This is a genomic window from Bacillus spongiae (genome assembly GCF_037120725.1).
Taxonomy (GTDB): domain Bacteria; phylum Bacillota; class Bacilli; order Bacillales; family Bacillaceae_K; genus Bacillus_CI; species Bacillus_CI spongiae.
Genome location: NZ_JBBAXC010000002.1, coordinates 288,357 through 345,020 on the forward strand (window position 1 = coordinate 288,357; position 56,664 = coordinate 345,020).

64 protein-coding genes and 1 pseudogene (1 of these 65 cut by a window edge) are annotated in these 56,664 nt (G+C 36.6%); 63 read left to right on the plus strand and 2 right to left on the minus strand.

Going from position 1 to position 56,664, the window contains the following annotated elements:
• The 63 genes and pseudogenes from rpsP to WAK64_RS03865 all read left to right on the plus strand — a co-directional run.
• Nucleotides 1-139, plus strand: partial view of a 30S ribosomal protein S16 gene (gene rpsP / locus WAK64_RS03555; protein ID WP_336585566.1) — the 3' portion only. It extends 134 nt beyond the left edge of the window; 139 of the gene's 273 nt are visible here — the last part of the coding sequence; its start codon lies off the left edge, out of view; the stop codon is at nt 137-139.
• 9 nt (nt 140-148) lie between these two features.
• Nucleotides 149-382 carry a KH domain-containing protein gene (locus WAK64_RS03560; protein ID WP_336585567.1) on the plus strand — a complete coding sequence of 78 codons (234 nt, stop codon included), beginning with the start codon at nt 149-151 and terminating at the stop codon, nt 380-382.
• Between the two features lie 156 nt (nt 383-538).
• Nucleotides 539-931, plus strand: a complete 393-nt coding sequence (locus WAK64_RS03565; protein ID WP_336585568.1) for a YlqD family protein — start codon at nt 539-541, stop codon at nt 929-931.
• Nucleotides 932-936: 5 nt separating this feature from the next.
• Nucleotides 937-1,443 (plus strand): ribosome maturation factor RimM, encoded by a 507-nt coding sequence (rimM, locus tag WAK64_RS03570; protein WP_336585569.1) that lies wholly within the window; start codon nt 937-939, stop codon nt 1,441-1,443.
• Nucleotides 1,443-2,180 carry a tRNA (guanosine(37)-N1)-methyltransferase TrmD gene (gene trmD / locus WAK64_RS03575; protein WP_336585570.1) on the plus strand — a complete coding sequence of 246 codons (738 nt, stop codon included), beginning with the start codon at nt 1,443-1,445 and terminating at the stop codon, nt 2,178-2,180. The genes rimM and trmD overlap by 1 nt, the downstream gene beginning before the upstream one ends.
• Before the next feature lie 136 nt (nt 2,181-2,316).
• Nucleotides 2,317-2,661: a 50S ribosomal protein L19 gene (gene rplS, locus WAK64_RS03580; protein WP_336585571.1), complete on the plus strand. Its 345-nt coding sequence runs from the start codon at nt 2,317-2,319 to the stop codon at nt 2,659-2,661.
• Nucleotides 2,662-2,852: 191 nt separating this feature from the next.
• Nucleotides 2,853-3,404, plus strand: a complete 552-nt coding sequence (gene lepB / locus WAK64_RS03585) for a signal peptidase I (protein ID WP_419465884.1) — start codon at nt 2,853-2,855, stop codon at nt 3,402-3,404.
• A gap of 17 nt (nt 3,405-3,421) precedes the next feature.
• A complete protein-coding gene (gene ylqF, locus WAK64_RS03590) occupies nt 3,422-4,288 on the plus strand; it encodes a ribosome biogenesis GTPase YlqF (protein ID WP_336585573.1) in 867 nt (288 codons plus the stop codon).
• A 51-nt stretch (nt 4,289-4,339) separates the two neighbouring features.
• Nucleotides 4,340-5,104: a ribonuclease HII gene (locus WAK64_RS03595; protein WP_336585574.1), complete on the plus strand. Its 765-nt coding sequence runs from the start codon at nt 4,340-4,342 to the stop codon at nt 5,102-5,104.
• A gap of 271 nt (nt 5,105-5,375) precedes the next feature.
• Nucleotides 5,376-5,781 (plus strand): annotated as a pseudogene (locus WAK64_RS03600) (IS1595 family transposase); the annotation flags it as partial.
• Between the two features lie 17 nt (nt 5,782-5,798).
• The gene (locus WAK64_RS03605) at nt 5,799-6,419 is read left to right on the plus strand and encodes a hypothetical protein (RefSeq protein WP_336585575.1); all 621 of its coding nucleotides are present in this window, start codon (nt 5,799-5,801) and stop codon (nt 6,417-6,419) included.
• Nucleotides 6,420-7,354: 935 nt separating this feature from the next.
• Nucleotides 7,355-8,515 (plus strand): ADP-forming succinate--CoA ligase subunit beta, encoded by a 1,161-nt coding sequence (gene sucC, locus WAK64_RS03610; RefSeq protein ID WP_336585576.1) that lies wholly within the window; start codon nt 7,355-7,357, stop codon nt 8,513-8,515.
• Nucleotides 8,516-8,533: 18 nt separating this feature from the next.
• On the plus strand, nt 8,534-9,436 hold the full coding sequence (gene sucD / locus WAK64_RS03615) for a succinate--CoA ligase subunit alpha (RefSeq protein WP_336585577.1): 903 nt from the start codon (nt 8,534-8,536) through the stop codon (nt 9,434-9,436).
• A gap of 61 nt (nt 9,437-9,497) precedes the next feature.
• Nucleotides 9,498-10,370, plus strand: a complete 873-nt coding sequence (gene dprA, locus WAK64_RS03620) for a DNA-processing protein DprA (protein WP_336585578.1) — start codon at nt 9,498-9,500, stop codon at nt 10,368-10,370.
• A 241-nt stretch (nt 10,371-10,611) separates the two neighbouring features.
• A complete protein-coding gene (topA, locus tag WAK64_RS03625) occupies nt 10,612-12,684 on the plus strand; it encodes a type I DNA topoisomerase (protein WP_336585579.1) in 2,073 nt (690 codons plus the stop codon).
• 181 nt (nt 12,685-12,865) lie between these two features.
• A complete protein-coding gene (trmFO, locus tag WAK64_RS03630) occupies nt 12,866-14,170 on the plus strand; it encodes an FADH(2)-oxidizing methylenetetrahydrofolate--tRNA-(uracil(54)-C(5))-methyltransferase TrmFO (RefSeq protein WP_336585580.1) in 1,305 nt (434 codons plus the stop codon).
• Nucleotides 14,171-14,232: 62 nt separating this feature from the next.
• The gene (gene xerC / locus WAK64_RS03635) at nt 14,233-15,132 is read left to right on the plus strand and encodes a tyrosine recombinase XerC (protein ID WP_336585581.1); all 900 of its coding nucleotides are present in this window, start codon (nt 14,233-14,235) and stop codon (nt 15,130-15,132) included.
• A 21-nt stretch (nt 15,133-15,153) separates the two neighbouring features.
• Nucleotides 15,154-15,696, plus strand: a complete 543-nt coding sequence (gene hslV, locus WAK64_RS03640) for an ATP-dependent protease subunit HslV (RefSeq protein WP_336585582.1) — start codon at nt 15,154-15,156, stop codon at nt 15,694-15,696.
• A gap of 14 nt (nt 15,697-15,710) precedes the next feature.
• Complete coding sequence (hslU, locus tag WAK64_RS03645; RefSeq protein ID WP_336585583.1) at nt 15,711-17,117, plus strand: HslU--HslV peptidase ATPase subunit; 1,407 nt, start codon at nt 15,711-15,713, stop codon at nt 17,115-17,117.
• 37 nt (nt 17,118-17,154) lie between these two features.
• Nucleotides 17,155-17,934, plus strand: coding sequence for a GTP-sensing pleiotropic transcriptional regulator CodY (gene codY / locus WAK64_RS03650; protein WP_336585584.1), 780 nt, complete (start codon nt 17,155-17,157; stop codon nt 17,932-17,934).
• Between the two features lie 931 nt (nt 17,935-18,865).
• Nucleotides 18,866-19,270, plus strand: a complete 405-nt coding sequence (flgB, locus tag WAK64_RS03655) for a flagellar basal body rod protein FlgB (protein ID WP_336585585.1) — start codon at nt 18,866-18,868, stop codon at nt 19,268-19,270.
• A gap of 2 nt (nt 19,271-19,272) precedes the next feature.
• Entirely contained in the window at nt 19,273-19,725 is a 453-nt protein-coding gene (gene flgC / locus WAK64_RS03660; RefSeq protein WP_336585586.1) for a flagellar basal body rod protein FlgC, read from the plus strand.
• A gap of 12 nt (nt 19,726-19,737) precedes the next feature.
• Nucleotides 19,738-20,046, plus strand: a complete 309-nt coding sequence (fliE, locus tag WAK64_RS03665) for a flagellar hook-basal body complex protein FliE (RefSeq protein WP_336585587.1) — start codon at nt 19,738-19,740, stop codon at nt 20,044-20,046.
• 49 nt (nt 20,047-20,095) lie between these two features.
• On the plus strand, nt 20,096-21,688 hold the full coding sequence (gene fliF, locus WAK64_RS03670; protein ID WP_336585588.1) for a flagellar basal-body MS-ring/collar protein FliF: 1,593 nt from the start codon (nt 20,096-20,098) through the stop codon (nt 21,686-21,688).
• 12 nt (nt 21,689-21,700) lie between these two features.
• Nucleotides 21,701-22,711: a flagellar motor switch protein FliG gene (gene fliG, locus WAK64_RS03675; protein WP_336585589.1), complete on the plus strand. Its 1,011-nt coding sequence runs from the start codon at nt 21,701-21,703 to the stop codon at nt 22,709-22,711.
• A complete protein-coding gene (fliH, locus tag WAK64_RS03680) occupies nt 22,704-23,459 on the plus strand; it encodes a flagellar assembly protein FliH (RefSeq protein WP_336585590.1) in 756 nt (251 codons plus the stop codon). The genes fliG and fliH overlap by 8 nt, the downstream gene beginning before the upstream one ends.
• Nucleotides 23,459-24,790, plus strand: coding sequence for a flagellar protein export ATPase FliI (gene fliI, locus WAK64_RS03685; RefSeq protein ID WP_336585591.1), 1,332 nt, complete (start codon nt 23,459-23,461; stop codon nt 24,788-24,790). The genes fliH and fliI overlap by 1 nt, the downstream gene beginning before the upstream one ends.
• Complete coding sequence (fliJ, locus tag WAK64_RS03690; protein ID WP_336585592.1) at nt 24,787-25,236, plus strand: flagellar export protein FliJ; 450 nt, start codon at nt 24,787-24,789, stop codon at nt 25,234-25,236. Before fliI ends, fliJ begins: the two co-directional genes overlap by 4 nt.
• A 4-nt stretch (nt 25,237-25,240) precedes the next feature.
• Nucleotides 25,241-25,828 (plus strand): MotE family protein, encoded by a 588-nt coding sequence (locus WAK64_RS03695; protein WP_336585593.1) that lies wholly within the window; start codon nt 25,241-25,243, stop codon nt 25,826-25,828.
• Between the two features lie 29 nt (nt 25,829-25,857).
• The gene (locus tag WAK64_RS03700) at nt 25,858-27,063 is read left to right on the plus strand and encodes a flagellar hook-length control protein FliK (RefSeq protein WP_336585594.1); all 1,206 of its coding nucleotides are present in this window, start codon (nt 25,858-25,860) and stop codon (nt 27,061-27,063) included.
• Between the two features lie 9 nt (nt 27,064-27,072).
• Entirely contained in the window at nt 27,073-27,690 is a 618-nt protein-coding gene (flgD, locus tag WAK64_RS03705; protein WP_336585595.1) for a flagellar hook assembly protein FlgD, read from the plus strand.
• 12 nt (nt 27,691-27,702) lie between these two features.
• The gene (locus tag WAK64_RS03710; protein ID WP_336585596.1) at nt 27,703-28,095 is read left to right on the plus strand and encodes a TIGR02530 family flagellar biosynthesis protein; all 393 of its coding nucleotides are present in this window, start codon (nt 27,703-27,705) and stop codon (nt 28,093-28,095) included.
• Between the two features lie 71 nt (nt 28,096-28,166).
• A complete protein-coding gene (locus tag WAK64_RS03715; RefSeq protein ID WP_336585597.1) occupies nt 28,167-29,378 on the plus strand; it encodes a flagellar hook protein FlgE in 1,212 nt (403 codons plus the stop codon).
• 33 nt (nt 29,379-29,411) lie between these two features.
• Entirely contained in the window at nt 29,412-29,633 is a 222-nt protein-coding gene (locus WAK64_RS03720) for a flagellar FlbD family protein (RefSeq protein WP_336585598.1), read from the plus strand.
• Nucleotides 29,620-30,051, plus strand: coding sequence for a flagellar basal body-associated protein FliL (gene fliL / locus WAK64_RS03725; RefSeq protein WP_336585599.1), 432 nt, complete (start codon nt 29,620-29,622; stop codon nt 30,049-30,051). The genes WAK64_RS03720 and fliL overlap by 14 nt, the downstream gene beginning before the upstream one ends.
• Before the next feature lie 37 nt (nt 30,052-30,088).
• Complete coding sequence (gene fliM / locus WAK64_RS03730) at nt 30,089-31,084, plus strand: flagellar motor switch protein FliM (protein ID WP_336585600.1); 996 nt, start codon at nt 30,089-30,091, stop codon at nt 31,082-31,084.
• Nucleotides 31,074-32,252, plus strand: coding sequence for a flagellar motor switch phosphatase FliY (fliY, locus tag WAK64_RS03735; RefSeq protein WP_336585601.1), 1,179 nt, complete (start codon nt 31,074-31,076; stop codon nt 32,250-32,252). Before fliM ends, fliY begins: the two co-directional genes overlap by 11 nt.
• A 21-nt stretch (nt 32,253-32,273) precedes the next feature.
• Nucleotides 32,274-32,636, plus strand: coding sequence for a response regulator (locus tag WAK64_RS03740; protein WP_336585602.1), 363 nt, complete (start codon nt 32,274-32,276; stop codon nt 32,634-32,636).
• A gap of 26 nt (nt 32,637-32,662) precedes the next feature.
• Complete coding sequence (locus WAK64_RS03745) at nt 32,663-33,322, plus strand: flagellar biosynthetic protein FliO (RefSeq protein WP_336585603.1); 660 nt, start codon at nt 32,663-32,665, stop codon at nt 33,320-33,322.
• Complete coding sequence (gene fliP, locus WAK64_RS03750; RefSeq protein WP_336585604.1) at nt 33,315-33,980, plus strand: flagellar type III secretion system pore protein FliP; 666 nt, start codon at nt 33,315-33,317, stop codon at nt 33,978-33,980. The genes WAK64_RS03745 and fliP overlap by 8 nt, the downstream gene beginning before the upstream one ends.
• Before the next feature lie 14 nt (nt 33,981-33,994).
• On the plus strand, nt 33,995-34,264 hold the full coding sequence (gene fliQ / locus WAK64_RS03755) for a flagellar biosynthesis protein FliQ (protein WP_336585605.1): 270 nt from the start codon (nt 33,995-33,997) through the stop codon (nt 34,262-34,264).
• 4 nt (nt 34,265-34,268) lie between these two features.
• Nucleotides 34,269-35,042 (plus strand): flagellar biosynthetic protein FliR, encoded by a 774-nt coding sequence (gene fliR / locus WAK64_RS03760; RefSeq protein WP_336585606.1) that lies wholly within the window; start codon nt 34,269-34,271, stop codon nt 35,040-35,042.
• Between the two features lie 5 nt (nt 35,043-35,047).
• Nucleotides 35,048-36,130: a flagellar biosynthesis protein FlhB gene (gene flhB / locus WAK64_RS03765; protein WP_336585607.1), complete on the plus strand. Its 1,083-nt coding sequence runs from the start codon at nt 35,048-35,050 to the stop codon at nt 36,128-36,130.
• A 32-nt stretch (nt 36,131-36,162) separates the two neighbouring features.
• A complete protein-coding gene (gene flhA / locus WAK64_RS03770) occupies nt 36,163-38,202 on the plus strand; it encodes a flagellar biosynthesis protein FlhA (protein ID WP_336585608.1) in 2,040 nt (679 codons plus the stop codon).
• The gene (gene flhF / locus WAK64_RS03775; protein ID WP_336585609.1) at nt 38,199-39,329 is read left to right on the plus strand and encodes a flagellar biosynthesis GTPase FlhF; all 1,131 of its coding nucleotides are present in this window, start codon (nt 38,199-38,201) and stop codon (nt 39,327-39,329) included. The genes flhA and flhF overlap by 4 nt, the downstream gene beginning before the upstream one ends.
• Nucleotides 39,329-40,201: a MinD/ParA family protein gene (locus WAK64_RS03780; protein WP_336585610.1), complete on the plus strand. Its 873-nt coding sequence runs from the start codon at nt 39,329-39,331 to the stop codon at nt 40,199-40,201. The genes flhF and WAK64_RS03780 overlap by 1 nt, the downstream gene beginning before the upstream one ends.
• Nucleotides 40,198-41,292 carry a protein-glutamate methylesterase/protein-glutamine glutaminase gene (locus WAK64_RS03785; RefSeq protein WP_336585611.1) on the plus strand — a complete coding sequence of 365 codons (1,095 nt, stop codon included), beginning with the start codon at nt 40,198-40,200 and terminating at the stop codon, nt 41,290-41,292. The genes WAK64_RS03780 and WAK64_RS03785 overlap by 4 nt, the downstream gene beginning before the upstream one ends.
• A 13-nt stretch (nt 41,293-41,305) precedes the next feature.
• Nucleotides 41,306-43,345, plus strand: a complete 2,040-nt coding sequence (locus WAK64_RS03790; RefSeq protein ID WP_336585612.1) for a chemotaxis protein CheA — start codon at nt 41,306-41,308, stop codon at nt 43,343-43,345.
• Between the two features lie 21 nt (nt 43,346-43,366).
• Nucleotides 43,367-43,813: a chemotaxis protein CheW gene (locus WAK64_RS03795; RefSeq protein ID WP_336585613.1), complete on the plus strand. Its 447-nt coding sequence runs from the start codon at nt 43,367-43,369 to the stop codon at nt 43,811-43,813.
• Nucleotides 43,814-43,824: 11 nt separating this feature from the next.
• Nucleotides 43,825-44,457, plus strand: coding sequence for a chemotaxis protein CheC (locus WAK64_RS03800; RefSeq protein WP_336585614.1), 633 nt, complete (start codon nt 43,825-43,827; stop codon nt 44,455-44,457).
• A 3-nt stretch (nt 44,458-44,460) separates the two neighbouring features.
• On the plus strand, nt 44,461-44,946 hold the full coding sequence (locus WAK64_RS03805; protein WP_336585615.1) for a chemotaxis protein CheD: 486 nt from the start codon (nt 44,461-44,463) through the stop codon (nt 44,944-44,946).
• A 315-nt stretch (nt 44,947-45,261) separates the two neighbouring features.
• Entirely contained in the window at nt 45,262-45,987 is a 726-nt protein-coding gene (locus WAK64_RS03810) for a FliA/WhiG family RNA polymerase sigma factor (protein ID WP_336585616.1), read from the plus strand.
• 15 nt (nt 45,988-46,002) lie between these two features.
• The gene (locus tag WAK64_RS03815) at nt 46,003-46,296 is read left to right on the plus strand and encodes a hypothetical protein (protein WP_336585617.1); all 294 of its coding nucleotides are present in this window, start codon (nt 46,003-46,005) and stop codon (nt 46,294-46,296) included.
• Between the two features lie 8 nt (nt 46,297-46,304).
• The gene (locus WAK64_RS03820) at nt 46,305-46,847 is read left to right on the plus strand and encodes a DUF6115 domain-containing protein (RefSeq protein WP_336585618.1); all 543 of its coding nucleotides are present in this window, start codon (nt 46,305-46,307) and stop codon (nt 46,845-46,847) included.
• A gap of 150 nt (nt 46,848-46,997) precedes the next feature.
• Nucleotides 46,998-47,705 (plus strand): 30S ribosomal protein S2, encoded by a 708-nt coding sequence (rpsB, locus tag WAK64_RS03825; protein ID WP_336585619.1) that lies wholly within the window; start codon nt 46,998-47,000, stop codon nt 47,703-47,705.
• A gap of 132 nt (nt 47,706-47,837) precedes the next feature.
• A complete protein-coding gene (gene tsf / locus WAK64_RS03830; RefSeq protein ID WP_336585620.1) occupies nt 47,838-48,719 on the plus strand; it encodes a translation elongation factor Ts in 882 nt (293 codons plus the stop codon).
• A 91-nt stretch (nt 48,720-48,810) separates the two neighbouring features.
• Nucleotides 48,811-49,536: a UMP kinase gene (gene pyrH / locus WAK64_RS03835; protein ID WP_336585621.1), complete on the plus strand. Its 726-nt coding sequence runs from the start codon at nt 48,811-48,813 to the stop codon at nt 49,534-49,536.
• A complete protein-coding gene (frr, locus tag WAK64_RS03840) occupies nt 49,536-50,093 on the plus strand; it encodes a ribosome recycling factor (RefSeq protein WP_336585622.1) in 558 nt (185 codons plus the stop codon). Before pyrH ends, frr begins: the two co-directional genes overlap by 1 nt.
• Before the next feature lie 336 nt (nt 50,094-50,429).
• The gene (locus WAK64_RS03845; RefSeq protein WP_336585623.1) at nt 50,430-51,221 is read left to right on the plus strand and encodes an isoprenyl transferase; all 792 of its coding nucleotides are present in this window, start codon (nt 50,430-50,432) and stop codon (nt 51,219-51,221) included.
• The gene (locus WAK64_RS03850) at nt 51,222-52,022 is read left to right on the plus strand and encodes a phosphatidate cytidylyltransferase (RefSeq protein WP_336585624.1); all 801 of its coding nucleotides are present in this window, start codon (nt 51,222-51,224) and stop codon (nt 52,020-52,022) included.
• 18 nt (nt 52,023-52,040) lie between these two features.
• Nucleotides 52,041-53,186, plus strand: coding sequence for a 1-deoxy-D-xylulose-5-phosphate reductoisomerase (dxr, locus tag WAK64_RS03855; protein ID WP_336585625.1), 1,146 nt, complete (start codon nt 52,041-52,043; stop codon nt 53,184-53,186).
• Between the two features lie 17 nt (nt 53,187-53,203).
• Nucleotides 53,204-54,463 carry an RIP metalloprotease RseP gene (gene rseP / locus WAK64_RS03860; protein ID WP_336585626.1) on the plus strand — a complete coding sequence of 420 codons (1,260 nt, stop codon included), beginning with the start codon at nt 53,204-53,206 and terminating at the stop codon, nt 54,461-54,463.
• Between the two features lie 27 nt (nt 54,464-54,490).
• On the plus strand, nt 54,491-56,185 hold the full coding sequence (locus tag WAK64_RS03865; protein WP_336585627.1) for a proline--tRNA ligase: 1,695 nt from the start codon (nt 54,491-54,493) through the stop codon (nt 56,183-56,185).
• Between the two features lie 172 nt (nt 56,186-56,357).
• Here WAK64_RS03865 and WAK64_RS03870 read toward each other — a convergent pair whose 3' ends face one another.
• Together WAK64_RS03870 and WAK64_RS03875 are read right to left on the minus strand one after the other, a co-directional pair.
• On the minus strand, nt 56,358-56,483 hold the full coding sequence (locus WAK64_RS03870) for a hypothetical protein (RefSeq protein ID WP_336585628.1): 126 nt from the start codon (nt 56,481-56,483) through the stop codon (nt 56,358-56,360).
• Nucleotides 56,468-56,605: a hypothetical protein gene (locus WAK64_RS03875; protein WP_336585629.1), complete on the minus strand. Its 138-nt coding sequence runs from the start codon at nt 56,603-56,605 to the stop codon at nt 56,468-56,470. The genes WAK64_RS03870 and WAK64_RS03875 overlap by 16 nt, the downstream gene beginning before the upstream one ends.
• Nucleotides 56,606-56,664: the final 59 nt, after the last annotated feature.

The following is a 56,664-nucleotide window of genomic DNA, read 5'->3' on the forward strand; positions in this document are numbered from 1 at the left end:
GCCTGCAATCGTTGATATTAAAGAAGAGCTTGCTCTTAAATGGCTAAAAGATGGTGCTAAGCCATCTGACACAGTTCGTAACTTGTTCTCTAAGCAAGGTATTATGGAAAAATTCCACAACGAGAAAAACAGTAAGTAATCGGGATCTATGGTAGAACTGATAGAAGCAATTGTAAAGCCTATTGTCGATTATCCAGAAGAAGTATCGGTAACAGAAACAGAAGAAAATCATCGAATTTTGCTTACGTTATCTGTTCATAAAGACGATATGGGAAAGGTAATTGGAAAGCAAGGGCGAATTGCGAAGGCGATTCGAACTGTAGTATACGCTGCAGCAGGTTCTCAACAACAAAAGAAAACCGTATTAGAAATCGTTGATTGAAAGGGAGGGCTAACCTCCCTTTTTACATATATATTTAATTATTTTCCACAAAACTACAATCAAAAATATACTCTATTCCAATCCTCATTCATTATTTCCCCCTTTACTATTTTCTATGGGCTCGTACATAAAAGACTATTATAGGGAGGCATTACTGTGAAGATTCTCCAAAATGTTATTGTGAAGCAAATTTTAACAAAAGATAGTAAAGAGAAGTTGTATAAACAATATGAAGAGGGTAAAACTCAACTTCAAAAAGAGATTGACCAGTTTAAATTTGAACTAAAGAAACAAGAAAAACTAAAAAAGTTTTCTCCTAAAAGCTTAAAGGTACATTTTGAAAAAGAAATATCTGGTAGAGAAGAAAAAATAAAGCTTTTTGACTTTCAAATAAAGCAACTTGATATATTACCTATTGGAAGTGAGCTTAAAGATCAGGAACTTCAATCGATTTTAGAAGTAAAAGAAGGGGATAATTGGGAAAATGTCATTGCAGGTAAAACGATTGTTGTAAAAGATGGAATAGTATCTGAAATACGTGAGAGGTGAGCAACATGGAAAAGTGGTTTAATGTTGGGAAAGTTGTCAATACTCATGGTGTACGTGGAGAAGTTCGCGTCATTTCGAGTACTGACTTCCCGGAAGAACGATATGCAGTAGGAAGTACATTATACTTATTTCAGGGAAATGAGTCCCTTCCTTTAACAGTCCAATCATATCGACGTCATAAAAATTTTGATTTATTGCTTTTTGAAGGATATGACAATATTAATGAAGTGGAACGTTTTAAAGGGGCGACTTTAAAAGTAGCAGCAGATCAGCTTGGGGAGCTTGAAGAAGGAGCTTATTATTTTCATGAAATTATTGGCTGTACCGTTACGGCTACAACTGGTGAAGAGCTTGGAAAAGTGAAGGAAATATTAGTACCAGGAGCAAATGATGTGTGGGTTGTAAAAGGAAAGAAAGGTGAAATTTTAATTCCTTATATTGATGATATTGTTGATATGATTGATGTGAAGAATAAGCATATTATTATAAAACCGATGGAAGGGTTATTTTAATGAAGATAGACGTTTTATCATTATTCCCCTCAATGTTTGAAGGAGTTTTAAACGAATCGATCTTAAAGAAAGCAAAAGACAAAGGTGCTGCATCATACTCGGTGGTCAATTTTAGAGACTATTCTAGCAATAAGCATAAATCCGTCGACGATTATCCATATGGTGGGGGAGCAGGAATGGTCTTAACTCCACAACCTATTTTTGATGCAGTGGCAGAGCTAAACAAAAATAATCCAGAAGGAAATAAACCGAGGGTTATTTTATTGTGTCCACAAGGTGAGCGATATTCTCAAAGTAAAGCAGAAGAATTAGCAAAAGAAGATCATTTAATTTTTCTTTGTGGGCATTATGAGGGGTACGATGAAAGGGTTCGTGAGCACGTTGTCACAGATGAGATTTCAATAGGTGATTATGTTCTTACTGGTGGTGAACTAGGTGCAATGGTTGTGATTGATTCTGTTGTTCGATTACTGCCAGGTGTTTTAGGAAATGAAGACTCCCCTGTATTAGATTCATTTTCGTCAGGGCTATTAGAGCACCCTCATTATACACGTCCGGCTAACTTTAGAGGGTTAACGGTACCTGATACTCTATTGTCAGGGAATCACGCTAAAATCGAAGAATGGCGGGAACGAGAATCCCTTCGTCGTACATATGAGCGAAGACCTGATTTATTAGAAAGCTATCCACTTTCAGAAAAACAACAAAAGTGGTTGGATGAATGGAGAAATTCCTAATAACTGTTGCATAGAGAAGAAGAATGTTGTAATATATTCTTTGTGACTTGAAGTAGTTCCTACTCAGGTCTAATCAAGATGTTCCGCTGCAAACAATTGGATTTGCAAGAGCTTCTGCTGGAAGGAGTTGAAAACGATGAATCAATTAATTCAAGAAATTACTAAAGAGCAACTTCGTACTGATCTACCTTCATTCCGTCCTGGTGATACTGTACGTGTTCACGTGAACATCGTAGAGGGTAACCGTGAGCGTATCCAAGTATTTGAAGGTGTTGTGATTAAACGTCGTGGTGGTGGAATTTCTGAAACATTTACAGTACGTAAGATTTCTTACGGTGTAGGTGTTGAACGTACTTTCCCTGTACACACGCCAAAGATTGCAAAAATCGAAGTAATGCGTCGCGGTAAAGTTCGTCGTGCGAAACTTTATTACCTACGTGCTCTACGTGGTAAAGCTGCTCGTATTAAAGAAATTCGATAATAAGAAAAGTGAAAGCATCCGCTTTTGGAGATTGAATTCACTACTAGTTGAATTCTATAACTTTTATTTTCTTATATTTAGAAAAAGGAGCTTGGTTACAAGCTCCTTTTTCATTTTCTTTTCTTGGAATGATGGTATAATTTAGACAATACGGTAAAATAGGAAGGTAAGTATATTAAGGGGTGGGAAAATTGGTTAAGAAGAAAAATGAAGTATGGGAATGGACAAGGGCTTTATTAATCGCAGCTGGCATTGCGGCAATTATTCGCTTTTTCCTGTTTTCACCTATTGTTGTAGATGGTAGCTCCATGGTACCAACTTTACAAAGCGGTGAACGTATGATCATGAATAAAATTAGCTACCACTTTAAAGAACCTGATCGATTTGATATTATCGTATTTCATGCTCCAGGAAATAAGGATTACATAAAAAGGGTTATAGGCTTGCCAGGAGATGAAATAAAATATCAAAATGATGTTTTGTATATTAATGGCGAGGCCTATGAAGAACCCTATTTAGATGAATATAAAGCTATGTTTGAAGGAAACAATTATACAGAAGATTTTACACTTGAAGGTGTGATGAGTGAGAACACGGTACCGGAAGGACATGTATTTGTACTGGGTGATAATCGTCCGGTCAGCCAAGATAGCAGAACGATTGGTCCGATTAAGATGGAAGATGTGGTAGGATCAACAAATATTGTTTTCTGGCCGTTTAATGATGTCCGGTATGTTAAGTAAGACTTGGAGGTATTAGAATGACAATACAATGGTTTCCTGGCCATATGGCGAAGGCTCGAAGAGAAGTAACAGAGAAGTTAAAATTAGTCGATATTATTATCGAACTAGTTGATGCAAGACTTCCACTCTCTTCTCGAAATCCGATGATTGATGAGATTGTTCATCAAAAGCCACGGCTTGTTGTCTTAAATAAAGAAGATATGGCAGATCCTCAGCTGACAAAGAAGTGGATTACCTATTTTGAAAGTAATGGAATTAAAGCAATCTCTGTAAATGCTCAAGCAGGAAATGGCATGCAGAAAATTGTTAAAGAATCACAATCGATTTTAAAAGAAAAATGGGATCGCATGAAGTCAAGAGGCATGAAGCCTAGAGCGATTAGAGCGATGATAGTTGGAATTCCAAACGTAGGTAAATCGACTTTAATTAACCGATTAGTAAAAAAGAATATTGCTAAAACAGGGAATACGCCAGGCGTTACGAAAAGCCAGCAATGGATTAAAGTCGGAAAAGAACTAGAACTATTAGATACACCAGGAATATTATGGCCAAAATTTGAAGATGAGAAGGTAGGCTATAAGCTGGCTCTGACTGGTGCCATAAAAGATACAATACTAAATCTACAGGATATTGCGTTATATGGGCTATTGTTTTTAGAGGAGCATTACGTTTCCAAGCTAAAAGAGCGGTATGAGTTTAGTGACATACCAGATAATCCGGTCGATAAGTTTCAACATATCGGAAAGCTTAGGGGCTGCCTAATGGCAGGGGGAGAAATAGATTACGATAAAACCGCTGAATTAATTATCCGAGATGTACGGGGGATTCAATTAGGGAGAGTTACATTTGACTTTCCACCTGAAGATGATAACGAAAAAATGTAGACTCAATTGGAGTCTACATTTTTTATAAAAAAGAGAAGTGGAGAAAACAGGATGGCAACAATTAAAGAGATAAAAGAACAGCTACAGAATATTACAGAAATTAATCACCCGCAGTTAAAGATGTTTGAATTAGATAAGCGAGTAGGTGTACAAAAGCTAGTTAAACAGTGGCACCGTGAAAATGAGAAACGCCAACAACTAGTAGAGTCCTTTGAAAAAATGTCAATCTATGAAAATAAAATGAGAAAGGAAGGATTTCAGTTCATTGCGGGTGTCGATGAAGTGGGAAGAGGGCCGCTGGCTGGGCCTGTCGTAGCGAGTGCTGTTATTCTACCAGAATCATGTTATATTCCAGGTTTAAATGATTCCAAAAAATTGAGTGAGGCAAAAAGGGAAGAATTGTATGAGCAAATTCAACAACAAGCAGTTGCCGTTGGAGTAGGTATCCTGACTGCTAGTGAAATTGATCAATGGAATATTTATGAAGCTACTAAAAAAGCAATGTTGCAAGGGATTCAACAGTTAAATGTAAAACCGGATTTTTTACTTGTCGATGCAATGAAGTTAGATTTACCAATTGAGCAGCTTTCCATTATTAAAGGAGACGCAACCTCGATATCTATCGCTGCAGCCTCTATCGTAGCAAAAGTTACGAGAGATCGACTGATGAAACAATATGCCAAAAAATATCCTCAATACGGATTTCAGCGAAATATGGGGTATGGGACAAGCGAACATATTGAAGCTTTACAGGCAGAAGGTCCTTGTGAACTACATCGAAAAACGTTCGCACCTATTAAGACTTTTTTTCAATAGGGTTGGGTAAATGATGTATTAGAAAAGGGGAAAACTAATAGTCGACATTCCATTGTCTGAAGTATCATCCTTGTATAAAACTAAAAGAAGAGGAGCTAATGCCCTACTACACAAACACCTTACTCGTCAACGCTATCTGAGAGCCGTTATAGAGCCGTACAGAAGTCGTTAAAAGTTCCGTTAGGGTTAATTCACTATAAAACTAAAATGTGCTACCAAAGATGGGAAAAGAGGTATTTCTGTCCTTTAAATTGCAGTCGTGGATACATAAGACGGCACTGGTAATATGATTGCTCGTAAAGGTGGAACAGGACGAGTAGAATTTGATATTGTGGGCTATACTCACCCATCTTCATTGCTTTGTACAGATACAGCAGCTAATGATAAGAAATTCGCGAAAAATAAGCACTTGAGGCACGAAACTATATAAAAGACAAAAACAAAATATGAAAAAGGTATTTCCACATCCAACTCATTAATTACTTCCATAGCAGATAAAAGACCTGGATGAGACGCTTTCAAGGTGTGGCTACAATTATTTAGATATCTATCTCTCCTAGATCTGGTGGCTTGAAATAGACAAGACTTTAGCATTTGAAAAACAAGTTGAACAAATGCTTATTTCAGCTTTGCAAAAATCCAATTACAATACTGTAAGTGTGTTAAGAAGTTTCTAAACTGGAGTTGAAAATTAATGAATTATGATATTTACAATAACCCTGATAATTGGATTGGTGAATTTTATGAACTTTCAATTGAATATCACCCATTCGGAAATAATAAAAGGGTAAATGAAGCACTTCTTGGTTTGTGTAAAAGTGATAACTTTAATGGAGTATGGGAAGATAAAAAGGATTATCAAAAGAAATCTATCTTTCTACCAATAAACATTGAAGAAGACAGTGTTACTCAATTTTACGGTACATTATCTTTCTCGAATTCAAAGGATGGTGAACTCCCTTGTGTAATTACTATCATCAGGGTGGATGGTGAGTCTGATTGGTTAGATATTGCAATACCACAGGCTTCATATGAAGAAATATTTCCTTGCAAATATCCCCTTACAGTAGAGCTAAACCCTTGGTTAAAGGAAATTAATACCCTGTATACACAGTTGGCAGAAATCATCTATTGTAACTCCCCCTTTGATTTGGCAATGATCGGCGAAGAAGTTTCGGGTTACACAAATCAAGAAGAAATTACCCATGAGGATGTGCAAAATATAACCTGTATACTTCCAAGTTATTTACAAGACCGACTTAAACTCAAAGGAAAAGGAAAAGAGCTGTCAAACCAACTAATAATTTTTGACTAAGCTCTTCTTTTCTTTCCAAAAATTAAAAAAGAACTTACGTAAATGCACCAAATTTGTCTTCTAACGGTGAATGTAAACAAGAAGTGAAATAGACCCTTAAATCGATGCGGCTCTCGCTTCTCAAGGAGGAGCTGCAAAGATTAAAGAGTTATTCGAGTGGATTACTGCAAAATTTATGGGCAAAACCTCCTTTCTAAGGCTAAATGATTATCAGCATGGTCTTATTTTCCAATGGTCTGGAAAGGAAAATGAGGAGAATCCATTGTTGCTATAGTGTTTATTTCATTTACGTTCTTTAAAAGAAACAATTATTGATATGTAAGTCCAAATTCGTATTATTGCGTTAATAATAATGAACGAAAAATAGTGGACTCATCTCTAATAAAAATGTTAAAAAAGGTCTGACTGAAAAGGGTATACATTTTCATAGTAGATAAAGATAGAAATGAAAAAATTATATGAGCTTAATTCCTACGGCGAAGGGAATGGATTTATAGTGCCCGCAATGGCCGTTGCATTGAATTTCGATGGTCAAGTAACTAATTCATCAAAAGTAGTGGCCAAAGGGACTGGGCTCATTTCAGACAATTTTTTTAGCAAAGGCAAATGAATACCATATATCGATTCAAGCCTAGTGGAATGATTGGGGGAACTAAAATTAAATGAGAAAATTCAAGATGAAATAGAGGAAGTTGTAGCACAGGTTTTTGTATTAATCAGCTTACATACATAAACTAAAAGGGTAGGATAAATGTTTTATTACAAAAGTATTTAACGACAATTTGATCAAGTGTATTCAGTATAAATATCTCACTAAATAGATTGAATTTTTAAACTAATATAATATTTTTATTATAATGGTAGACAGATTTTCGGACATTTTATACAATGAAAGCGCAGTCTATTTTTTGAAGAGTTTGATTGGAGGATGGGAAATGAATATCCATGAATATCAAGGTAAAGAAATCCTCAGAAGTTATGGGGTAGCAGTACCTAATGGAAAAGTAGCATTCACTGTAGAAGAAGCAGTTGAAGCAGCAAAAGAACTAGGGACAGAAGTATGTGTTGTCAAGGCTCAAATCCACGCAGGAGGTCGCGGTAAAGCGGGTGGAGTTAAAGTGGCAAAGGGCTTAGACGAAGTTCGTACATATGCAAATGATATATTAGGTAAAACCCTTGTTACACACCAAACAGGCCCTGAAGGCAAAGAAGTTAAGCGCTTACTTATCGAAGAGGGCTGTGATATCAAGAAAGAGTATTATATTGGATTGGTACTTGATCGTGCAACATCACGTGTTGTGTTAATGGCTTCTGAAGAAGGCGGAACTGAAATTGAAGAAGTAGCAGAACAAACACCTGAAAAGATCTTTAAAGAATATATTGATCCAGTTGTAGGCTTAACTGGATTCCAAGCTCGTAGAATTGCCTTTAATATTAATATTCCAAAAGAACTAGTAAATAAAGCTGTTAAGTTTATGATGGGCTTATATAAGGCTTATGAAGAAAAAGATTGTTCAATTGCTGAAATAAACCCGCTTGTTGTTACAGGTGATGGGAATGTAATGGCTCTAGATGCAAAGTTAAACTTTGATTCTAATGCTCTTTATCGACAAAAGGACGTTTTAGCGTTCCGTGATTTAGAAGAAGAAGATGCAAAAGAAATTGAAGCGTCTAAATATGATTTAAGTTACATTTCATTAGATGGAAATATCGGTTGTATGGTAAACGGTGCGGGACTAGCAATGGCCACAATGGATATTATTAAACATTACGGTGGAGACCCTGCTAACTTCCTAGATGTTGGAGGCGGTGCTACAGCAGAAAAAGTAACAGAAGCTTTTAAAATCATTTTATCTGACGAAAATGTTAAAGGTATTTTTGTTAATATATTTGGTGGAATCATGAAATGTGATGTTATTGCTACTGGTGTAGTCGAAGCAGCAAAACAAATTGATTTAAATGTTCCCCTTGTAGTTCGCTTAGAAGGAACAAATGTTGAATTAGGAAAGAAAATTTTAAATGAATCTGGGTTGAACATCATTGCGGCAGAGTCAATGGCAGATGGCGCACAAAAAATAGTAGGACAAGTAGGATAAGAAAGGCAGGGGAACATAATGAGCGTATTCATTAATAAAGATACAAAAGTAATGGTACAAGGTATTACAGGTTCAACAGCCCTATTTCATACTAAGCAAATGCTAGAGTATGGGACAAAAATTGTAGCAGGTGTTACTCCTGGTAAAGGAGGAACAGAAGCAGAAGGTGTACCAGTTTTTAACACAGTAGCTGAAGCAGTACAAGAAACAGGCGCAAATGTTTCAGTCATTTATGTTCCTGCTCCATTTGCAGCAGACGCGATTATGGAGGCTGTAGATGCTGAATTAGATTTAGCGATTTGTATTACAGAACATATTCCTGTTCTAGATATGGTAAAAGTAAAACGTTATATGGAAGGTAAGAAAACACGTCTTGTAGGACCAAACTGTCCTGGTGTGATTACTCCTGAAGAATGTAAAATTGGTATTATGCCAGGTTACATTCATACAAAAGGTCATGTAGGCGTTGTTTCACGTTCTGGTACCTTAACATATGAAGCAGTACATCAGTTGTCTCAAACAGGGATTGGTCAATCAACAGCTGTTGGAATCGGTGGAGATCCAGTCAATGGAACGGATTTCATCGATGTTCTTAAAGCATTCAATGAAGATGAAGATACTTATGCTGTCATCATGATTGGTGAAATCGGAGGTACTGCTGAGGAAGAGGCTGCTCTGTGGGTAAAAGAAAATATGACTAAGCCAGTTGTAGGATTTATTGGCGGACGTACTGCACCTCCTGGAAAACGTATGGGCCATGCTGGAGCTATTATCTCTGGTGGTAAAGGAACCGCTGATGAAAAAATTAGAGTAATGAATGAATGCGGAATTGAAGTAGCCGACACGCCATCGGTTATGGGTGAAACGTTAATAAAAGTTCTTAAAGAAAAAGATCTTTTTGAAAAGTGTAAAACGCATTAAGAAAGAGCTTCGAACAGTCCTTCTAATAGAAGGGCTGTTTCTATTAAAAAGGAGGTTATTTATGATTGATAAAAAACGATTTATTCATTTATTACATTGCCAAAGCTTAAGCTGGAAAAATATTTACTTCTATTTAAGAAAAGACCCTACTCTCATAAATTTATATTCCTCTTCAAATTCTTCATTACGTCAAGCTTTTCAACTTTCAACAAGTAAATTTATCCAATTCCAAAGAGAACTAAATAGCTTTTCTCACAAAAAAACACTTCAAAGATATGAAGCAGATCGTATAAAAATAGTGACGATCTTTGATCAGGACTATCCCTTCCTTCTTAAGAACATTTTTCAACCCCCATGGGGACTTTTTTGTCAGGGAAATCTAGACCTTCTATCTAAGGGAAAGAGGTTGGCTGTTGTAGGGGCAAGAAATGCAAACGAATATGCAGAGCGTACACTAACAGAGCTACTCCCCCCATTAGTTCACCAAAATATTATCATTGTCAGTGGTCTAGCAACGGGTGTAGATACTTTTGCTCATAAGATGACAATAAAATTCAATGGCGACACAATTGCTGTATTAGGAGGAGGATTTAACCATATATATCCTAAGAAGAATGAGGTTTTGGCTAGAGAAATTGCTAATGATTACCTTCTTCTCAGTGAATATCCCCCAGATACAATGCCTAAAAAATGGCATTTCCCTGCAAGAAACCGCATTATAAGTGGATTATCAAAAGGAAGCTTAATTGTTCAAGCTGGTGCACGAAGTGGATCATTAATAACAGCTGAAATGGCGCTGAATGAAGGGAGAGATGTTTTTGCTATTCCAGGACCTATTCACCACCCCTTGTCTATTGGTACAAATAGTCTAATAAAACAAGGGGCAATACTTGTTCAAACTGCAGAGGATATTTTGCAAGAAATGTCTGTATAATGTAGTTAAAAGTAGATTTTTCCATAAATTTTTCACAAAAAGGTTGCAATTATTCATAATCTGTTATACATTTTGCAACAGAAGTTATTTGAGGTCGAAGACCAAGAATGAATGAAAAAATAGTTGTCCTAACTTGTAAACGTTGTCACTCAGAGCTCATATTATATTTGACAAAGAGATTGAAGACATTTAATATTTATTCTTGAATATTCAGTATATTTACCTCTAAGGAGGACTTTGCATGTCAGATTATTTAGTGATTGTAGAATCACCCGCAAAAGCGAAAACAATTGAGAAATATTTAGGTAAAAGATATAAAGTTCGTGCGTCTATGGGGCATGTCCGTGATTTACCAAAAAGCCAGATGGGCGTTGATACTGAGCATGGATTTGAGCCTAAGTACATTACCATCCGAGGCAAAGGACCTGTGTTAAAGGAATTAAAAACGGCAGCAAAAAAAGCGAAGAAAATTTATCTTGCAGCTGACCCTGATCGTGAAGGGGAAGCTATTGCTTGGCATTTAGCCCATAGTTTAGACATAGAGACAAGCAGTGATTGTCGCGTTGTCTTTAATGAGATTACAAAGGATGCCATTAAAGAGTCCTTTAAGCAGCCACGTGCGATTGATATGGATCTTGTTGATGCACAACAAGCACGTCGTATTTTAGACCGATTAGTAGGGTATAATATTAGCCCCTTACTATGGAAGAAAATAAAAAAAGGGTTGAGTGCAGGAAGAGTTCAATCGGTTGCACTACGCTTAATAATTGACCGTGAAAATGAAATTAGCCAATTTCAACCTGAAGAGTATTGGACGATTAATGGAGCCTTTACAAAAAATAAGGAATCATTCAACGCTACATTTTATGGATTAAATGGGAAGAAATTAGCGTTGAAGAGTGAACAAGAGGTTAAAGATGTATTAGCAAAACTAAAGCAAGATTATTTCGAAGTATCAAAGGTGACGAAAAGGGAGCGAAAGCGAAATCCTGCTCCACCTTTTACGACCTCATCCTTACAACAAGAAGCAGCAAGAAAATTAAATTTTAGAGCGAAGAAAACAATGATGTTAGCTCAACAACTTTATGAAGGAATTGATTTAGGAAAACAAGGTACGATAGGTCTTATTACTTACATGAGAACAGATTCGACAAGAACTTCTGAAACCGCTCAGAAGGAAGCCGCAGGCTATGTTGAATCAAGCTATGGAAAAGAGTACACTAAGCCATCATCAGGAGGAGGCTCCCAAGGGAAAACACAGGATGCCCATGAAGCGATTCGTCCTACAAGTGTTTTACGAGAGCCTCAATCGTTAAAGGAATTTTTATCAAGAGACCAACTACGTTTGTACAAGTTAATATGGGAACGGTTTGTGGCGAGCCAAATGACACCAGCCATAATGGATACTTTATCAGTCGACCTTATGAATGGGGATGTTCAATTTAGAGCAAACGGTTCAAAAGTGAAGTTCCCAGGATTTATGAAAGTATATGTTGAAGGAAATGATGACCAAAAAGAAGAAAAAGAAAATTGGTTGCCTAGTCTTGAAAATGGTGATAAAGTTAACACGGATGAAATAGACCCAAAACAACACTTCACCCAACCTCCACCACGGTTTACGGAGGCACGACTTGTCAAAACATTGGAAGAGCTAGGGATTGGTCGACCTTCTACGTATGCCCCAACCTTAGATACAATCCAAAAACGCGGGTACGTCTCTCTTGATAATAAGAGGTTTGTTCCTACTGAATTAGGTACGATTGTTCATGAAGTCATGGCGGAGTATTTTCCAGATGTTTTAGATGTAGAGTTTACTGCGAAAATGGAAAAATCCTTGGATGAAGTAGAAGAAGGAAAAATGCAGTGGAATTCAATTATTGATGAATTTTATCAAGACTTCTATCAACATCTTTCAAAAGCAGAGGCGGAAATGGAGAAAATTGAAATAAAACCCGAATTTGCTGGCGAAGATTGTGAACTTTGTGGAAGTCCAATGGTATATAAAATGGGAAGATACGGAAAATTTATGGCGTGTAGTAATTTTCCAGATTGTCGAAATACGAAGCCAATTATAAAGGAAATTGGTGTGAAATGTCCTGACTGTGAAGAGGGCAGTATTATTGAAAGGAAAACAAAAAAGAAAAGAATTTTTTATGGCTGTAACCAATATCCACAATGTGAGTTCCTTTCTTGGGATAAACCAATTGATCGTAAATGTCCAAAATGTGAAAGTTTATTAGTTGAGAAAAAACTAAAAAAAGGCAATCAAGTTCAATGTACCCAATGTGATTATAAGGAAGATGCACAACAATAAGTCGGTGAGGGTGAGCGTCTAGCTCACTCTTTCTGTTTGGAAACGGTAATTTTCAAATCATAACCAGAAGTTCAAACATTTGAAACTATTAAATTTCTTGTGATGAAAGGTAAAATGCTTTACGAAAAAGGCAAGACTAGAGGATAATGAACAATAGACAGTTAGATGGAGGGTTTACTACATGGCAGGTAGCGTAAATGTAATAGGAGCTGGGCTAGCGGGAAGTGAAGCAGCTTGGCAGTTAGCAAATAAAGGGATTCAAGTGAAACTATATGAAATGAGACCAATTAGGCAAACACCTGCTCACCATACGGATAAATTTGCTGAGCTTGTTTGCTCCAACTCGTTACGAGCTAACACGTTAACAAACGCTGTTGGTGTTTTAAAAGAAGAGATGAGAAAACTTAATTCGGTTATTATAGCTGCTGCAGATGATTGCGCAGTACCAGCGGGCGGAGCATTAGCAGTAGACCGTCATGAATTTGCTAAGAATGTAACTGAGAGAGTGAAGGGGCATCCTAACGTAACGGTCATTAATGAAGAGGTGAAGGAGATTCCAACCGGAACCACTATTATTGCAACAGGGCCGTTAACAAGTGAAACTTTATCAGATGATCTTCGTAAATTAACAGGAGAAGATTATTTATATTTTTATGATGCAGCTGCTCCTATTCTTGAAAAAGATAGCATAAATATGGATAAGGTTTATTTAAAATCGCGCTATGATAAAGGGGAAGCAGCGTATTTAAATTGCCCTATGACAGAAGAAGAATTTGAACGTTTTTATGAGGCTTTAATTTCAGCTGAAACCGTACCTTTAAAGGAGTTTGAGAAGGAGGTATTCTTTGAAGGATGTATGCCAATTGAAGTAATGGCTAATCGTGGGAAGAAAACGATGCTATTTGGTCCAATGAAGCCTGTGGGATTAGAAGATCCTAAAACAGGAAAACGTCCTTACGCCGTAGTTCAGCTAAGGCAAGATGATGCAGCAGGAACCCTTTATAATATTGTCGGATTTCAGACACATTTAAAATGGGGCCCACAAAAAGAGGTAATTAGACTCATTCCTGGTTTAGAAAATGCAGAAATTGTTCGTTATGGTGTGATGCATCGTAATACATTTATTAATTCACCAAAGGTTTTAAAACCTACGTACCAGTTTAATAACCGTGAGGATTTATTTTTTGCTGGTCAAATGACAGGAGTAGAGGGGTATGTAGAATCTGCAGCAAGCGGGTTGGTTGCTGGCCTCAATGCTGCTCGTTTAGCAACAGGACAACAGCCAGTAGAGTTCCCTCACGAAACAGCTATTGGAAGTATGGCGAGATACATTACGACAGCGAATGCGAAAAATTTCCAACCGATGAATGCTAATTTTGGACTTTTCCCTGCATTACCGAAAAAGATTAAGAACAAACAAGAACGAAATGAAGCACATGCTAATAGGGCGTTAGAAACAATTCAGAACTTTGTGAAAAAAGTGTGATATTCATTGCAACCTAGTATCTTGTATGATAATATTGAAAAGCCTTAGCGAGGTGATATATCGTGAAAGAAGCATATACACAACAACTATCACAATTTATTCAATATTTAAAGGTTGAGAGAAATTATTCTCACCATACAATTCACCAGTATGAAAGCGATTTAAAGGAATTTCTGCAATTTTTATTAAGAGAGAATATTCATACTATTGGGGACGTACAGTATTTTGAAGCAAGGGTCTATCTAACGGAACTGTATGAACGAAAAAGTGCTAGAAATACAGTAGCTAGAAAGATCTCTTGCTTAAGAAGTTTTTATAAATATTTTATGAGAGAAAAACAGGTAATAGAAAACCCTTTCTCCCTTGTTCATCATCCTAAGGAAGAAAAGAGGCTACCTCAATTCTTCTATGAGGAAGAAATGGAAAAACTATTTACGATTTGTCAAGGAACGGAGCCTTTACAACAACGGAATTTGGCCTTATTTGAATTACTTTATGCGACAGGTATACGGGTAAGTGAATGTGCTGGGATTCAATTGAATGATTTGGATCGTTCAAGGTCAATATTATTAGTAAGAGGAAAAGGAAATAAGGAAAGGTATGTCCCTGTCGGGAGTTTTGCTTTAGACGCAATGGAATCCTATTTAAGTCATGCACGCCCATTGCTGATGGGGGAAGAAAAACATTCCTATATGTTTGTAAATTTTCGCGGTAAGGCAATAACCACTGGGGGAATACGCCATATTCTTAATGATATTGTGACTAAGGCATCTATAAATGAAAAAATTCACCCACATATGTTGCGCCATACCTTTGCAACACATTTATTAAATAACGGCGCTGATTTAAGGTCTGTTCAAGAATTGTTAGGTCATTCACACCTTTCTTCAACGCAAATATACACTCATGTGACGAAGGAACATTTGCGAAATACGTACATGGCTTATCATCCACGAGCTTAAGATAATAGAGGAGGAGTACTGTTGGAACAATTTCACGCGACTACTATCTTTGCCATACAACATAATGGAAGAAATGCAATGTCTGGTGACGGGCAAGTTACTTTAGGGAATGCAGTGGTTATGAAGCACAAGGCAAAAAAAGTGAGGAAATTGTATAATGGCAAAGTTATAGCTGGATTTGCTGGCTCAGTAGCTGATGCTTTTACTTTGTTTGAGCTGTTTGAGGGCAAGCTAGAAGAGTATAATGGGAACATTAAACGAGCGGCTGTTGAACTGGCGAAGCAATGGCGAAGTGATAAAATGCTGCGACAGTTAGAGGCAATGTTGATTGTAATGAATCAAACAAATATCCTTCTTGTCTCTGGAACAGGTGAAGTAATTGAACCTGATGATGGCATTCTAGCCATTGGTTCTGGTGGGAATTATGCTCTTTCAGCAGGTAGAGCTTTAAAGCAGCACGCAGGTGATAATTTAACCGCAAGGGAAATCGCTGAAGCGGCCTTAAACATTGCAGCAGACATTTGTGTGTATACCAATTCTAATATTATTGTAGAAGAACTATAAAAGGAGTGAGTGGAATGGAAAATGAGAAGAACTTAACTCCCCGACAAATAGTTGATCGGTTAGATCAATATATTGTAGGTCAAGATGAGGCGAAGAAATCAGTAGCTGTAGCATTGAGAAATCGATATCGAAGAAGCTTACTAGAAGAAAAGCTTCAAGAGGAAATCCAACCTAAAAATATATTGATGATGGGACCAACAGGTGTTGGAAAAACAGAAATTGCAAGGAGAATTGCTAAACTAGTTCATGCACCATTTATTAAAGTTGAGGCGACAAAATTTACCGAGGTTGGTTATGTAGGTCGAGACGTTGAATCGATGGTCAGGGATTTAGTAGAAACTTCTGTGCGGTTAGTGAAAGAAGAGAAGATGCAAAATGTTAAAGAACGCGCTCAGGAGAATGCAAATAATCGATTGATCGAATTACTTGTTCCATCAGCAAAAAAGAATACTAATATAAAAAATCCATTCGAAATGATCTTTGGTAATAATCAAACTACAGATGAAACTATAGAAGAAGATAAAGAAGAAGCCTCTATCTTTCAAAAGCGTAAAGCAGTTGAAACGAAGCTTGCCAAAGGGGAGCTTGAAAATGAATGGATTTCGGTAGAAGTTGAGGAGCAACAGCCGTCCATGTTTGATATGCTACAAGGTTCTGGGATGGAACAAATGGGTATGAACATGCAGGATGCGCTGAGTAGCTTTATGCCGAAAAAGAAGAAGAAGAGAAAGTTAAAAGTGAAGGAAGCAAGAAAAGTTCTTACAAACGAAGAAGCTCAGAAGTTAATTGATATGGATGAAGTGACATCTGAAGGGGTTAGAAGAGCAGAACAATCAGGGATTATCTTTATTGATGAAATTGATAAAATTGCGAGCAAAAGTTCATCACAATCTTCTGCTGATGTCTCAAGAGAAGGTGTTCAACGCGATATTTTACCTGTTGTAGAAGGGTCAACAATTGTCACAAAATACGGGTCTGTTAAGACGGATCACGTTTTATTTATTGCAGCAGGAGCCTTTCATATTGCAAAACCCTCTGACTTGATTCCTGAACTACAAGGGCGTTTTCCAATTCGTGTAGAGCTTCAAAAGCTTTCTGTCGAAGACTTTGTTCGGATTTTAGTAGAACCAGACAATGCGATTGTAAAACAATATATCGCATTAATTGAAACAGAAGGTATACAAATAGAATTTTCTGACGATGCTATTCGTAGAATGGCTGAAATAGCATTTGAAGTAAACCAAAACACAGATAATATCGGTGCTAGAAGGTTACATACAATCATGGAAAAACTACTTGAGGATTTATCATTTGAAGCACCTGAAATCTCTATGGAGAAAGTTGAGATTACACCACAGTATGTTGATTCAAAGCTAGGAAAAATATCAAAGAATAAAGACTTAAGTGAATTTATTTTATAATGCATAAAGACTTACGATACGTTTAGGAGGATTTAAGATGAATTTATTAAATAAGACAAGAAAAATTAATGCAATGTTACAAAAAGCAGCGGGAAAACCAGTGAATTTCAAAGAAATGTCAGAGACATTATCTAGTGTCATTGAGGCAAATGTATTTGTTGTTAGTAGAAGAGGAAAATTACTTGGATTTGCTGTCAATCAGCAAATTGAAAATGAGCGAATGAAGCAAATGCTTGAGGATCGTCAATTTCCAGAAGAATACACAAATAATTTATTTAACATTTCAGAGACATCATCTAATTTAAATGTAGAGAGTGAATACACGGCATTTCCTGTAGAAAATAAAGAGTTTTTCAAAAATGGTTTAACTACTATTGTCCCAATTATTGGTGGGGGAGAGCGACTAGGTACATTGATCCTTGCTCGTTTAGCAGCAAGCTTTGAGGATGATGATTTAATTTTAGGTGAATATGGTGCTACAGTTGTAGGAATGGAGATATTAAGAGAAAAAGCAGAAGAAATTGAAGAGGAAGCACGAAGTAAAGCAGTTGTCCAAATGGCCATTTCTTCCCTTTCTTATAGTGAGCTAGAGGCAATTGAGCATATTTTTGAAGAATTAGATGGAAATGAAGGTTTACTAGTTGCCTCTAAAATTGCTGACCGTGTTGGAATCACACGTTCTGTTATCGTCAATGCACTTCGTAAATTAGAGAGTGCGGGCGTTATCGAGTCACGCTCACTTGGGATGAAAGGAACCTATATTAAAGTACTAAATAATAAATTTTTACTTGAATTAGATAAATTAAAAACAAACTAATAAAAAGAAGAGGCGCTATGCGCCTCTTCTATTATATTTTATAGGTAAAACGTCCTTCTTTTGAATGTACTATGACTATAAATACATAAATGAAGGAATGAAATTGAGATTATTTAAATTGTTATTACTTAATATTAGAAATAAATAAGTTATTGGAAGTATAATATTTATTACAAAAATCGACAAATATTTAGTTTTTGGGAACACTAGCTAATTTTTTAGCTGGTGTTTTTACATTAACCCATTGAAAGGAACAGGGCTTTAATGTCCTGGAGTTCTCTTCTGTTTGACGGTGGTTTATTGTTTCATTAAGAGGTTTTTACGATCTTAACTAGGTGGCATAAAAGAAGGAGTATAGAATGGTTTCAGGGTAGTTTTATCGATAAGCATGGTGAATACTATCAGTTTTTAAGGTATACATCTATATGTTCGTATGAAGAATTATTCTTCATATTGTGAGAACTTGCTTCGTCATCACTGTACTGTAAAGAAGTTTAGGAAGTAAGCGGGGGATTGATGATAGTTAGGGAGTTAAAAAGGGTGAAGTGGAATTTGATGGAGAAAGAAGAGGAAATAAGAAAGAAGCCTTTTGCTTTTTTAGAAAAGACCATTGAACTATGAGCTATGAAGATGAAATGGATGGTTAAAATAGAGGATTTTATGAGAAAAATCAGCAAATAATCTTAATAACTAGATATAGAAAAGATGGATTTTAAAGGAAGAATTGGAATACTCAGATAATAATTGAATTGTCTAACTATGTCGAATAATCGAACTATGACAAAAGTCTTACAATGTGAAAATAGGCTGATTTTCACATATAAAATAGCTCTTTTCACATAGACAGTCGATTATATTAACATTACAATAGTTAGTAAGTTTTCATTTTATTTGTCAGATTTACAATAAATTCGTCAGTTCTTGGAAAGAGGTGAAAACCTTGAAGTTATTTTCCGATACTTTTAATGTGATTGAGAGAGGGTTAGACTATTCATCCTTAAAGCAAAAAGCAATCTCACATAATATTGCTAATGTAGATACACCAAATTACAAAACAATTGATGTGAAATTTAAGGATTACCTGGAAAGTTCCATTAATCATAGTTTAATCGGTCAACGCACAGACACTCGACACTTTGAAATTAGTGGAAAGTCTATGTTCGATACTAATCTAGTTGCCAAAGACACATTCCAATATAATCATAATGGGAACGGTGTTGATATGGATAAAGAAATGGCAGACATGGCAACAAACCAGATTTATTTTCAATCACTAACGGAACAATTAAACCATCAATTCAGGAATCTTCAGACAGTGATTAAAGGAGGTAAATAAGCATGTCGATATTTAATTCAATGAATACGACCGCTTCAGCGTTAACGGCTCAACGATTGAGGATGGATGTCATTTCATCGAATATGGCCAATGTCGATACAACTAGAGGTAAACTAGTTGACGGAGAGTGGCAACCATATCAAAGAAAATCAGTCGTACTACAGCCGAAAGATACTCCGTTTTCTTCTTTTTTATCTTCAGCAATGAAAGGTAAACTAAATAACGGTGGAGTTGAAGTATCGAAAATAGTGGAAGATACCGAAACGCCAAATAAATTAGTTTATGACCCAACTCATCCTGATGCAAATCAAGAAGGGTATGTAAGTATGCCGAATGTTGATCCGTTAAGAGAGATGACAGATTTAATATCAGCAACTCGTTCATATGAAGCCAATGTGACTGTGTTTAACGCAAACAAGTCACTACTAACAAAATCATTAGAAATTGGTAGATAAGGAGTATATAAAATGGCCTTCAGTAATATTGATTCGATAAACCAGATTATTTTAAGTCCGTCGTCTGAAAAAAAAATAAAAACTACCCCAAACGAAGCTCATACGAATTTTGCTGAATTTTTAACGCAATCGTTAAATGAAGTAAATGAGTTAGAAATGAAATCTCATGAGCTAACTGAAAAGGTTGTAAAAGGTGAAGAGGTAGACTTACACCAAGTTATGATAGCGGCACAAAAGGCGAGTATTAGTTTGCAGACAACAGTAGAGATTCGAAATAAAGTTGTAGAATCCTATAAAGAAATCATGAGAATGCAAATGTAATAGTTGAGGTTATTTGCTGCCAAAACAACAGAATAACCGGGGGATTTTTATGAATGACACATTAATAAAGATTAGAGAAAAAACAACAGCCTTCTGGGCTTCGAAAACGAACAAGCAAAAATGGATGATGGGAATTATCGTAGTATTAGCTATAGTCATCATCGCAGTTGTTAGTTATTTTGCATCAAAAACAACGCTCGAACCACTATATAGTAATTTAACTCCTTCTGAAACAGGTTCGATTAAAGAGAATTTAGATGCACGAGGAATTAGTTCTCAAATTGCTGAAGGCGGATCAACGATAATGGTACCGAAAGAGATGGTGGATACGTTAAAAGTTGAGTTGGCTGCCGAAGGGATACCGAAATCGGGTAGTATTGATTATTCTTTTTTTAGCCAAAACGCTGGTTTCGGAATGACAGATAATGAATTTAATGTATTGAAATTAGATGCGCTTCAATCTGAGCTTGCGGAATTAATGAAAGGAATTGAAGGAGTACAGGATGCGAAGGTAATGGTTTCCTTACCGGAAAAAAGTGTTTTCGTAGACGACTCTAGTGAACAAGCTTCAGCTTCTATTGTTTTAAATACATTACCTGGTCAAAATTTTGAGGAAAAACAAATCTCTGCTCTTTATCACTTAGTTTCAAAAAGTGTGCCAAATCTTCCGACTGAAAACATTGTTATTACAAACCAATACTTCGAATATTTCGATTTGAATGGCGCTAATAATAATGCCTTTGCTGGAGAGGTAACGGACCAAATGGGGATTAAGAAACAAATTGAACGGGATCTTCAACGACAGGTTCAGAATATGTTAGGTACGTTAATTGGTTACGATAAAGTCGTCGTTTCAGTAACGGCTGACATTGACTTTACTCGGGAAAATAGAGAGGTCAACTTAGTTGAACCAGTTGATGAAGAAAATGTTGAAGGAATAACCATTAGTGCACAAAGAATATCGGAAACTTTCTCAGGAAATGGGAATGTTGCCGGTGGGGTTCCGATTGCAGAAGACCCAGCTGATTCTTTAGGAAGCTCCTACGTTGAAGGCTCATCAGAAAATGGAGATTATGAAAGAGTAGAAGAAACGATTAATAATGAAGTAAATCGAATTCGGAAAGAAATTATTGAAAGCCCTTATAAAATTAGAGATTTAGGAATTCAAGTAATGGTTGAGCCACCAAACCCTGAGGACTTGAATTCTTTACCAGAGGAGAGTAAGAACGACATTTCACAAATCTTGTCTACTATTGTTAGGACGTCAATAGATAAAGAGTCTGGGACAGATGTATCGGAACAAGCGATTCAAGATAAAATTGTCGTCTCCGTTCAACGATTTAATGGAAAGACGGAATTTTCTCCACCAAATTCTCCTTACCTACCATGGTGGGTATACGTAATCGGTGGAGTATTACTCGTAGCCATTATTCTATTAATTATCATCATTCTACGGATTAGAAAGAAGAAGGTTGAAGAGGAAATGGAGCTTGAACAAGAACCGTTGCCTATTCATATTCCTGATGTAAATGAAAGCACTGAAACAGAATCTTCCCTGAGAAGAAAACAAATAGAGAAAATGGCGAAAGAAAATCCAGATGAATTCGCTAAATTACTACGCACTTGGTTAACTGAAGAGTAGGAGGAATTGACAATGAATAAAAATAATCAATTAACAGGAAAGCAAAAAGCCGCTATCCTCCTTATCTCATTAGGTACAGATGTCGCCTCATCGGTCTATCAACATTTATCAGAAGAAGAAATAGAAAAACTAACGCTTGAAATTTCAGGGGTAAAAAAAGTTCAAGCGGAATCGAAAGAAGACATATTAGAAGAATTTCATAGCCTTGCTCTTGCTCAAGACTATATTAGTCAAGGTGGTATTGGCTATGCCAAAAGGGTACTCGAAAAAGCGTTAGGAGCAGAGCAAGCAACGAATATCATCAATCGACTGACGTCATCGCTGCAAGTGAAACCATTTGATTTTGCGAGAAAAGCTGATGCAGCTCAAATATTAAATTTTATTCAAAACGAACACCCGCAAACGATTGCTCTTATTCTGTCATATTTAGATCCGCAACCAGCAGGACAAATATTATCTGAACTACCTCAAGAGGTTCAAGCGGATATTGCGAAAAGGATTGCCTTAATGGATAGTACTTCACCAGAAATTATTAGTGAAGTGGAAGCAATTCTTGAAAGGAAATTATCAGCGACTGTTACTCAAGATTACACGCAAACGGGCGGAGTTGAAACGGTAGTTGAAGTATTAAATGGGGTGGATCGTTCCACAGAAAAAACGATTTTAGACTCGCTAGAAATTCAAGACCCTGAACTTGCAGAGGAAATTAAGAAACGAATGTTTGTATTTGAGGATATTGTTACGCTAGATAATCGAGCGATTCAACGTGTTATTCGTGATTGTGAAAATGAAGACCTATTATTATCACTTAAAGTTTCAAGTGAAGAAGTCAAAGGTGTTATTTATAAAAATATTTCTAAACGTATGGTGGACAGCTTTAAGGAAGAAATGGAGTTTATGGGGCCCGTCCGCTTGCGGGATGTTGAAGAAGCACAGTCACGCATTGTCGCTATCATTCGCCGCTTAGAAGATGCAGGAGAAATCATCATTGCTCGTGGCGGAGGAGATGATATTATTGTCTAGAATTTTTAAGTCACGCCAAACATCAGCGGTGGGGAATCCTTCTCGAGAGATATCTTTAAAACGATTTTCGACAACTACGAATGAACAGAAGGAAGAGGAAAGAAAACAAAATCATATACAGTTGCTAGAAGAAGCGAAGCAAGAGGCACTAAGAATTATTGAAGAGGCTGAATCACATAAGTTAACGATAATTAATGAAGTGAACACTCAAAAACAAGAGTTTAAAAGTCAGTGTGAACTCGCGCTTCAACAAGCACGGAAAGAAGGATACGATGAAGGTTTTCGACAAGGGAAAGAAGAATCGATTTCTGAATACCAAAACTTGATAGTTGAAGGAAAACAAGTGGTCGAATCTTCAAAGGTTGAGTTTCGTCGTCATATTGAAAGTGCAGAAAAGTTAATCCTTAAAACAGCGATAAAATGCGCAGAAAGAATACTTGGAAAGAAACTAAAAGAAGACCCTAAAACCTTTGTCTCCATTGTGAAGAGAGGCTTAAAAGAAGCGGTAGAGTTGAAAGAAGTTCAAATACATGTTCATCCTTCTAATCATGACCTTTTAACTGAATACGATGAAGAAATTCGCAGAATCATTGCACCAAATGCACATTATTATTTATATCCAAATGAAGATATTTCAGAAACGGAATGTATCATTGAATCGAATCAAGGGAGAATTATCGTTAGTTTGGACAGCCAATTACAACAATTACAAATAAAACTAATGGAACTTCTTGAAGGAGAACAATAATGAAGTTAGTGGATCTAGTAGACGAAATTGATTCAATTAATACATATAAACGTTTCGGCAAAGTAAAACGTGTCATTGGGATTATGATTGAGTCTAAAGGGCCTGAAAGTGCAATTGGTGAAGTTTGTTATATCCATGTAAAAGGAGTTTCATCTAGGCCAGATCAAAAGATTATTGCTGAGGTGGTTGGGTTTAATGAAGGTTCTGTATTATTAATGCCTTATTCAATGGTTAATGAGATTTCTCCAGGTAGTTTAGTAGAAGCAACAAGCAAACCACTTGAAGTAAAGGTAGGAATTCCATTAATAGGTCAAATTCTCGATTCATTAGGGAATCCATTAACAAATGATTCGTTACCGAGAGGGTTAACCACTACACTAACAGATCGTGTGCCCCCTAATCCGCTTAGTCGGCCGCCAATCGATGAAAAGATAGAAGTAGGTGTTCGTACAATTGATTCGCTTCTAACAATCGGAAAAGGTCAGCGAGTTGGAATTTTTGCTGGAAGTGGAGTAGGGAAAAGTACATTGCTTGGTATGATTGCTCGAAACACAAATGCAGATATAAACATAATTGCTTTAATTGGGGAAAGAGGAAGAGAAGTTAGAGAGTTTATTGAAAGAGACCTTGGTGAGGAAGGGTTAAAGAAATCCATTATTATCGCGGCAACGTCTGATCAACCTGCGTTGATGAGAATAAAAGGAGCATATACCGCCACAGCCATTGCTGAATACTTCCGAGATAAAGGTTTCAATGTGATGCTTATGATGGATTCCGTTACACGAATAGCCATGGCGCAACGTGAAATAGGACTTGCTGCTGGTGAACCACCTGCAACAAAAGGGTATACACCATCTGTATTTGCCAGTTTACCAAAATTATTAGAGAGAACAGGAACGAATGAGCATGGGAGTATTACAGCATTTTACACAGTCTTGGTAGATGGCGACGATATGAATGAGCCGATTGCTGATACCGTTCGAGGTATTTTAGATGGCCATATTGTTTTAGATCGTTCTATTGCGAACAAAGGTCATTTCCCAGCTATTAATGTATTAAAAAGTGTAAGTCGATTAATGAATCATTTAGCAGATGGTACTCACAAAATAGCTGCTAGCCGAATACGTGATTTAATCAGTACATATGAGAACTCTGAGGATTTAATCAATATTGGTGCATATAAGAAAGGGACATCTGCTGAAATAGATGAAGCAATCGCTTATAACCCCAATATTCTATCATTTTTACAACAAGGTACTCATGAAAAAATATCCATCGATACGAGTATTGCCTCTCTCATACATTTGGCGGAAAAGGGTGAGCTTCTATGAAAAAGTTTCAGTTTAAGTTCGATAAGGTCTTAATTTTGAAAGAACAGGAAAAAGAAGAAACTGTTTATCATTTTCAAGATAGTGTTCGACAATTTGAAAAAACGGCAGAGAAACTATACAACGCTTTGAAGAAAAAAGAGGACTTAGAAACCTACCAATCAAATCAACTTGTCAATGGATTTCCTGTACAAGAGGTGCGCCATTACCAAATGTTTATCACTAACTTGGAAAAGTCTATTGTTTTTTATCAAGATCAAGTAATAAAAGCTAGAAACAAAATGAAGTGGCTAGAACAGAAAGTAACGGAAAAAAACATCGAAGTAAAGCAGTATGAAAAGATGAAAGAAAATGATTATAAAGTATTTACGATTAACCAACAAAAGCAAGAAAACAAAGTATTAGACGAGTTATCGGTCATGAAATACGTGAACCGCGAAATTAGGTGATTTTATGGAAAAGAAAGAAAAAGTTCAACAAGATAAACCATTTAATCTATTCCAATGGGTTTTTTTAGTCATAATATTCCCTATTTTTGTTGTAATCATTATTGTCCTTTTAATTGCAACAGCAGCAGATATTAATGTGTTCGACAAAATGAATGAAATGAGTCAGAAAATACCACTCCTTTCAAAGGTAATCGAAGAAGACAATGTTCAGGAAGATGGAGCAATGGTTATCAATCTTCAAGCCGAACTACAGGATAAAGAGGCTAGAATTACTCAACTGGAAAACGAACTAAATAAACAATCAAATAAATTAGAACAAGCTTCATTAAAGGAACAGCAATTGCAAGAACAAATGGATGAGTTTCAACAAATTCAGGAAAATAATAAACGTGAAGCAAAAGAAATCATCACTTCTTATGAAGAAATGTCTGCTAAAAGTGCGGCGAACATTCTTGTAGAGATGGAAGAAGAAGAGGCATTGTGGATTCTTTCAAAAATTAAGTCTGAACAATTAGCGAAGATTCTCGAAAAACTGCCGCCTGAAACGGCAGCGATATTCACTGAAAAACTTTCGATTCAAACAGAAACTTAATTCAGTTCTATTTGAAAGGAGGTGAACATATGAATTTAGGCTCGATTCAGACACAAGTACAAACTCTTCAGCAAATAGAACTTAGTGGGATGAACAGTAAATCGTTAGCAACCAATTCATTTATAAATGTTCTATCACAATTAAATGGAAGCGCAAAAGAAGAAAATCCTGAACAAGTAGAAAGTGTTGAAGAGCTAAAAGCACTATTAAATATAGTGCAAGGGAACCATGACATACCGCTAGACACGAAACGAAATCAAGAGCCTACTCTTTCCAAAATTGCTGAATTAATGAATATGCCTAGAGAAGAAATCGAACATGAAATTACAAGTATGGTACATAAAATAGCTCAGGACTTGGGGATATCAAAGGAAGAGTATGCCGACCTACCAGAAGAAGAAATCATTCCATTTCTCGTTGAGATAATGGCAAAATTGACGCAAGATCAATTGCAAAAATACAGTGCAAACGAACTGTCAACACCTATCCAAGCTACAAAGATACGATTAGCATTGGTAGAAAATCAAGATCAAACACTAGAAATGTCAATGAGAGCTTCAAATATGAAGCAAGATTTGCAACAGCTTGTAGGAAAAATTGAATCCATTATAAAAAATTCTTTTTCAAAAGAATCCATTTTACAACTGGCCTTTCGTTCTACACTCCCTACTGATGGTAATGGAATTGAAATGTCTAATAAAGGAATCGTTACGCAAGAGGGAAAGTCGTCAGGACATCAGCTAGACGTATTGACACTACCTTCAAGAATCATGCAGCAAGAGTTACATTTAACGAAGGCTGAAAGTCTTTCATATGAAAAATTCGTTAAGGAATTTTCTTCAGTATTATCAAGAGCACAATTTGGGAAGCTCCCAAATATGAATAAACTGTTAATTAAACTATATCCTGAAGAATTAGGAAGTTTACGAATAGAACTTCTTCACAAGAACGGATTAATGACAGCAAGAATTTTGACTTCTACTATTGCGGCAAAGGAGTTAATAGATTCCCAGTTGCATGGACTTAAACAAGCATTTCAGCAACAAAACCTTCAGGTTGAAAAAATGGAAGTTCAACAGATGCTGTCAGATGAATTGAGACAGGACAAAGGAAATCAAAAACAACAAAATCATCAACAACATCAAAAACAAAAACAGAATTCAGATAGCCAAGAATTTTCAGATCAAAATTCTTTTGAGAGCTTTAAAGAGCTTCTATTAAATATTGAGATATAGGTGATGGAGATGAGTAATACGATTGATTCTACGCTTCTGCTCTCTTCTTATCAAGCAGAACAGAGAGAAACAAGCGGAGAGATATTAGGGAAAGATGATTTTTTGAAAATTCTAATGACGCAATTACAAAATCAGGATCCATTAAATCCAATGCAAGATAAAGATTTTATTGCGCAAATGGCTACTTTTTCTTCATTAGAACAAATGACCAATCTAGGGAAGTCAATGGATAACTTGGTAGAAGTACAAAAACAAAATCAATTGATTTCCTATAATCAGTTTGTTGGAAAAGAAGTAACTTGGCATCAAATTAATGAGGACGATGCAATTATAGAAGGAACGGGCAAGATTACCGGTGTGAAGTTTGGCGTAGATTCTGTTGAATTCACATTAGATGATGGAACCGTTTTAACTCCAAGTAATATAAGCGAAGTGAATCATTTCGTTCAAGGAAATGATTTGGTCGAAGCTAGCCATTTAATTGGGAGAAATGTTGGTTGGATTAATAATCAAGGAGTAGAAGAAGTTGGAAGTGTGCTATCGGTATTTCAAAAAGATGGAGAAATTTGGCTTCGCTTTCTTGATGAAAGAGAAATTGAGGCTAGTCAGCTTACTAAAATTGAATAAAGGAGTGGTCGTTTGGAAAAGCGTTATATTCATGCGCTACCAATACAACCTACTACACGCAACTATCTACCTAAGAAAAGTTCAAAAGGTATTCAGACGGATAATCCCTTTGCCAACCATTTAAAAGCTGCGCTCGATAAGCCTACCTCCTTAACGATCAGTAAGCACGCAAGGGAGCGAATTGAAAATCGTGCTATTAGCTTATCGGCTAATGATTGGCTTTTAATTGAAGAAAAGATTGCCCAAGCCAAAGAGATGGGAATAAATGAGTCTCTTGTAATGGTTAAAGATGTAGCATTTATTATTAGTGTAACAAATGAAACCGTTATTACTGCGATGAACAGGGAAGAAGCAGCGTCTCAAATTTTTACGAATATTGATGGAGCCATCTTATTGGAAACATAAAGGCTGGACCAACTCTTGGAAGCCGGTAGCTGTGGAATGACAGAAGCAGCTAAATCGAAAGGGGAAGAAATATGATACGTTCAATGTACTCTGGAATTAGTGGAATGAAAAATTTTCAAACTAAATTAGATGTGATAGGCAATAATATTTCCAATGTAAATACGTATGGGTTTAAAAAAGGAAGAGTAACGTTTCAAGATTTAATGAATCAAACTGTTTCAGGAGCTAGTAGTGCAACTGAAACAAAGGGCGGACAAAACCCTAAGCAAATTGGACTTGGTGGAACATTAGCAACAGTGGATCTTATTGATACACAGGGAAGCCTTCAAACGACTGGAAGATCATTAGATGTAGCGATTTCTGGAGACGGATATTTTGTGACAAGGATGGGTACTGGTGAAGCCTATACTCGAGCTGGGAATTTTTATTTAGATTCAGAAGGTCAGCTTGTAACCGGGAATGGAAGTTTAGTGCAAGGTTTTTCGGTAGATGGAAATGGAAATATTGATAGAAGTACGTTGACAGATATTACGATTGATACCGATACGACAATGGCGCCACAAGCCACTGAAGAAGCTTCGTTTGACGGGAATTTGAAGGCGTCAAGCAATACGGACGTTGTCATTGATTTTAAAGTGAAGGACTCACTTGGACAGGATATAGAATTGAAGTTGACGCTCACAAATCAAGGTAGTAATTCTTGGGGTTATGCTGTTACAACCGCTAACGGAAATGTGGCTCTCACTTCAAACACTGGTAATATCTCTTTTTCAAATACTGGAGAGTACACAGGTGGTAATGCAACGTTATCCATGGCCTTAACCAATAATGCTTCCTCACCTCAGGACATTGAGTTGGATTTTAGTAAGCTAACACAATTTGATTCTACTACTTCTGCAAACGTAGAAACTATTGATGGAAATGCAGAAGGGTATCTTGAGAGCTTTAATATTAGTTCTTCTGGAGAAGTAAATGGGATTTTCTCAAATGGAGAGGTGCGGGTGTTAAGTCAACTCGTAATAGCTACCTTCTCGAATGGAGCAGGACTTCAAAAAACAGGTGAAAATATGTATATCACATCTAATAACTCAGGTCTTCCGAATTATGGGATTGCTTCTGAAGGAAGAGGCAGCTTACAATCTGGTGCTCTTGAAATGTCCAATGTTGATTTATCCGAAGAGTTTACAGAAATGATTGTCGCTCAACGTGGGTTTCAAGCAAATACTAGGATTATCACAACATCTGATGAAATTCTTCAAGAGTTAGTAAACTTAAAACGTTAAGGGAGGTAGGAGCCATCCTGCTCTGGCGAGGCTATGATTACAGTCACAAGATTAAATGGGACAACTTTTTGGTTGAATGCTCTTTTTTTTGAAAGTATTGAAGCGTTACCTGATACAACAATTACGTTAACAAATGGAAAAAAATATGTGGTTAAAGAAAGTGAACAGGAATTGCAAAGTAAAGTTCTGAAGTTTTATGAGCATGTCAATCTTCTTGGATTAGAGAGGGTGAGGGAAAAGGATGAAACCAAATAATAAGCTACTCAGCACAATGTTTTTAATATTAGTGACGATTACACTAGTTGGAGTGACTGTTCTAATACTCTTGTTGAATAGTAAAGGCGAAGCCGAAGAAATTAATCCGACAATTGATGAAATCCGTGATTCATCCGTTGATATCTCAGAAATTACGACAAATCTTTACAGTGATGATTTCATCCGTATTTCTTTTAAAATTCAAACAGATAGTAAAAAAGCAAAATCAGAAGTAGAAAAACGTGATTTCCAAATTCGCAATATTATTATTGAAGAATTGTCTGAAGTTAAGGCTCAAAATTTACGGGGGAAAGCTGGGAAGCAACAATTTGAATCACTGCTGACTTTAAAATTTAATGAGTTGATACAAGAAGGAAAAGTAGAGAAGGTATATATCACCTCCAGCGTTATTCAATAATACATCAATTCCATCAAATAAGAGAGGGTGAAGAGGGATGTCAAGTGAAGTGCTATCTCAAAATGAGATTGATGCCCTTTTATCGGCTCTGTCAACGGGTGAAATGAGCGCTGATGATTTTAAAGATGAAGATGAAGCGAGAAAAGTAAAGTTATATGACTTTAAACGTGCTCTTCGCTTTTCAAAAGATCAAATAAGAAGTTTAACAAGGCTTCATGAGAATTTTTCGCGCTTATTAACAACTTATTTTTCAGCACAGCTGCGAACGTATGTACAAATATCCGTTGCATCAGCGGATCAAATTCCTTATGAAGAATTTATTCGATCTATCCCGAAAATGACGATTTTAAATGTATTTGAAGTTCCTCCATTAGAAGGACGGATTTTATTTGAAGTCAATCCAAACATCGCCTATGCAATGATGGATCGTGTCATGGGAGGGCGAGGTTCAAGTGTAAATAAGGTAGAAAATTTAACTGAAATTGAAACGAAGATCATGTCGAATCTTTTTGACCAAGCATTTGAAAATTTACGTGAAGCATGGTCAACGATTGCGGATATTGACCCTATATTATCTGATTTTGAAGTGAATCCCCAATTTCTACAAATGGTTTCTCCTAATGAAACGGTTGTGGTGATTTCTTTAGAAACAATAATTGGAGAGACGAGTGGAATGATAAATATTTGTATTCCTCACGTTGTATTAGAACCTATTATACCTAAGCTCTCTGTTCATTATTGGATGCAAACAGAAAAGAAAGAGCGAGAGCCAGTAGAAGTTGAGACATTGGAAAGTCGAATAAAAAAAGCTTACGTTCCAGTCATTACCGAGCTAGGTACTTCAGAAATTACCATTGAAGACTTTTTAATGCTTGATACTGGGGACGTCGTTGAACTCAATCAGAAAATCGATTTACCACTTGTTATGAAAGTTGGCGAAATCCCTAAATTTACCGTACAACCTGGGAAAGTAAAGAAAAAGATAGCTGTCCAAATTTTAGAAAATTTGAAGGGGGGAGACAATGATGAGTGATATGCTCTCTCAAGATGAGATTGATGCTCTTCTAAATGGAACGGAAGACAATGAAATGGAAAATCAAGCAATGAATATAGTAGAAAACTACTTATCTAGTTTTGAACAAGATACTTTAGGAGAAATTGGGAATATATCCTTTGGTAGTTCGGCAACAGCGCTCTCTACGCTCCTTAATCAAAAAGTGGAAATTACAACACCTACTGTAGCGATTATCGATCATGGAAAATTGAAGGATGAGTTTCCTCATCCATATGTCGCCATACAAGTACAGTATACAGAAGGGTTTATCGGTTCAAATTTACTTGTCATTAAACAGTCAGATGCAGCCATTATCGCAGATTTAATGCTGGGAGGAGACGGATTAAATCCATCTGATAATCTCGGTGAAATTCAATTAAGTGCTGTTCAGGAAGCAATGAACCAAATGATGGGTTCTGCCGCCACGTCGATGTCTACAGTTTTTGCCAAAAAAGTAGATATTTCACCTCCCGTAATTGATTTAATGTATGTACCAGAAGGGAGAGGGACAGAAAATATTCCTAATCAAGATTTACTTGTGAAAGTATCTTTCTCGCTTAAAATTGGTACATTAATAGATTCAAATATTATGCAACTTGTTCCACTAAGTTTCGCTAAAAGCTTAGTCAATGAATTAACAAATAAGGGAAATCAACAAACAGTAAACTCGGTAAACAACAATGAAGAAACACCAGAAGAAACTGTTGAGACTTCTCCACCACCTATGGAGACTGGAAAAGGGGCGAAGCAAGAGCCGCAATTTGCAACTCAACCTAGAGCTGCAAGTGGACCTCAACATTTTGGAGGGGCAACGAGTGGTGGCAATGTCCAAGTGCAACCAGCTGCGTTCACTTCTTTTGAAACACCTCAATTACAAGAGCATGAGGTAAATAATTTAAATATGTTGCTTGATATCCCGCTTCAAGTAACGGTTGAATTAGGAAGGACAAAGCGTTCGGTGAAGGATATATTAGCGCTTTCAGCAGGTTCTATCATTGAGTTAGATAAATTAGCAGGAGAACCGGTTGATATTTTAGTTAATAGCCGACTGATTGCTAAAGGAGAAGTCGTTGTCATTGATGAAAATTTTGGTGTTCGCATTACCGATATCGTTAGTCAAAGCGAACGTTTAAACCAATTAAAATAGAAATAAGCAGGGGGTTGAAGCATGACAAATCGAATTTTAATTGTTGATGATGCAGCATTTATGAGAATGATGATAAAAGATATTTTAGTAAAAAATGGGTATGAAGTTGTGGCAGAGGCAGAAAATGGTGCTCAAGCGATAGAAAAATACAAAGAGTTAAAGCCTGATTTAGTAACAATGGATATTACGATGCCAGAAATGGATGGAATCGCTGCATTGAAAGAAATTAAAAGCTTTGACAGTAGTTCAAGAGTCATTATGTGCTCTGCAATGGGTCAACAAGCAATGGTCATTGATGCTATTCAAGCGGGTGCTAAAGACTTTATTGTTAAGCCGTTTCAAGCAGACCGCGTATTAGAAGCTATTGCGAAAACACTCGCTTAATAATTCAACAAGAAGGTGCTTAACGGTTGAGAAGTCAAAAGAAATGGATGGTAGTAATAGTCGTTATAATGAGTTTGCTGGGGTGGGGGGAGTCTCACCCCCAAGCTTCTGTCAATCCTTCTGTTGCAGATTGCGTGAATGCTAGCATGGAAGGTTGTCAAAAAGATAGTGAAGAAATTGATACTGAGAAAACAAATGAACAAATGGTGTCAGCCCCTACTGTCTCAATGATGGATTTTATCAAAATGATTGTCGCCTTGCTATTTGTGATCGGTTTAATCTATACATTATTACGGTTTATTAGTCAGCGAAGTCGTTCCTTTCAGCAAACAAAACTACTACATAATTTAGGCGGAACCTCATTAGGAGGGAACAGATCGGTTCAAGTGGTGAAAGTAGGAAACCGAATCCTAGTTTTGGGAGTAGGGGAAGATATTCATTTAATTAAAGAAATTGATGAGGCGAAGGAATACGAAGAATTTATTACCTCGTTTGAAAATAATTATGAAAATTTACTTAAAGGTTCGAACCCTCTCGTGAGAGGGTGGTCAAAACGAATGAAAGGAAAAAAAGAAACCGACCTTCCGTTTCGTTCACTATTTAAGTCACAGTTAGATGATTTAAAAAAAGGGAGAAAAAACATGTTTAACGAACTGAAAAAAGAGGAGAATTCACTAGATGAATGATGTAATGGAATTGTTTAATAATGGGTCTCCTGAAACAGTTTCTACCTCTGTAAGGCTTCTCCTCTTACTAACGGTACTATCACTTGCTCCAAGTATATTAATATTGATGACTTGTTTTACTCGAATTGTTATTGTTTTGTCGTTTGTCAGAACAGCCTTAGCGACGCAACAAATGCCGCCAAATCAAGTATTAATTGGGCTATCTTTATTTTTAACCTTTTTTATTATGGCTCCAACGTTACAGGAAGTGAACGACAATGCTTTAACACCTTTATTTAATGAAGAAATTACATTAGAAGAAGCTTCAGATCGTGCTACTGTTCCATTTAAAGAATTTATGAGTAAACATACAAGGCAAAAAGACCTTGAATTATTTTTATCCTATTCTAAATCAGATACCCCTGAATCCGTTCAGGATATTCCTTTAACTTCATTAGTTCCAGCTTTTGCATTAAGTGAAATAAAAACGGCCTTTCAAATTGGATTTATGATTTTTATTCCTTTTTTAGTAATTGATATGGTCGTTGCGAGTGTACTAATGAGTATGGGAATGATGATGTTACCACCGGTTATGATCTCTTTGCCTTTTAAGATTTTATTATTTGTTCTTGTAGACGGTTGGTATTTAGTCATTAAATCACTATTACAAAGCTTTTAAGTAGGTGAAATTTATTGAATTCAGAAATGGTCATCTCACTCGCAGAACGAGGGGTCTATACAATACTATTGATTTCAGCTCCGTTACTATTATTAGCCTTAGTTGTAGGTTTAATCGTTAGTATCTTTCAAGCAACAACACAAATTCAAGAACAAACATTAGCATTTATTCCTAAAATAGTAGCCGTGTTAATCGGTGTTATATTTTTTGGTCCATGGATGTTAACGACGCTTTTATCCTATACAACTGAAATATTTACGAACTTGACTCGTTTTGTAGGGTAATGCCATGGAACAATTAATCCCGATATTTTCAGTCTATCTACTGATTTTTGTTCGACTTTCTGCTTTTTTTGTTACGTTGCCTTTGTTTTCTTATCGTACTATTCCTGCTCAACACCGAATTGGTTTTTCGGCTGTCTTGGCATGGATCATGTATTACGTCGTTGCAACGGACCCTATTCCAATAGATGGTTACTATTTTTTACTAATTATAAAGGAAACCATGGTTGGCTTATTAGTGGGATTTACAGCATATATGATTGTGTCAGCGATACAAATTGCAGGCGGCTTCATTGATTTTCAAATGGGTTTTGCCATTGCTAATGTTGTCGACCCTCAAACAGGAGCTCAAAGTCCTATCACTGGCCAATATTTGTATACATTTGCTCTCTTGCTTCTTCTTGCATTAAATGGTCATCACCTTTTATTAGATGGTATTTACTATAGCTATGAGTTTATTCCATTGACCGAAGCTTGGATCCCTTTTAAAAATGAGTCATTGGTGAATTATATTATCACCGCTTTCAATTCTGTGTTTGTCATCGCTTTTCAAATGGCCGTTCCGATAGTGGGTACTTTATTTTTAGTTGATGTTGCCTTGGGAATTGTTGCAAGAACTGTTCCTCAATTGAATATTTTTGTTGTCGGATTCCCAATTAAAATAGCGGTAAGTTTTATCGTATTGTTTGTCGTAATGGGTGTCATTATGGCTTTAACTAGTCAACTTTTTGAACAGATGTTGCTTACAATGAGAGATGTAATGAAGTTGATGGGGAGTTAATTATTATGAAGTATTTATCTTTAGACTTACAGTTTTTTGCAGGAGAGAAAACTGAAAAAGCAACGCCAAAGAAACGTCAAGAGTCAAGAAAAAAAGGTCAAACAGCCAAAAGTCAAGATGTAAACACGGCATTTGTATTACTAGCAGTATTTTTATTTTTATTATTTGGGGGAAGCTTTATTGGGAAAATCATCTTCCAGCTATTTCATCATACGTTTGAAGATTATATGCTTATTTCCTTATCAGCTAGCACAGTTGAAGCCATTGCAATAGAGGTTTTCCAACAAATGATGCTTTTGTTAGCTCCTGTTATGTTGATTGCAATGATTTCGGCAATCGTGTCCAATTATTTACAAATAGGCTTTCTTTTTTCAACAGAACCACTTAAACCTAAGTTAGAAAAGATTGACCCAATTAAAGGTTTTAAACGCATCTTCTCGATGCGAGCAATAGTAGAATTAATTAAATCTATTTTAAAGATTTCTTTTGTAGGAACTATTACATTTATCGTGTTATGGGTGAGGATAGAGGAAGTATTATCTCTGTCATTTAAAAGTCCGGCTGCATCCGGAAAAACGATTATTAGTTTAACGATACAAATGGGAATCGCTGCTTCTCTATCATTATTATTCTTAGCGGTTTTTGATTACTTGTATCAAAAGTACGATTTTGAAAAGAACATTCGAATGTCAAAGCAGGATATTAAAGATGAGTTTAAAAACACAGAGGGAGACCCTCTAATTAAATCGAAAATAAAGCAAAGGCAAAGAGAAATGGCACAACGGAGAATGATGCAAGAAGTGCCACAAGCAGACGTTATTATTACAAACCCAACTCATTTTGCTATCGCATTAAAATATGATGAGGAAAAATCAGAAGCTCCAATTGTCATCGCTAAAGGAGTTGATTTTCTCGCTCAAAAAATAAAGTTGATTGCAAAAGAGCATGATGTCACGATGGTTGAAAATCGCCCTTTAGCACGAGCGTTATATGATACAGCTGATATAGGTGAAAGTATCCCGGAGGAATTTTTTAAAGCCGTTGCTGAAGTATTAGCGTATGTCTATCGTTTGAAAAACAAGATTTAAATTTTGAGAGAATTAGTTAGGAGAGAACGTTTATGGCAGCAAGAGATTTATCAGTTTTAGCGAGTGTAATATTAATAGTAGCAATGCTGATTATTCCGTTCCCACCTTTAATGTTAAGTATATTCATCATTATTAACATTTCACTCGCTTTATTAGTGTTACTGACAGCGATGAATATGCAAGAACCCTTACAATTCTCTATCTTTCCTTCATTATTGTTATTACTAACGCTGTTTAGGTTAGGCTTAAATGTGTCTACAACAAGATCAATTCTTAGTCGCGGGGAAGCAGGAGAAGTAGTTGAAACATTTGGTACTTTTGTAGTTGGTGGCAATGTACTAGTAGGGTTAGTCGTATTCTTAATCTTAATTATTATTCAATTTATTGTCATTACAAAGGGATCAGAACGTGTTTCAGAAGTAGCAGCAAGGTTTACATTAGATGCTATGCCTGGTAAACAAATGAGTATTGATGCTGATTTAAATGCGGGAATGATATCAGAACACGAAGCCAGGAGTAGACGAGAGAAAATTGGTCGTGAAGCTGATTTTTATGGAGCGATGGATGGTGCTAGTAAGTTTGTCAAAGGGGATGCGATTGCTGGTATCATTATCGTGTTAATAAACCTCATATTTGGTATGATTATTGGTTCTGCTCAAGAAGGTCTTCCTTTTATAGAAGCAGCGACAAAATATTCACTTCTTACTGTTGGAGATGGTATTGTGAGCCAAATACCAGCTCTACTCATCTCAACTGCAACAGGAATTGTGGTCACAAGAGCCGCTTCCGAAGGGAATTTAGGTCAGGATATTACAAAACAGCTCCTTGCTTATCCAGTAATGCTGTATGTTGCGTCCATTACGATATTTTTGCTCGGTGTTGCTACACCCATTAGTGATTTATTGACGATACCAATCGCAGGCTTACTTGCGCTTACAGGGTATATAGTTGGAAGAACACCTAAGCAAACGGAAGAGAAAGAAGATGAGGTAGAGCAAGCACAACAGACAGAAGAATTAAAGAACCCAGAAAATGTCGTATCATTATTAAATGTTGATCCAATTGAATTCGAATTTGGATATGGGTTAATTCCATTAGCTGATACTAGTCAGGGTGGAGACTTATTAGATCGAATTGTCATGATTAGAAGACAATTGGCCATTGAATTAGGACTCGTTATTCCAGTTGTAAGAATTCGAGATAATATTCAATTACAACCGAATGAGTACAGATTGAAAATAAAAGGGAATGAAATGGCTCGTGGAGAGCTGTTGTTAGACCATTATTTAGCGATGAGCCCTAGCAGTGAAGAGGATAGTATCGAAGGAATTGATACAGTTGAACCTTCATTTGGATTGCCGGCAAAATGGATAGTGGAAGATGTAAAGGAACAAGCAGAAATTATGGGCTATACGGTTGTAGACCCCCCTTCGGTTGTATCGACCCATATTACTGAGCTTATAAAAGCGAATGCACATGAGCTATTAGGCCGTCAGGAAACGAAACAGTTAGTGGATCATATAAAAGAATCTTATCCAATTTTAGTTGAGGAGGTAACGCCAACTCCTTTATCCATTGGTGAAGTTCAAAAAGTACTATCGAAGCTGTTAAAAGAGAATGTGAGTATAAGAAATTTACCGATTATATTTGAGACATTAGCAGATTTTAGTAAATTATCCTCTGATACGGATTTGTTAACTGAGTATGTTAGGCAGTCACTTGCTAGACAAATTACTGCCCAGTATATTGATGGAGATAGTTCTTCTATAAAGGTCATTACATTATCAGGGGCTGTTGAGAAAATAATTGCTGATGGAATTCAACAAGCTGAGCATGGAAACTATTTATCTTTAGATCCAAATGATTCTCAAAAAATACTCGAGGCGTTAGCTCAACAAGTGGAACAATTATCTTTAATTGAGCAATCACCAATTGTGTTGAGTTCTCCAGCGGTACGGATGTATGTTAGGCAGTTAGCAGAAAGGTACTTTCCACAATTGCCAATTTTGTCATTCAATGAGCTCGAATCAAATGTGGAAGTTCAAAGTTTAGGGGTGGTGAAGGTTGAATGAAAGTAACGAAGATTATAGCACCGACAATGCCAGAAGCCATGAAAAAAATACGGAAGAACCTTGGAGAAAATGCGGTTATTATTAACTCAAAAGTTACCTATTCAGGTGGCTTTTTCGGCATGTTTAAGAAGAGGAATATTGAAGTTATCGCAGGTTTAGACCAAGATGTAGAAAAAGGTAGACTCGAAGCTAGACGTAAGCAAGAGGGATTTGAACAGCAGACCATTCATTTTCACCAAGAAAAAGAAGAACTTAAAAACGGACTAGAAATACAAAAAGATCTTATTGAATTAAAAAGTATGATTGAACATTTGTCTAAGTCAAAAATGAGCACGCCGTACCCACAAGAAATTCAACAATTGAATGAATCCTTAGTAGCACAAGGTCTTGCTGAAGAACATCTGTACGAACTAATTGATTATTTACTAGAAAAAGATAGTACAAAGCGATTGGGCAATGAACAGCAAGTGAAGCAATGGACAAAAGAGTGGTTAGTAGAGCAATTAAAACCATATCAGTATGGTGGAATCGACTATAACAAGAAATACGTAAATGTGGTAGGGCCAACTGGTGTTGGGAAAACAACAACGTTAGCAAAAATAGCGGCTCAATCTGTTCTTACCTACAACAAAAAGGTTGCCTTTATTACGACTGATACTTATCGAATAGCTGCAATTGAACAATTAAAAACATACGCCGAGCTACTAAAGGCTCCTATTGAAGTAGTTTATAACCGTTCAGACTTTCAATTGGCCATTGATAAATTTAAAGAAGTTGACACTATCTTTATCGACACTGCTGGGAGAAATTATCATGAAATACACTTTGTTGAAGACTTACCGAATATAATTGACTTTTCAAATGAAATGGAAACATTACTCGTATTATCTTTAACGGCAAAAGAGACGGATTTAGTGAAAATGATTGATAATTTTGCAAAGATACATTTTCAGAAATTTATTTTTACAAAAATAGATGAAACGTCCTCATATGGCACGGCCTTTAATTTAATTAAAAAATACAAAAAAGGTGCTGCTTATTTAACGAACGGGCAAGATGTACCTGAAGATATTCTCGAGGCAAGTGAAAAAAATATAGCAGAATTAATTCTTAGAGGAACTCTATAATGAATGATCAAGCACAGGGATTAAGAACGAAACTTCAACGACAGTCTATCGCCCGAACGATTGGTGTTGTGAGTGGAAAATCCGGACTAGGTACATCTAATTTTTCAGTAAATATGTGCACAATCTTAGCGAAGGCAAATAAAAAGGTTCTTTTACTTAATCTTGATTTTGGCATGGCAAATGTTCATCTTCCTTCTGGAGAAAATCCGGAAAGAACGATAATGGACTTTTTAAATGAAAATATTGAGGTGCATGAGATTGTTCACAAAGGGTCAGATGGGGTTTCCTATATTTCAGGTGGAACTGGCTTGAGCTCATGTGTAAATTGGCCGAAAGAAAAATTTGATCGATTTGCTGACGGACTTCAATTTCTTCAACAATACTATGAATATATATTTTTTGATATGGGGGCTTTAGCTTCAAAGGACCGATTGGATCTAATGATGACGCTGGATGAAACCATTTTGATTACAACTCCAGAACCCACTGACATAATGGATGCGTATTCTCTTATAAAACATATTTCTCTTCTTGGTGGGGAACAAGAGCTTTATATAGTTTGTAACCGAGCTCAGTCTGAGAAACAGGGGGAAGAGACATTATCTCGCCTTCAAGGAGTTGTTCGTAAATTCCTACAAAAGAAGGTCTCAATTTTAGGAATTATTATGGATGATACAAATGTTGGAGAAGCCGTCGCTAACCAAGTTCCATATTCTATTCAATACCCTAACCATCCAGCTGCAAGAGGTTTAGCTGCGATTGCCATGAGTTATTTGGCAACACCTCCATTAAACTGTGAGAGTTCATCATTAAAGTTTACTTTCATCGATAAATTGAGAAAGCTCTTCATTGTAAAGGGGGAGGTAGGATGAAGAAAAAGAAGGTATTAATAGTTGATGACTCTGCATTTATGAGGAAATTAATTCAAAATTTTATTGCAGAGCACCCCCTTCTTGAATCTGTAGGGATTGCTAGAAATGGTAAAGAAGCGATCGAAAAAATTAAGCGCTTAACCCCAGATGTAGTTTCATTAGATGTAGAAATGCCTATATTAAATGGATTAGATGCACTTCAACAAATTATGAAGGAATGTCCAGTACCAATCATCATGCTGTCAAGTACAACCAAAAAGGGAGCGGAGAACGCCATATTAGCTATGTCTTATGGTGCGGTTGATTTCATTGCAAAGCCCTCCGGAACTATTTCTTTAGATTTAGGGATGATTAAAGATGAATTTATCACAAAATTATTATCAGCTAGTACAATTGAAGTGTCAAAATTAAATCAATCATCAGCTGTACTAAAACAGCCAGAGCGGAAGACAAAGTTTAGCCACCCCCTGCCGGTAGAAAGGAAAAAACGGTTCATTGGTAATATAGGTACTAATGAGAAAAAGATTGTTTGCATTGGAACAAGTACTGGTGGACCGAGAGCGTTACAGCAAGTGCTTACTTCCTTACCAGAGGATTTTAAAGCGCCAATCCTAGTCGTTCAACATATGCCAGCAGGATTTACCCAATCATTGGCCGCGAGATTAAATACATTAGCAAATATTCATATTAAAGAGGCAGAAGACGGTGATGTGCTGGAAAATGGGACGGCCTATATTGCCCCAGGGGGATTTCACCTGAAATTAAAAAGAAATGGCTCTAATTTAGCCATTGTTCTCGATAATAGTGAAGCGCCTCGAAATGGACACCGTCCTTCCGTTGATGTCATGTTTGAAGCAATAAAAGAGTATGAAGACTATGAAAAAATTGCCGTCATTATGACTGGGATGGGGTCGGACGGAGCAGAAGGATTAGTTAAATTAAAAATGAGTGGAACCGTTAAAGCCATAGCTGAATCAAAAGACAGTAGTATTGTGTATGGAATGCCAAAGGCAGCCTTATCTACTAAAATGGTTGACGATGTAGAACCTTTAAAACATATTGCAGATGCAATAATGAATTATATGCCATAGGAGTGTGGTACTCATGGAATTGAATCAATATCTTGAAGTATTTATTGAAGAAAGCAAAGAACATTTACAAACAGTAAATGAACAATTACTTTTGTTAGAGAAAAATCCTAGTGATTTAACAATTGTCAATGAAATATTTAGGTCAGCACATACATTAAAAGGTATGTCCGCAACGATGGGATATGAAGATTTAGCGAGTTTAACACATAATATGGAGAATGTATTAGATGGGATTCGAAATGAAGCGATCGCGGTTACACCGGAAATTTTGGATGTTGTTTTTGTCGCAATAGATGATTTAGAAGCGATGGTCATGTCAATTGCAGATGGCGGAGATGGAAAAAGAGACGTAAGAGACGTTGTAGACCGTCTTCACAAAATTGAAAAGGGAGAACATGTACTTTTAGAAGCACACCGTGAAATAGCAGCAACAATATCAGATGGGAACGATATTTCATCTTTAAAAAATCAATACGATGAGTTCGAACAGACGGTAATCCAACAAAGTATTGATCAAGGCTTTAATTGTTATGCTCTTTCTGTAACATTACGAGAAGATTGTTTATTAAAAGCTGCTCGTGTATATATGGTTTTCGAAGTGATTGAAAAGTTTGGGGACGTCATTAAGGCAGTTCCATCAGTCGACCAATTAGAAGAGGAAAAATTCGACAATTCTTTTGTTGTTTCTATCGTAACAAAAGAAGAGAAAGAAAAACTTGAGAAAGAAATAATGAAAGTTTCTGAAGTAGACAACGTTGAACTCCATCCTATTCTTAAGGAAGATTTCGTTTCGAAAGAAAGTCAGCAGAATTCCATCATTAATAAAGAGGAAAATGATGATGATCAACAACCTTTGCCTTTACCAAAGAAAAAAGATAGTAAGAATAAGGCCTCTATGAATGGAAGTAATAAAACGATTCGAGTTAATATTGAGCGTCTTGATATATTAATGAACCTTTTTGAAGAACTTGTGATTGACCGTGGAAGATTAGAGCAAATCTCAAATGACTTAAAGCATTCAGAATTAAATGAAACAGTTGAAAGGATGTCTCGAATTTCAGGTGACTTACAAAATATTATTTTAAATATGCGCATGATACCAATTGAAACAGTATTTAATCGTTTTCCGCGCATGGTGAGGCAACTTGCTCGAGACTTAAATAAAAAAATAGAGTTAGACATAATCGGAGCGGACACAGAGCTTGACCGGACTGTTATTGATGAAATAGGTGACCCTCTAGTTCACCTAATAAGAAATGCCATTGATCATGGTGTTGAAACACCCGAAAGACGATTATCAGCGGGGAAACCAGAAGAAGGAACGCTTACGTTAAAAGCCTATCATAGTGGCAATCACGTTTTTATTGAAATTGAAGATGACGGTGCAGGTATAAGTCGTGAAAATGTGTTAAGGAAGGCTATTTCGAAAGGAATTATAACAGAAGAAATGAGCTTAACTTTATCTGACAAGCAAGTGTACGAGCTCATTATGTCTTCTGGTTTTTCCACAGCGGATAAAATTTCAGATATTTCAGGACGGGGAGTGGGATTAGACGTTGTAAAAACAACCATTGAATCATTAGGTGGATCCATTACGATTGATTCTACAGAAGGAAAAGGGTCAGTATTTTCTATTCAGCTCCCACTAACACTATCGATTATTTCTGTCATGTTAGTAACATTAAACCAAGAAAAATACGCTATACCACTGTCTTCAATTATTGAAACAGCCATTGTGAAAAAAGAGGAAATCTTAAATGCTCACAATCAAAAAGTCATCGATTTTAGAGGGAAGGTTGTTCCACTTGTCTTTTTGGAGGAAGTGTTTGAGGTTCCAGATGGCGGAAAAGAGGAAGCGTTTTATTCTGTAGTCATTGTGAGAAAAGGGGACAAGATGGCAGGGCTAGTGGTAGATTCATTTATTGGCCAGCAAGAGATTGTTTTAAAGTCCCTTGGGAATTATTTAAATGATGTTTTTGCCATATCCGGAGCTACCATTTTAGGAGACGGACAAGTGGCGTTAATAGTAGATTGTAATTCATTGATTAAATAAGCTGTGAGCGGAGTGATTAAGATGAGTGAAGCCAGTGTTCTTCTGGATGAAAAAGTTATTGTCTTTGAATTAATGGAAAAGGAATACGCTATACCTGTTTCGCAAGTTCGTTCGATTGAAAAGCTATCGCATATTACGAGAGTACCTCGAACGAAAAGTTATGTGAAAGGGGTTATTAATCTACGTGGTGTCGTTACACCCATTATAGATTTACGTGAACATTTTGGATTAGAAGTACAGGCATATACAGATTCAACTAGAATCATTATTGTTTCATTAGAACATAATGAGGTTGGATTTATTGTAGATGCAGCAAATGATGTGTTGGACCTTTCAGTAGAATCGATTGAACCGCAACCAGATGTCGTTGGTTCAATCGAAACAGATTATATTCGAGGCGTAGCGAAAATCGATAAGCGGTTGCTTATTTTATTGAAGTTAGAAAAAATACTTTATTCTGTAGAATGAGGGATGTACATATGGGATTTGTTGAAAAAATTACGCCGCTTCATCTCGACTTATTAAGAGAAGTTGGCAATATAGGAGCTGGTCATGCGGCCACGGCACTTTCAACGTTATTAAATAAAAAGGTTGATATGAAAGTACCCGATGTTCAGATTGTTTCCTTTGATGAAATGATTGAAATGGCTGGAGGGGCAGATTCCGTTGCCGTTAGTGTATTTTTAAGAATAGAAGGTGATACACCTGGAAGCATGTATTTTATGCTACCGGTGGATGAGGCGTCACACTATATTCGTACCATGACGGGAGATTCAACCTTTCAATTTGATTCGCCACCTTATTCAGAGTTAGGGATATCCGCGATGCAGGAACTTGGAAACATTTTAATAGGAAGTTATTTATCGTCGTTATCTGACTTTACGAAATTAACACTATTCCCAACTGTCCCCTCATTAAATGTAGACATGGTCGGAGCTTTAATTTCATTTGGCTTAATCGAGGCTTCTAAAGAAAGTGATGTTGCAATTGTAATTGATACAGCACTAAAAGAAGAGCACTCGCAAGATGGAAAGATAGTAAAAGGACACTTTTTCTTATTACCAGATCCAGATTCCTTCTCTACTATCTTCAACGCATTAGGAGTTTCATAATAGATGAATAAAGCAATCATAAAGGTAGGTATTGCTGATATGAACATCGTAAAAGGGCAAGAAACCATCCGTACTTCTGGACTTGGTTCTTGTGTAGGGATTGTCCTTTATGATGAAATAATTCAAATAGCGGGCTTGGCTCATATCATGTTACCGAAATCATCTATCGGAAAAGTTCAAAATAAAGCAAAGTTTGCCGATACAGCCATAAGTGAAATGATCAATAGGCTTCAAAATGAAGGGGCTAGAAAATCTAGGTTAAGAGCGAAGATTGCTGGAGGGGCACAGATGTTTAAAGTTTCTGCCAAAACCGAGCTAATGAGAATCGGTCCCCGAAATATTGAGGCGGTTAAACAAGAACTTCATTCATTAAATATTCCTATAGTAGCTCAAGATATTGGAGGGAGCAGTGGAAGAACAATTGAATTTACTCCCGCTACTAAAATACTGCACATTCGAACCGTCAATCTAGGAACGAAGAAAATATAATGGTAGGAAAACTATTTTGCATAAGTGGTTTGCTCTTGTGTTTATAAAGGTTTATTAGCCAAAGGAACCACAATCCATTATTTATTATAGCTGTAAAGACGAGTAGTCTATTCACCCTAAATTTCATTATGTATTGAAATCATTAATGTGATATAAGGGAGGATAAGGCTGAATGAACAATTGAAAGTCAATCAGGTCATCCATCATACATGATATGTTACAAATAAATATCAACATTCTATGAAACAATGATTTATAAGATCAAGCGCTAAACAATACTATTCACATTCTAAATAGCGGTGAGGAGGAGGACTATTGACAACTATAATAAGAGATGAGCAACATTATTGGAAGCTTTGGAAGGAAGCAAAAGATTCTAGTGCTGGAGATATCCTTATCAAAAGGTATATGCCTCTAGTTTCCTACCATGTGCAACGTATCTCCGCTAGTTTACCTAAAAGTGTCTCGAAAGATGATTTAAAAAGTTTAGGGCTGATGGGATTATTTGATGCACTTAATAAATTTGATACATACGCTTCTTTTCGTGTACGTGGTGCTATCATCGATGGTCTAAGAAAGCAAGATTGGTTACCAAGGAGTGCGAGAGAGCGTTCTAAAAAAGTTGAAGCAAAGATGGAAGAAATGGAACAAAGTCTGTTACGTCATGTAACACCAAGTGAAATTGCAGGTGAATTAGGACTTTCACAAGAGGAAGTATATCAAACGATGCAGGAGCAATACTTTGCTAATATACTATCAGTGGATGAACGAATTCAAAATGATGATTCCGATTCTCAAGCATTTTTTATAAAAGATGATGTCACGATTTTACCTGATGAGATGCTAGTAAAGGAAGAGCAAATCCAAGAATTGTCAACGAAGATTAAACAGCTTTCCGAAAAGGAACAGCTTGTTTTAAGTTTATTTTATAAGGAAGAACTAACCTTGACAGAAATTGGCGGGATTTTATCCTTATCCACTTCAAGAATTTCTCAAATTCATTCAAAAGCAATAAATAAGCTTAGAAAACTCTTTATATAAAATGAGGAGAAGGAAATGTCATTAAAAGCAATAGAGCTGCAAATTGCTTTACCGAAAACATTTGAGGCTGGAAAAATGACGGATCAATTTCAACAGCAAGGACAAATTATACAATCGCAACTTCAAGCAGAAAATGAAAAAAAGCAATTGCAAAAACGGAAAAAAGTAAATGAGAACCACCCGACTGAAAATCAGGTAATACACGATGAAAGCCCCAAAAATGATCAGAACGAAACTTCATTAAGTGAAATGCGGACTTCTATGGCCGTTCATCCCTATAAAGGGCATCAAATTGATTTTTCTGGATAGGAGAAAACATGACTGCTTTTTTATTTATTACGTTATTTATATTAATTACTCTTTGTGGCTTTGCTGTCGTCCTTTTATTTGTTCGACAAAACCGTCTAATTGCACTGGAAAAGCAACAACTAAATATGATCAGGGAAATAGAAGATGTAGCCTCTGCTTTTCTTCTAGAAATGAAGGAAGAAAATGAAACGTTTATTGAAAAAGTTCAAAAGATAAAAAGACAAGAAGACAAAGGGCTCGGTGCGAAAAAAACAACGGTTGATTCGGAGGAAGAAAAGGGGGATTATGTTAAGAAAAGCACCATTTCAAGACAAAAGGTGATTGCGGCATACGAACCATCAAGGGGACGAAAGAGAGATAATAACAGACAAGATTCTACGACAAACGAATTAAAAAAAGTCGATGACACGATTGTTGAAAGGAACAATGATGATTTTACAAATCAAGTATTGCTCTTACATAGGCAAGGTTTAACGAGTTCTCAAATAGCGAAAGAACTGAGTAGAGGTCGAACAGAAGTAGAGTTAGTATTAAAATTTGAAAACAACTAATTTACTGTTGCCTCTTGTAAGAGTCTATGATATATTATCTTATGGTGTGACTACACACGCTAAGTGATTTGAGTATTTGGTGCTATATAATAGTTTTACTTAAAGATGATCTTAGCGGAGGAAAAAAAACCAATTAGGAGGAACACACACATGTCAGTAATTTCAATGAAACAATTACTAGAAGCTGGTGTACATTTCGGACACCAAACTCGCCGTTGGAACCCAAAAATGAAGAAATATATCTTCACAGAGCGTAACGGCATTTATATCATCGATCTTCAAAAGACGGTGAAAAAGGTTGAAGAAGCATACAAATTTGTTAAAGAGGTTGCGGCTAACGATGGGAAAATCCTTTTCGTTGGAACGAAAAAGCAAGCTCAGGAATCCGTTAAGGAAGAAGCAGAACGTTCAGGTATGTACTTTATTAACCAACGCTGGTTAGGCGGAACGTTAACAAACTTCGAAACCATTCAAAAGCGTGTTGCACGTCTTAAAGATATCGAAAGAATGGAAGAAGATGGTACTTTTGAAGTACTTCCTAAGAAAGAAGTAGTTCAACTTAAAAAGGAACATGCACGCTTAGTGAAATTCTTAGGTGGAGTAAAAGAAATGAAAGAGCTTCCAGATGCTCTATTCATTATTGACCCACGTAAAGAGCGTATCGCTGTTGCTGAAGCTCGCAAATTAAATATTCCTATCGTAGGAATTGTTGATACAAACTGTGATCCAGATGAGATTGACTACGTAATCCCAGCGAATGATGATGCAATTCGTGCAGTTAAGCTATTAACTGGTAAAATGGCAGATGCAATTCTTGAATCAAAACAAGGTGAAGAAGCAGCTGTTACTGCAGAGTAATTTAGTTTCGAGTTATAGAAAAGGTGATAAGTGGGGGAATCCCTTATCACCTTTTTTTAAGAATAATCTAAAATAGAGAGCAATGACTGAAGAGGAAGTTGCTACATATGCATTAGAAGGAGGATATTTACTATGGCAGTTACTGCAAAAATGGTAAAAGAATTACGTGAAAAAACTGGCGCAGGTATGATGGATTGTAAAAAAGCGCTAACAGAAACAAATGGTGATATGGAAAAAGCAGTTGATTTTCTACGTGAAAAAGGAATCGCTAAAGCTGCTAAAAAAGCAGATCGTATTGCTGCGGAAGGAACTACTTTCATTCTAAGCGAAGGAAACGATGCAGTTATCTTAGAAGTTAACGCAGAGACTGATTTCGTTGCAAAAAATGAAAACTTCCAAGTACTTGTTAAAGAAATTGCACAACACATTCTTGCTAATAAACCTGAAAGTGTTGAAGCTACTTTAGAGCAAAAAATGGGCAATGGTTCTTCAGTTGCTGAATTCATCAATTCTGCAATTGCAAAAATTGGAGAGAAAATTTCACTACGTCGTTTCTCACTTCGTACGAAAACTGACAATGATTCTTTTGGTGAGTACCTTCACATGGGTGGACGAATTGGCGTATTAACGGTTCTTGAAGGATCAACTGATGCAGCTGCAGCAAAAGATGTTGCAATGCATGCAGCTGCATTAAACCCTAAATATGTTTCTCGTGACCAAGTATCTGCAGAAGAAGTAGAGCGTGAGCGCGAAGTACTAACTCAGCAAGCTTTAAACGAAGGGAAACCTGAAAAGATTGTTGCGAAAATGGTTGAAGGCCGTTTAGGTAAATACTTTGAGGATGTATGTATCCTTGATCAAACATTCGTTAAGAATCCAGATCAAAAAGTTCGTCAATTTGTAGAATCAAAAGGCGCTAAGCTAACGGACTTTGTACGTTATGAAGTTGGAGAAGGACTTGAGAAGCGCGAAGAGAACTTTGCTGAAGAAGTTATGAACCAAGTTAAAAAATAATGTTTACTTTATAAACTATTTAAAGTAGGGAACACTTTGTGTTCCCTCTTTTATAGAAGATTAAAAAACTATATACATATAGGAGGTTCCAATGAGCATCCCACAATATAAGAGGGTAGTATTAAAATTAAGTGGTGAAGCATTAGCTGGAGAAGATGGTTTTGGTATAAATCCTGCAATTATTAAATCGGTAGCAGAGCAAGTGAAAGAAATCGCCGAACTAGATGTGGAAGTAGCAGTTGTTGTTGGTGGTGGAAACATTTGGCGTGGGAAAATTGGTAGCGAAATGGGCATGGATCGAGCGAATGCTGACTATATGGGAATGCTTGCTACCGTCATGAACTCCTTAGCTCTACAAGATAGTTTAGAGCAGCTTGGCATAGAAACAAGAGTACAATCATCAATTGATATGCGCCAAGTTGCTGAACCTTATATCCGTAGACGTGCGATTCGTCATCTAGAGAAGAAACGGGTTGTAATCTTTGCAGCTGGTACAGGAAACCCATATTTTTCAACAGATACAACCGCTGCTCTACGTGCTGCTGAGATTGAAGCTGAAGTGATCTTAATGGCAAAAAATAATGTTGATGGAGTTTATTCTGCTGATCCTAAACAAGACGAGAATGCTGTGAAATATGATCAGCTTTCGTATTTAGATGTGTTAAAAGAAGGACTAGCTGTAATGGATTCAACAGCGTCTTCATTATGTATGGATAATGATATTCCATTAATTGTGTTTTCCGTAATGGAGAATGGGAATATTAAAAAAGCAGTTCTTGGAAATAATATTGGAACAATTGTGAGGGGGAAAGAATAATGCCGAAATCAGTAATGTCATCTACAAAAGACAAAATGGAAAAAGCTGTACAAGCCTACACTCGTGAACTTGCGTCTATTCGTGCAGGTCGCGCAAATGCATCGTTGCTACAAGGAATATCAGTAGACTATTACGGAGCTCCTACACCAGTAAATCAAATGGCTTCAGTTACGGTTCCAGAAGCAAGACTATTAGTTATTCAACCATACGATAAAACGGTACTAGGTGATATTGAAAAGGCGATTTTAAAATCTGACCTTGGGTTGAATCCTTCAAATGATGGTTCACTTATCCGAATAGCTATCCCAGCTTTAACTGAAGAGCGTCGTAAAGAGCTTGTGAAGTTAGTCAAGAAAGAGTCTGAAGAAGCGAAAGTTGCCATTCGGAATGTACGACGTGATGCGAATGACGATTTGAAGAAGCTAGAAAAGAATGGCGAAATGACAGAAGATGACTTGCGTGGTTACTCAGAAGATGTTCAACAGCTAACTGATACTCATATTAAACAAGTAGACGAGCTTACAAAAGAAAAAGAACAAGAAATTCTTGAAGTGTAACATAAATGACGAAAACCCTCTAGCTTTAGGGGGTTTTCCTTTATTACAGGGATTAAGGTACATATATAGAGTTAATCAAGTATCGTGTCTATTAAAAAAACGAATTTAAATTGTATACGGTTTTCCTTTACATAGTATTCATTATGATTAAACCCTTATGAATTTTTTGAAGAGTGATAAGCGTAACTCTAAGGGCTTTAGTATATAGTAGATTCCATAAAACCTACATTATTTTCTATCCTAAACTATGAACTTTTGCAGATATCTTTAAGGATTTTTGTTATGATAAGATAGACGTATAGCAATCATTAGGATGTAATACTTGGAGGATTTAATATGCTAGAAAAAATAAAGTTGTGGAATTCCAAAAAAACAAAAGAAGGTTCACAAGAAGGAATAGGTGAACTTGATAAAAATTCAATTCCACAGCATATCGCTATTATAATGGATGGGAATGGAAGGTGGGCAAAAAAACGTGCTTTGCCTCGTATAGCCGGTCATCATGAAGGGATGAAGGTGATAAGGAAAATCACCCGTATTGCTAATTCCCTTGAAGTAAAAACGTTGACTTTATATGCTTTTTCAACAGAAAACTGGAAACGTCCAAAGGTGGAAGTAGATTATTTGATGAAGCTTCCTGAAGAGTTTCTTAGTACGTTTTTACCAGAGTTGATAGAAGAAAATGTGCGAGTCACGATGATGGGAGATGAAGGAGAAATCCCTTCACACACATTAAATGCTGTGCAAAAAGCAATGGAACAGACGAAAGATAACACTGGGCTACAATTAAATTTTGCACTGAATTATGGAAGTAGATCAGAAATATTACAAGCGACGAAAGATGTCTTAAAAGATGTAAAAAATGGTATAATAAGTGAAGAAGATATTACTGATGAATTATTTTCAAGTTATTTAATGACAAAAAGTATGTCAGATCCAGATCTTCTCATTCGTACAAGCGGTGAAATGCGATTAAGTAACTTCATGTTGTGGCAATTAGCTTACACCGAATTTTGGTTTACGGATGTACTATGGCCTGATTTTAATGAACAGCATTTTATACAAGCAATTGAAGAATTTCAAAGGCGATCTAGAAGGTTTGGTGGACTTCAAAGTGAGGAATCATAAATGAAACAAAGAACAATAACAGCGATTATTGCAATGGGAATTTTTATTCCTATCGTAATAATTGGACAAATGCCGCTTATCGTTCTAACATATTTAATAGCGACAATCGGTTTGTTTGAATTGTTGAAAATGAGAAAATTAAAGTTAGCCTCAATTCCAGGTTTAATTTCTGTTGCACTTCTATGGATTTTTTTAATTCCAGAGAACTATACTGGAATAATCGGAGATTTAGGCTATTCAAAAATACAATTAGCCTTATTAGCTGTATTGCTTTTTTTAACGTACACTGTTGTAACGAAAAATCGTTTCACTTTTGACGATGTTGCCTTTTCGGTTATGGCAATTTTATATGTAGGGATTGGCTTTTATTATTTAATTGAGACTAGAGATGTAGGCGGCGTCGAATATGTATTTTACGCACTTATTACCGTATGGGCTACTGATTCTGGTGCGTATATTATTGGAAGAAGTATGGGAAAACGGAAGCTTTGGCCTGAAATAAGCCCCAAAAAAACGATAGAAGGCTTTGTTGGAGGAGTTGTATGTGCTCTTTTAGTTGGACTATTGTTTTGGCTATTTGGTTCAGATATCTCTAATCTTCCGCTATTAAAGGTATTAATTGTTACGGTAGTTCTTTCATTTTTTGGACAAATTGGTGATTTAGTCGAATCTGCGTTGAAACGTCATTATGACGTAAAAGATTCAGGGCAACTTCTCCCTGGGCACGGTGGTATATTAGATCGTTTTGACAGTTTATTATTTGTTATACCACTACTACACTTTTTTAATGTGATTCAATAGTTTTAGGGGGAAGATACATTGAATAGAAAAAACATAAGCCTATTAGGAGCAACAGGGTCAATAGGTGTTCAAACATTGGATATTATTCGCTCTTATCCTGAGCAGTTCCGATTAATTGCTGCTTCTGCAGGTCGTAATATTCAGCGAATTCGCGAGATTGTGAATGAATTCAGACCACTGTTAGTATCCGTTCAAAATAAAGAAGATGCAGAAAAATTAAAGCTAGAATTCAGTGATATAAAATTTGTTCACGGAATAAATGGATTAATAGAGGTTGCATTACATAGTGAAAGTAATCTGCTTGTCAATGCAGTATTAGGAAGTGTGGGCTTATCTCCTACCGTTGAAGCAATCAAAGCAAAAAAAACGGTAGCACTTGCTAATAAAGAAACATTGGTCACAGCAGGTCACATTGTAATGGAAGAAGCGAGGAAGAATAATGTCCCCATCCTCCCAGTAGATAGTGAACATGCGGCAATTTTTCAAAGCCTTCAAGGTGAAAGGTTCGAAAATATTGAGCGGATTATTATTACGGCTTCAGGGGGAAGCTTTAGAGATCGATCAAGGGAAGAATTAGTAGGGGTCACGGTTGAGGATGCTTTAAACCATCCTAATTGGTCGATGGGAGCGAAAATAACGATTGATTCTGCTTCTATGATGAATAAAGGCCTTGAAGTCATTGAGGCTCATTGGTTGTTTGATCTCCCCTATGAAAAAATAGATGTTTTACTTCACCGTGAAAGTGTAATCCATTCAATGGTGGAGTTTCATGATACCTCTGTCATGGCACAGCTAGGATCTCCGGATATGAGAGTTCCTATTCAATATGCTCTCACTTACCCAGATCGCTTTCCATTACAAGCAAAAAAGCTAAAACTAGAGGACTTTGGAAAGCTACACTTTGAGAAAATGGACTTTAACCGTTTCAGGTGCTTACAATTTGCTTATGACTCAGGAAAATCAGGTGGAACATACCCTACGGTGTTAAATGCAGCAAATGAAGCCGCTGTTGAAGCCTTTTTAGGAAAAAAGGTTTCATTCTTAAAAATTGAAGAGTTGATTGAAAGAGCTTTAAATGAACATCAAAAGATTAATTCGCCTGACTTACAAACTATACAGATGGTTGATCAACAAACAAGAAGATATGTACAATCACTTCTATAAAAAAGGTGGTATTCGATTTGGAAACTGTATTAGCCTTTATCGTTATATTCGGTGCTCTTGTATTTTTCCATGAGCTTGGACATTTTATTTTTGCCAAAAGAGCAGGAATATTAGTACGAGAGTTTGCTATAGGGTTTGGCCCGAAAGTGTTTTCTTATAAAAAAGAAGAGACAGTCTATACAATTCGCCTATTGCCTCTTGGTGGTTTTGTTCGAATGGCTGGCGAAGATCCAGAAATGATTGAAATTAAACCTGGACACAGAGTTGGACTTGTATTAAATGATGAAGAAGTAGTAGAAAAAATCGTATTAAACAATAAAGATCGCTATCCAGATTTAATTGTTTTAGAAGTAGAATCTGCTGATATCGAACATAAGTTATTCATAACCGGTTATGAAGATGGTAGTGAAGAAAAAAAGACCTTTTCACTGTCAAGAGAAGCGGTCATTATCGAGGATGGAATTGAAACACTTATCGCTCCATGGGATCGTCAATTTGCTTCTAAAAAATTAACGGAAAGAACAATGGCCATTTTCGCAGGTCCTTTGTTTAATTTCATTCTAGCCTTCTTTATCTTTCTACTCTTAGGTATGCTTCAAGGAGTTCCTGTTGATGAGCCGATTCTTGGAGAACTTACTACCGATGGTGCTGCAAATGAAGCAGGTTTGAAAAAGGGGGATGAAGTCATCAGTATTGATGGCGCCGAAATCTCTTCTTGGGAAGAAATTGTTGCTATAGTTGAGAAGAAACCTGGTGAGGAATTATTGTTTGTTATAAAAAGAGATGAAGAAACTAATTCCATTCCTGTTACTCCCCAATCTGTAGACTTTGAAGGAACGAAGGTAGGTAAAATTGGCGTCTATTCAGCCCTTGAGAAGAATCCACTCGGTATCATTAGCAACGGTTTTACACAAACTTACGAATGGACGATAGAAATCTTTCGGTTATTAGGTCAACTTATCACTGGCCAATTCTCAATTGACGCTCTATCAGGGCCCGTAGGAATTTATCATTCAACGGATATTGTCGCTCAATCTGGAATATACAATCTGATGAGATGGGGAGCCATTTTAAGTATTAACCTAGGAATAATGAATTTACTGCCGATTCCAGCTCTTGACGGAGGTAGGTTAATGTTTTTAGGTGTTGAAGCTGTGAGGGGTCGCCCGATTGATCGCCAAAAAGAAGGCATGGTCCACTTCTTAGGTTTTGCCTTACTTTTCGTTTTAATGCTCGTTGTCACTTGGAATGATATTCAACGATTCTTTTTACAATAATTTATTTAACGATAGAGGTGTACGAATATGAAGCAAAGTATGACGTTAATCCCTACATTAAGGGAAATACCAGCAGATGCAGAAATAACTAGTCACCAGCTCCTGTTAAGAGCTGGTTACATTCGTCAAAATGCAAGCGGAGTATATAGTTATTTACCTTTAGGTAAAAAGGTACTTCGTAAAATAGAAGAAATTATCAGAGAAGAAATGGATCATGCAGGTGCTGTGGAATTATTAATGCCCGCTCTTCAGCAAGCAGAGCTTTGGCAAGAGTCTGGACGTTGGCAAACTTATGGTTCGGAACTTATGAGACTAAACGATCGCCACGGACGTGATTTTGCTCTTGGTGCAACACATGAAGAAGTTATTACTAGCATCATTAGAGATGAAGTGAAATCATATAAAAAACTTCCTCTAGTATTTTACCAAATTCAAAATAAGTTTAGAGATGAGAAGCGACCACGATTTGGCCTTTTAAGAGGTCGAGAGTTTATGATGAAGGATGCGTATTCTTTTAATGCCACCCAAGAAAGTTTAGATGAAGTATATGATCGTATTTTTACTGCTTATTCAAATATCTTTACGCGATGTGGTTTAGATTTTAGGGCGGTTATTGCTGATTCAGGAGCTATGGGTGGAAAAGATACACATGAGTTTATGGTATTATCCGATGTTGGAGAAGATACGATAGCTTATTCTGACACATCCAATTATGCAGCGAATGTGGAAATGGCTCCTGTTATTACGTCGTATGAGAAAATGGATGAACCTGAACAAGAGCTTACACAAGTTCATACACCAAACATAAAAACCATTGACGAAGTGTCCGCCTTTTTAAATGTGGAATCTAGTAATTGTATAAAATCCCTTCTATTTAAAGTTGATGAGGAGTACGTGCTAGTATTAGTTAGAGGTGACCATGATGTCAATGATATAAAAGTGAAGAATGTTTTAGATGCTTCAGTTGTTGAACTGGCTACACCAGAAGAAACAAAATCGGTACTCGGTTGCACGATTGGTTCTGTCGGCCCTATCGATTTGGATGAAGTGACAGTATTAGCGGATCATGCAGTAGCATCAATTACTAACGGAGTATGTGGTGCAAATAAAGAAGATTATCATTTTATAAATGTTAATCCAAAACGAGACTTCCCAGTAGCTACTTTTGAAGATTTACGTTTTATTCAAGAAGGTGACCCTTCACCTGATGGAGAAGGAATCATTCAATTTGCTAAAGGGATAGAAGTAGGTCATGTGTTTAAATTAGGTTCTAGGTATAGTGACGCAATGAAAGCAACCTATTTAGACGAAAATGGTCGATCTCAAACGATGCTTATGGGATCATATGGAATTGGAGTTTCACGAACACTAGCAGCTGTAGTAGAACAATTTAACGATGAGAAAGGGATTGTTTGGCCTACAAACTTAGCACCTTTCCAAGTGCACTTAATTCCAATTAACATCAAAAATGAGGATCAAAAAACAGTAGGAAACGACCTATATAATGAGTTAAAATCACAGCGATTCGATGTACTTATGGATGATCGTCAAGAACGACCAGGTGTTAAATTTGCTGATTCAGATTTAATCGGAATTCCAGTGCGTATTACCGTTGGAAAGAAGGCATCTGAAGGAATTGTAGAAGTGAAAAACAGGAAAACGGGAGAAGTTTTTGAGGTAAATAAAGAAGAAATCGTTGATTTATTACAGAAAATGCTTTAAAAAAGTCAGACCCTATTGGTATCCTGATGGGTACTAATAAGGGTCTGATTTTTTTGAGAGTACTAGCAAAGTATATGCAATCAGGAGGAGTTTGCTGCGCAATCCGGCTCCATATAGGCTTAGAGTACGTCGCGAACTTAGCCTATGTTCCATATAAGGAACAAGTTTATACTCAAATGCCTGTCGCTGCTGAACAACCCGTCTCCGCATTTCGGTGTTGTCTAGCTTCGTCGGGTAGCAGCTCGGGGTCATTTGTCAAATCACTGCGGAAATCAGGATTTCCTACGTGCTTCGCCAAATGCCTGTCGCTGCTGAGCAACCCGACTCCGCATTTCGGTGTTGTCTAGCTTCGTCGTGTAGCAGCTCGGGGTCATTTGTCAAATCACTGCGGAAATCAGGATTTCCTACGTGCTTCGCCAAATGCCTGTCGCTGCTGAGCAACCCGACTCCGCATTTCGGTGTTGTCTAGCTTCGTCGTG

Excerpts from the sequence above, each read along its gene's own strand:
- WAK64_RS03560 (WP_336585567.1), top strand. The coding sequence starts at position 149 with ATGGTAGAACTGATAGAAGCAATTGTAAAGCCTATTGTCGATTATCCA.
- rimM (WP_336585569.1), top strand. The coding sequence starts at position 937 with ATGGAAAAGTGGTTTAATGTTGGGAAAGTTGTCAATACTCATGGTGTA.
- trmD (WP_336585570.1), top strand. The coding sequence starts at position 1,443 with ATGAAGATAGACGTTTTATCATTATTCCCCTCAATGTTTGAAGGAGTT.
- rplS (WP_336585571.1), top strand. The coding sequence starts at position 2,317 with ATGAATCAATTAATTCAAGAAATTACTAAAGAGCAACTTCGTACTGAT.
- ylqF (WP_336585573.1), top strand. The coding sequence starts at position 3,422 with ATGACAATACAATGGTTTCCTGGCCATATGGCGAAGGCTCGAAGAGAA.
- WAK64_RS03595 (WP_336585574.1), top strand. The coding sequence starts at position 4,340 with ATGGCAACAATTAAAGAGATAAAAGAACAGCTACAGAATATTACAGAA.
- WAK64_RS03605 (WP_336585575.1), top strand. The coding sequence starts at position 5,799 with ATGAATTATGATATTTACAATAACCCTGATAATTGGATTGGTGAATTT.
- sucC (WP_336585576.1), top strand. The coding sequence starts at position 7,355 with ATGAATATCCATGAATATCAAGGTAAAGAAATCCTCAGAAGTTATGGG.
- sucD (WP_336585577.1), top strand. The coding sequence starts at position 8,534 with ATGAGCGTATTCATTAATAAAGATACAAAAGTAATGGTACAAGGTATT.
- dprA (WP_336585578.1), top strand. The coding sequence starts at position 9,498 with ATGATTGATAAAAAACGATTTATTCATTTATTACATTGCCAAAGCTTA.
- topA (WP_336585579.1), top strand. The coding sequence starts at position 10,612 with ATGTCAGATTATTTAGTGATTGTAGAATCACCCGCAAAAGCGAAAACA.
- trmFO (WP_336585580.1), top strand. The coding sequence starts at position 12,866 with ATGGCAGGTAGCGTAAATGTAATAGGAGCTGGGCTAGCGGGAAGTGAA.
- hslU (WP_336585583.1), top strand. The coding sequence starts at position 15,711 with ATGGAAAATGAGAAGAACTTAACTCCCCGACAAATAGTTGATCGGTTA.
- codY (WP_336585584.1), top strand. The coding sequence starts at position 17,155 with ATGAATTTATTAAATAAGACAAGAAAAATTAATGCAATGTTACAAAAA.
- flgC (WP_336585586.1), top strand. The coding sequence starts at position 19,273 with ATGTCGATATTTAATTCAATGAATACGACCGCTTCAGCGTTAACGGCT.
- fliE (WP_336585587.1), top strand. The coding sequence starts at position 19,738 with ATGGCCTTCAGTAATATTGATTCGATAAACCAGATTATTTTAAGTCCG.
- fliF (WP_336585588.1), top strand. The coding sequence starts at position 20,096 with ATGAATGACACATTAATAAAGATTAGAGAAAAAACAACAGCCTTCTGG.
- fliG (WP_336585589.1), top strand. The coding sequence starts at position 21,701 with ATGAATAAAAATAATCAATTAACAGGAAAGCAAAAAGCCGCTATCCTC.
- fliI (WP_336585591.1), top strand. The coding sequence starts at position 23,459 with ATGAAGTTAGTGGATCTAGTAGACGAAATTGATTCAATTAATACATAT.
- fliJ (WP_336585592.1), top strand. The coding sequence starts at position 24,787 with ATGAAAAAGTTTCAGTTTAAGTTCGATAAGGTCTTAATTTTGAAAGAA.
- WAK64_RS03695 (WP_336585593.1), top strand. The coding sequence starts at position 25,241 with ATGGAAAAGAAAGAAAAAGTTCAACAAGATAAACCATTTAATCTATTC.
- WAK64_RS03700 (WP_336585594.1), top strand. The coding sequence starts at position 25,858 with ATGAATTTAGGCTCGATTCAGACACAAGTACAAACTCTTCAGCAAATA.
- flgD (WP_336585595.1), top strand. The coding sequence starts at position 27,073 with ATGAGTAATACGATTGATTCTACGCTTCTGCTCTCTTCTTATCAAGCA.
- WAK64_RS03715 (WP_336585597.1), top strand. The coding sequence starts at position 28,167 with ATGATACGTTCAATGTACTCTGGAATTAGTGGAATGAAAAATTTTCAA.
- WAK64_RS03720 (WP_336585598.1), top strand. The coding sequence starts at position 29,412 with ATGATTACAGTCACAAGATTAAATGGGACAACTTTTTGGTTGAATGCT.
- fliL (WP_336585599.1), top strand. The coding sequence starts at position 29,620 with ATGAAACCAAATAATAAGCTACTCAGCACAATGTTTTTAATATTAGTG.
- fliM (WP_336585600.1), top strand. The coding sequence starts at position 30,089 with ATGTCAAGTGAAGTGCTATCTCAAAATGAGATTGATGCCCTTTTATCG.
- fliY (WP_336585601.1), top strand. The coding sequence starts at position 31,074 with ATGATGAGTGATATGCTCTCTCAAGATGAGATTGATGCTCTTCTAAAT.
- WAK64_RS03740 (WP_336585602.1), top strand. The coding sequence starts at position 32,274 with ATGACAAATCGAATTTTAATTGTTGATGATGCAGCATTTATGAGAATG.
- fliP (WP_336585604.1), top strand. The coding sequence starts at position 33,315 with ATGAATGATGTAATGGAATTGTTTAATAATGGGTCTCCTGAAACAGTT.
- fliR (WP_336585606.1), top strand. The coding sequence starts at position 34,269 with ATGGAACAATTAATCCCGATATTTTCAGTCTATCTACTGATTTTTGTT.
- flhB (WP_336585607.1), top strand. The coding sequence starts at position 35,048 with ATGAAGTATTTATCTTTAGACTTACAGTTTTTTGCAGGAGAGAAAACT.
- flhA (WP_336585608.1), top strand. The coding sequence starts at position 36,163 with ATGGCAGCAAGAGATTTATCAGTTTTAGCGAGTGTAATATTAATAGTA.
- flhF (WP_336585609.1), top strand. The coding sequence starts at position 38,199 with ATGAAAGTAACGAAGATTATAGCACCGACAATGCCAGAAGCCATGAAA.
- WAK64_RS03780 (WP_336585610.1), top strand. The coding sequence starts at position 39,329 with ATGAATGATCAAGCACAGGGATTAAGAACGAAACTTCAACGACAGTCT.
- WAK64_RS03785 (WP_336585611.1), top strand. The coding sequence starts at position 40,198 with ATGAAGAAAAAGAAGGTATTAATAGTTGATGACTCTGCATTTATGAGG.
- WAK64_RS03790 (WP_336585612.1), top strand. The coding sequence starts at position 41,306 with ATGGAATTGAATCAATATCTTGAAGTATTTATTGAAGAAAGCAAAGAA.
- WAK64_RS03795 (WP_336585613.1), top strand. The coding sequence starts at position 43,367 with ATGAGTGAAGCCAGTGTTCTTCTGGATGAAAAAGTTATTGTCTTTGAA.
- WAK64_RS03800 (WP_336585614.1), top strand. The coding sequence starts at position 43,825 with ATGGGATTTGTTGAAAAAATTACGCCGCTTCATCTCGACTTATTAAGA.
- WAK64_RS03805 (WP_336585615.1), top strand. The coding sequence starts at position 44,461 with ATGAATAAAGCAATCATAAAGGTAGGTATTGCTGATATGAACATCGTA.
- WAK64_RS03815 (WP_336585617.1), top strand. The coding sequence starts at position 46,003 with ATGTCATTAAAAGCAATAGAGCTGCAAATTGCTTTACCGAAAACATTT.
- WAK64_RS03820 (WP_336585618.1), top strand. The coding sequence starts at position 46,305 with ATGACTGCTTTTTTATTTATTACGTTATTTATATTAATTACTCTTTGT.
- rpsB (WP_336585619.1), top strand. The coding sequence starts at position 46,998 with ATGTCAGTAATTTCAATGAAACAATTACTAGAAGCTGGTGTACATTTC.
- tsf (WP_336585620.1), top strand. The coding sequence starts at position 47,838 with ATGGCAGTTACTGCAAAAATGGTAAAAGAATTACGTGAAAAAACTGGC.
- pyrH (WP_336585621.1), top strand. The coding sequence starts at position 48,811 with ATGAGCATCCCACAATATAAGAGGGTAGTATTAAAATTAAGTGGTGAA.
- frr (WP_336585622.1), top strand. The coding sequence starts at position 49,536 with ATGCCGAAATCAGTAATGTCATCTACAAAAGACAAAATGGAAAAAGCT.
- WAK64_RS03845 (WP_336585623.1), top strand. The coding sequence starts at position 50,430 with ATGCTAGAAAAAATAAAGTTGTGGAATTCCAAAAAAACAAAAGAAGGT.
- WAK64_RS03850 (WP_336585624.1), top strand. The coding sequence starts at position 51,222 with ATGAAACAAAGAACAATAACAGCGATTATTGCAATGGGAATTTTTATT.
- WAK64_RS03865 (WP_336585627.1), top strand. The coding sequence starts at position 54,491 with ATGAAGCAAAGTATGACGTTAATCCCTACATTAAGGGAAATACCAGCA.